This window comes from Streptomyces violens (assembly GCF_000717745.1).
Lineage (GTDB): Bacteria > Actinomycetota > Actinomycetes > Streptomycetales > Streptomycetaceae > Streptomyces > Streptomyces violens.
In genome coordinates this window covers 397,104-454,774 of the sequence record NZ_JOBH01000002.1, presented here as the reverse complement: position 1 = coordinate 454,774, position 57,671 = coordinate 397,104, and the positions used below count along the sequence as shown (strand labels likewise).

Here is a 57,671-nt window from a genome sequence, read left to right as displayed (position 1 = left end):
TCTTCGTGAACATGGTGCGTAACGCCGCGTGAGGGGATCCCGGTAGGATCTAGGGCGTTCGTTTTCAGAAATTGGTTACGCGAAGGAGACAGGCGGATGTCCGGCCACTCTAAATGGGCTACGACGAAGCACAAGAAGGCCGTGATCGATGCCAAGCGCGGCAAGCTCTTCGCGAAGCTGATCAAGAACATCGAGGTCGCGGCCCGCATGGGCGGCGTGGACGTCGAGGGCAACCCGACGCTGTACGACGCCATCCAGAAGGCCAAGAAGCAGTCGGTCCCGAACAAGAACATCGACTCCGCGGTCAAGCGCGGCGGCGGCCTCGAGGCCGGCGGCGCCGACTACGAGACGATCATGTACGAGGGTTACGGCCCGAACGGTGTCGCGGTGCTCATCGAGTGCCTCACCGACAACCGCAACCGTGCCGCCTCGGACGTGCGCGTCGCCATGACCCGCAACGGCGGCTCGATGGCCGACCCGGGCTCGGTGTCCTACCTGTTCAACCGCAAGGGCGTCGTCATCGTCCCCAAGGGCGAGCTGACCGAGGACGACGTGCTGGCCGCGGTCCTGGACGCGGGCGCCGAGGAGGTCAACGACCTCGGTGAGTCCTTCGAGGTGCTGAGCGAGGCCACCGACGTGGTCGCGGTCCGCACCGCGCTCCAGGAGGCCGGCATCGACTACGACTCGGCCGACACCAACTTCGTCCCGACCATGCAGGTCGAGCTGGACGAAGAGGGCGCGAAGAAGATCTTCAAGCTGATCGACGCGCTGGAGGACAGCGACGACGTCCAGAACGTCTTCGCCAACTTCGATGTGTCGGACGAGGTCATGGCCAAGGTTGACGCCTGAGCCTCCTCTTTGCGGCTCTTGCGGCTGTTGACGGGCCGGCAGGGAACATCCCCTGTCGGCCCGTCTCGCGTTCGTGTGTCGCCGGTACCACCCGTTGTCAGTGCCACCCGATACTGTGCTGAGCAGGGGATCTCCGGCCCCCATGGTGGGGGAGGAGAGCCGAAACGGTACGGCGCCGGGTGGTGACAGCGCGGCATGAGGGGAGGGGGACACCCGTGAAGGTGCTCGGCGTTGACCCGGGGTTGACGCGTTGCGGTGTCGGCGTGGTCGAAGGGGTGGCCGGGCGGCCGTTGACGATGGTGGGGGTCGGCGTGGTGCGCACCCCCGCCGACGCCGACATCGCGGACCGCCTCGTCCTCATCGAGCAGGGCATCGAGCACTGGCTCGACACGCACCGGCCCGAGTACGTCGCCGTGGAGCGGGTGTTCAGCCAGCACAACGTCCGTACGGTCATGGGTACGGCCCAGGCCAGCGCGGTGGCGATGCTGTGCGCGGCCCGTCGCGGGCTGCCCGTCGCGCTGCACACCCCGAGCGAGGTCAAGGCCGCCGTCACCGGCTCGGGCCGTGCCGACAAGGCGCAGGTCGGGGCCATGGTGACGCGGCTGCTGCGGCTGGACGCACCGCCCAAGCCCGCCGACGCCGCGGACGCGCTCGCGCTCGCCATCTGTCACATCTGGCGCGCGCCCGCCGTCAATCGCCTTCAGCAGGCGCACGCGGCCAACCGCCTTCAACAGGCGCAAGCCGCCGCCCGGCGCACCCCGCCCGCCGCGCGCTCCGCCGGCGCGCTCCGCACCCCCGCTCCCGTACGTACGAATCAGCGCACCCCGAAGGGCACGTCATGATCGCCTTCGTCTCCGGCCCGGTCGCGGCCCTGGCTCCCGATGCCGCCGTCGTGGAGGTGGGCGGTATCGGCATGGCCGTCCAGTGCACCCCCAATACGTTGTCCGGGCTGCGCATGGGCGAGCAGACGAAGCTCGCCACCTCCCTCGTCGTACGGGAGGACAGCCTCACGCTGTACGGCTTCGCGGACGACGACGAGCGGCAGACGTTCGAGCTGCTGCAGACGGCGAGCGGGGTCGGGCCGCGGCTCGCGCAGGCGATGCTCGCGGTGCACAGCCCGGACGCGCTGCGGCGCGCGGTCGCGTCCGGCGACGAGAAGGCGCTGACCGCCGTGCCCGGCATCGGCAAGAAGGGCGCGCAGAAGCTGCTGCTGGAGCTGAAGGACCGGCTCGGCGAGCCGGTCGGCAGTGCCGGGCCCGCGGTCGGCAGCCCGGTCACGGCCGCCTGGCGCGACCAGCTGCACGCCGCGCTGATCGGCCTCGGCTACGCCACCCGGGAGGCCGACGAGGCGGTGGGCGCGGTCGCCCCGCAGGCCGAGGCGGCTGTCGCGGACGGCGGTACGCCGCAGGTGTCGCAGCTCCTGAAGGCGGCGCTGCAGTCCCTGAACCGGGCCCGCTGACCGGGCGCCGGCCCGGGTACCCCTACGATCCGGCACTCCACCCACCGACGACGCGAGGCAGTACGCAGTGAACTGGGACGACAGCACCGACACCGCGGACGGACAGGACCCCGGCCTGCCGCCGGGCGGCGCCGACCGGCTGGTGGGCGCGGACGCCGACGGCGAGGACACGGCCGTCGAGGCCGCGCTGCGCCCGAAGGACCTGGAGGAGTTCGTCGGCCAGGAGCGGGTGCGCGAGCAGCTGGATCTCGTGCTGCGGGCCGCGCGGGCGCGCGGTGCCACCGCCGACCATGTGCTGCTCTCCGGCGCCCCGGGCCTCGGCAAGACCACGCTCTCGATGATCATCGCGGCGGAGATGGGTGCCCCGATCCGCATCACCTCCGGTCCGGCGATCCAGCACGCCGGCGATCTCGCCGCGATCCTCTCCTCGCTCCAGGAGGGCGAGGTGCTTTTCCTGGACGAGATTCACCGGATGTCGCGGCCCGCCGAGGAAATGCTCTATATGGCGATGGAGGATTTCCGGGTCGACGTGATTGTGGGAAAGGGGCCGGGCGCCACCGCCATTCCGCTGGAACTTCCGCCGTTCACGCTGGTCGGCGCGACGACGCGGGCCGGGCTGCTGCCGCCGCCGTTGCGCGACCGGTTCGGATTCACCGGGCACATGGAGTTCTACGCCCCCAATGAACTGGAGCGGGTCATCCACCGCTCGGCGGGACTGCTCGATGTCGACATAGAGACCGAGGGCGCCGCCGAAATCGCCGGGCGGTCGCGCGGTACGCCCCGTATCGCCAACCGTCTGCTGCGCCGCGTGAGGGACTACGCCCAGGTCAAGGCGGACGGCCTGATCACCCGCGAGATCGCGGCGCAGGCGCTGGACGTGTACGAGGTGGACGGGCGCGGCCTGGACCGGCTGGACCGTGCGGTGCTCACGGCGCTGCTCAAGCTGTTCAGCGGCGGGCCCGTGGGCCTGTCGACCCTGGCGGTGGCCGTGGGGGAGGAGCGTGAGACGGTCGAGGAGGTCGCCGAGCCGTTCCTCGTGCGCGAGGGGCTGCTCGCGCGCACGCCCCGTGGCCGCATTGCCACGCCCGCCGCATGGACGCACATGGGGCTGGTGCCGCCGCAGCAGATGACGGGCGGAAACGGACAGCAGGGGCTGTTCGGGACGTGACGGCGCGGGGACTCGCCGGGTCAGGAACTGCGGTGCGATGCTGGGCGTTGTTCCACTGGTGCGGACTCGCTTAGACTCCGCCGATGCCGTCCGTACGGTCCGGCATATCAACCCCCGTATACAAGGCCGCGCCTCCGCGGTCGTGCGAAGGAATGTCCGTCCCGTGAATATCATGACTCTCCTCCCGTTCATCGTGCTCATCGGGGCCATGTTCCTGATGACGCGCTCCGCCAAGAAGAAGCAGCAGGCGGCTGCGCAGATGCGGAATGAAATGCAGCCCGGCACCGGCGTCCGCACGATCGGAGGCATGTACGCCACCGTCAAGGAAATCCACGACGACGCGGTCCTCCTCGAGGTGGCCCCGGGCGTCCACGCGCTCTACGCGAAGAACGCGATCGGCGCCGTGCTGCCCGACGACGAGTACAACCGCATCATCGACGGTGCCGAGCAGGGCTCCGTCGTCCCGGACGACCTGTCTTCCCTGACCGGCGCCTCGGCCGTCAACGACGGCGACGACGACACCACCGGTAAGGGTGACGTCGTCGAGAAGATCGACCTGGGCAAGGACGCCTCCGCGGAGAAGGCCGACGAGCCGAAGGCCGAGGAGCCGAAGGCCGACGAGACCCCGGCCGCGGACGCCGACGCCGAGGCCGCCGAGGCGAAGGGCGACAAGAAGGACGCCAAGAAGGACGGCGGCGCCGAGGCGAAGTAGGCGCGCACTTTCACGGAACCGCGGTGCACCGGGAGCGGTGCCCGCGGTTCCGGGACCGTCTAGGCTCCGGCGGGGGCACGTCCCCACAAGACTTCGTGGCCGTCCGGCACTGACCTGACTCGGGCGGTTGGACAGGGAGATACGAGAAGGTGGCAGCACCGAACAAGGGCCGAAGGTCGCCGGCGGCCCAGAGCAGGCCGGGGCGCGCCCTGGTCCTGATCTTGGTCGTCATCGCGGCGCTGGTCGGGGGGATGTTCTACTCCGGCACCATGACGCCGCGACTGGGCATCGACCTCGCGGGCGGTACGAGCTTCACGCTGGAGGCGCAGAACCAGCCGGGCAAGCCCAACGCGATCAACGAGACCAACATGAAGACCGCCGCGGGCATCATCGAGCGGCGCGTCAACGGTCTCGGCGTCTCCGAGGCCGAGGTCCAGACCCAGGGCACCAACCACATCATCGTGAACATCCCCAAGGGGACGGACGCGAAGCAGGCCCGCCAGCAGGTCGGTACCACCGCCCAGCTCGGTTTCCGTACGGTGCTGACCGCGGCGGCCGGTGCGAAGACGCCCACGCCGGGCGCCTCCGAGAGCCCGAAGGCCGGCAGCGGCGAGAAGGAGAAGCAGGGCGGCGACAGCGCGTCGGCCACCCCCTCCGCCGGCCCGACCACGCAGGGCCGCGCCGTCAGCGACGCGCTCAAGAAGGACGACGCGCCTTCGCCCTCCGGCAAGCCCACCGGTTCGCCCAGCGCGCCCCCGGTCCAGCAGCCGCCCGCGGGTGCCGACATCCCCGCCGCGCTGCAGAAGAAGCTCGCGGCACTGGACTGCTCCACCAAGGAGAGCCGTTCCGCCGCGGCCGAGCAGGCCGCCCGCGCCAAGCCCAGCGACTCGATCGTGTCCTGCGAGGACGACGGCAAGACGAAGTACGCGCTCGGCCCGGTCAAGGTCGAGGGCACGGACGTGGACGACGCCAAGGCCAGCTTCGACCAGCAGGGCGGCCAGGGCTGGCTCGTCCAGATGAACTTCACCTCCGCCGGCGGCAAGAAGTTCGCCGACGTGACCGGTGACATCGCCACCAAGACCCCGCCGCAGAACCAGTTCGCCATCACCCTGGACGGCGAGGTCGTTTCGGCGCCGCAGGTGAGCAGCGCGATCGCGGGCGGCAACGCCCAGATCACCGGCGGCTTCACCCAGCAGACCGCCGAGGACCTGGCGAACATGCTGTCCTACGGTGCGCTGCCGCTCTCCTTCAAGATCGCGGACGAGACCACGGTCACCGCGGCCCTGGGCGGCGAGCAGCTGAACGCGGGCCTGATCGCCGGTGCCATCGGCCTCGCGCTGGTCGTCATCTACCTGATCGCGTACTACCGCGGCCTGTCCCTGGTCGCGCTGGCGAGCCTCGTGGTCTCGGCGGTCCTGACGTACACGATCATGACCCTGCTCGGCCCGGCCATAGGGTTCGCGCTGAACCTCCCGGCCGTCTGCGGTGCGATCGTCGCGATCGGTATCACGGCCGACTCGTTCATCGTGTACTTCGAACGCATCCGGGACGAGATCCGTGAGGGCCGTACGCTGCGGCCCTCCGTCGAGCGGGCCTGGCCGCGCGCCCGGCGCACGATCCTGGTCTCCGACTTCGTGTCGTTCCTGGCCGCCGCCGTGCTCTTCATCGTCACCGTCGGCAAGGTCCAGGGCTTTGCGTTCACGCTCGGCCTCACGACCCTGCTGGACGTCGTGGTGGTCTTCTTCTTCACCAAGCCGCTGATGACGCTGCTGGCCAAGCGGAAGTTCTTCTACTCCGGGCACCCCTGGTCGGGTCTGGATCCCACGCGTCTCGGCGCGAAGCCGCCGCTGCGCCGCGGCCGGCGCACCTCCGCCCCCATCGAGACGAAGGAGGCGTGAGATGTCCAAGCTCGGCAACATCGGCGCCCGGCTGTACCGCGGCGAGGTCGGTTACGACTTCATCGGCAAGCGCAAGATCTGGTATGCCGTCTCGATCCTGATCACCATCACGGCGATCGTGGGCCTCGGGGTACGCGGCCTGAACATGGGCATCGAGTTCTCCGGCGGCGCGGTCTTCACCACCCCGAAGACCTCCGTCTCCTCGACGCAGGCCCAGCACCAGGCCGAGGCCGCTTCCGGCGGTCACGCGGCCACGGTCCAGAAGCTCGGCAACGGTGGTCTGCGGATCCAGATCAGTGAGCTGGACACCAAGGAGTCCGTGCCGGTCCAGGAGAAGCTGGCCAAGGACCTGAACGTCCCGGTCGAGGACGTCAACACCCAGCTGGTCGGCCCCAGTTGGGGCGAGGAGATCGCGAACAAGGCGTGGCTGGGCCTGGGGATCTTCATGATCCTCGTGGTGATCTACCTCGCCATCGCCTTCGAGTGGCGAATGGCGCTGGCGGCCCTGATCGCGCTGATCCACGACCTCACGATCACGGTCGGCGTGTACGCGCTGGTCGGCTTCGAGGTCACACCCGGCACGGTCATCGGCCTGCTGACCATCCTCGGTTACTCGCTGTACGACACGGTCGTGGTCTTCGACAGCCTCAAGGAGGCGTCCCGGGGCATCACGAAGCAGTCGCGCTACACCTACGGGGAGATCGCCAACCGGTCGATCAACTCCACGCTGGTGCGGTCGATCAACACCACGGTCGTGGCGCTGCTCCCGGTGGCGGGCCTGCTCTTCGTGGGCGGCGGCTTCCTGGGCGCGGGCATGCTGAACGACATCTCGCTGGCCCTGTTCGTGGGTCTCGCGGCCGGTGCGTACAGCTCGATCTTCATCGCCACCCCGCTGGTCGCCGACTTCAAGGAGCGCGAGCCGCAGATGAAGGCGCTGGCCCGGCGGGTCCGTGCCAAGCGCGCCTCCGCCGCCGCCAAGAACGACTCCCAGGGGTCGGCCGAGGGCGCCGCGGAGTCCGGCGAGGAGCCGCAGGACGACGCCCCGGCGGCGGCCGGCAGCTCGGCCGCCGGCCCGCGCAGCCAGCCCGCGTCCCGCACCCGCGGCCGCGGCCGTCCGTCGGGCAAGCGCCGATGAGCGCCCCCGCGGAGCTGCGCGAGCTCCTGCTCAGCAAGATCGCGGACGTGCCGGACTACCCGCAGGCGGGGGTCGTCTTCAAGGACATCACCCCGCTGCTGGCCGACCCGGACGCGTTCGGCAGGCTGACCGACGCGCTGGCCGGGGTCTGCGGCGAGGTCGGCGCGACGAAGATCGTGGCGCTGGAGGCCCGCGGCTTCATCCTGGCGGCCCCGGTCGCGGTGAAGGCGGGCGTCGGCTTCGTGCCCGTGCGCAAGGCCGGCAAGCTGCCCGGGGCGACGCTCGGCCAGAGTTACGCGCTGGAGTACGGCCACGCCACGATCGAGATCCACGCCGACGCGCTGGCCCCGGGGGACCGGGTGCTGGTGATCGACGACGTGCTGGCCACGGGCGGTACGGCCGAGGCCTCGCTGACCCTGATCCGCCGTTCCGGCGCCGAGGTCGCGGGCGTGGCGGTCCTGCTGGAGCTGGGCTTCCTCGGCGGCAGGGAGAAGCTGTCGGCGGGGCTCGACGGGGCGCCGCTGGAGGCGCTGATCACGGTCTGAGGCCGCGGCGGACGGGCGCCGGACGTGTCATGTACGGCCCCGTCCACCGCTCGAAAACCAGGCAAAGTGCAAGCAAAAGGGCATCCGGCATAAATGCGGATGCCCTTTTGCTGTGACCACAGGAGTATCGGCCCGCGGACGAGCCGTGGCTGCCGGCATGGATACCATGGCAGCCCGGCCACTTCGTGGACCGGTGGTCCGGCACCGCTCTTTTCCGCCCGTTCACCGGTGGGAAAGGTCCCAGCGAGGAGTTGCTCTTGCCAGACGAGGCCCAGCCGCTCTCCCCCCGCACGCCCGGGGGAAGCCCCGCCGCGCGCCCGGAGGACCGTCCCACGGGCGGCGCCGCGGACGCGCCGAAGAACGGCGGGAAGGAAGCGCCGGCGGGGCCCGTCCCGGCGGTTTCCGGGCCTGCCGCCACGGCGCCCAAGCCCACCCCGCCGTCGGCCCCCAAGCCGCTGCCGCCCGGCCACACCGGCCAGCCCGGCGGCCGCTCCGGCTCCTCCAACCGCGTCCGCGCCCGCCTGGCCCGCCTCGGCGTGCAGCGCCAGAGCCCGTACAACCCGGTCCTGGAGCCGCTCCTGCGCATCGTGCGCAGCAACGACCCCAAGATCGAGACGGCCACGCTGCGCCAGGTCGAACGGGCCTACCAGGTCGCCGAGCGCTGGCACCGCGGCCAGAAGCGCAAGAGCGGCGACCCGTACATCACGCATCCGCTCGCGGTCACGACGATCCTGGCCGAGCTGGGCATGGACCCGGCAACGCTGATGGCGGGCCTGCTGCACGACACCGTCGAGGACACCGAGTACGGCCTGGACACCCTCCGCCGGGACTTCGGCGACCAGGTCGCGCTGCTGGTCGACGGCGTCACCAAGCTGGACAAGGTCAAGTTCGGCGAGGCCGCGCAGGCCGAGACCGTGCGCAAGATGGTCGTGGCGATGGCCAAGGACCCGCGCGTCCTGGTGATCAAGCTCGCCGACCGGCTGCACAACATGCGCACGATGCGCTACCTCAAGCGGGAGAAGCAGGAGAAGAAGGCCCGCGAGACGCTGGAGATCTACGCCCCGCTGGCGCACCGGCTGGGCATGAACACCATCAAGTGGGAGCTGGAGGACCTCGCCTTCGCGATCCTCTACCCCAAGATGTACGACGAGATCGTCCGGCTGGTCGCCGAGCGGGCGCCCAAGCGCGACGAGTACCTCGCCATAGTCACCGACGAGGTCCAGGCCGACCTGCGCTCCGCGCGCATCAAGGCCACCGTCACCGGGCGGCCCAAGCACTACTACAGCGTCTACCAGAAGATGATCGTCCGCGGGCGCGACTTCGCGGAGATCTACGACCTGGTGGGTATTCGTGTACTTGTCGACACGGTGCGTGACTGTTACGCGGCGCTCGGCACGGTGCACGCGCGGTGGAATCCGGTCCCCGGCCGGTTCAAGGACTACATCGCGATGCCCAAGTTCAACATGTACCAGTCACTGCACACGACGGTCATCGGGCCCAACGGCAAGCCGGTCGAGCTGCAGATCCGCACGTTCGACATGCACCGCCGCGCCGAGTACGGCATCGCGGCGCACTGGAAGTACAAGCAGGAGGCCGTGGCCGGCGCCTCCAAGATCCGCACCGACGTGCCCAAGGGCAAGGCCGGCAAGGACGACGCGGTCAACGACATGGCGTGGCTGCGGCAGCTCCTGGACTGGCAGAAGGAGACGGAGGACCCGGGCGAGTTCCTGGAGTCGCTGCGCTTCGACCTCTCGCGCAACGAGGTCTTCGTCTTCACGCCCAAGGGCGACGTCATAGCGCTGCCGGCCGGTGCGACACCCGTGGACTTCGCGTACGCGGTGCACACCGAGGTCGGCCACCGCACGATAGGCGCGCGCGTCAACGGCCGCCTCGTACCGCTGGAATCGACGCTGGACAACGGCGATCTGGTGGAGGTCTTCACCTCCAAGGCGCCGGGGGCCGGGCCGTCCCGGGACTGGCTGGGCTTCGTCAAGTCCCCGCGGGCCCGCAACAAGATCCGCGCGTGGTTCTCCAAGGAGCGCCGCGACGAGGCGATCGAGCAGGGCAAGGACGCCATCGCGCGGGCCATGCGCAAGCAGAACCTGCCGATCCAGCGCATCCTGACCGGCGACTCGCTGGTGACGCTCGCGCACGAGATGCGGTACCCGGACATCTCCTCGCTGTACGCGGCGATCGGCGAGGGCCACGTCACCGCCCAGTCCGTCGTACAGAAGCTGGTACAGGCGCTCGGCGGCCAGGACGAGGCCACCGAGGACATCGCCGAGTCCACGCCGATCCGTCGCTCCAAGCGGCGCTCCAGCGCGGACCCGGGCGTGGTCGTCAAGGGCGTCGAGGACGTCTGGGTGAAGCTGGCCCGCTGCTGTACGCCGGTGCCGGGCGACCCGATCATCGGCTTCGTGACCCGCGGGTCCGGCGTATCGGTTCACCGCGCGGACTGCGTCAACGTCGACTCGCTGTCCAAGCAGCCGGAGCGCATCCTCGAGGTCGAGTGGGCGCCGACCCAGTCCTCGGTCTTCCTGGTCGCCATCCAGGTCGAGGCGCTGGACCGCTCGCGGCTGCTGTCGGACGTCACACGGGTCCTGTCCGACCAGCACGTCAACATCCTGTCCGCGGCCGTCCAGACCTCCCGCGACCGGGTGGCCACCTCCCGCTTCACCTTCGAGATGGGCGACCCCAAGCACCTCGGGCACGTCCTGAAGGCGGTACGGGGCGTGGAGGGCGTGTACGACGTGTACCGCGTGACATCGGCCCGGCGGCCCAACTAGCCGCCGTACTACGCGAGGAGGGCCCCGGTACGGTCTCGTACCGGGGCCCTCTTGGTGCTGGGCGCCTCAGCCATCAATTGAGGCACCCCGACGGCGAGGTACCACCTCCGCGAGAGCGGCGGCGGTTTAGCCGCAAAAGTCAGCCGCCGAACTCCTGCAGGCCCTTCTGGGCCTGGTCGAGCAGGGCCTGGCGGCCCTCCAGCTCGCGGGCGAGCTTGTCGGCCTTGGCGTCGTTACCGGCGGCCCGGGCCGTGTCGATCTGCTTCTGGAGCTTGTCGACGGCGTCCTGGAGCTGGCCGGTCAGCCCCGCGGCACGCGCCCGCGCCTCGGGGTTGGTCCGCCGCCACTCGGCCTCCTCGGCCTCCTGGATGGCGCGCTCGACGGCGTGCATCCGGCCCTCGATCTTCGGACGGGCGTCCCGCGGCACATGGCCGATGGCCTCCCACCGCTCGTTGATCGAACGGAACGCGGCCCGCGCGGCCTTGAGGTCCGAGACCGGGAGCAGCTTCTCGGCCTCGACGACCAGCTCCTCCTTGCGGGTGAGGTTCTCCCGCTGCTCGGCGTCCCGCTCCGCGAAGACCTCGCTGCGGGCCTGGAAGAAGACGTCCTGGGCGCCGCGGAAGCGGTTCCACAGGTCGTCCTCGTGCTCGCGCTGGGCGCGGCCCGCGGCCTTCCACTCCTGCATCAGCTCGCGGTACCGGGCCGCGGTCGGGCCCCAGTCCGTCGAGCCCGAGAGCGCCTCGGCGTCCGCGACCAGCTTCTCCTTGATCTGCCTGGCCTGCTCGCGCTGCGCGTCCAGCGACGCGAAGTGGGCCTTGCGCCGCTTGGAGAACGCGGAGCGGGCGTGCGAGAAGCGGTGCCACAGCTCGTCGTCGGACTTGCGGTCCAGCCGGGGCAGCCCCTTCCACGTGTCGACCAGGGCACGCAGCCGCTCGCCGGCCGCCCGCCACTGCTCGCTCGCCGCCAGCTCCTCGGCCTCGGCGACCAGCTTCTCCTTGGCCGTCCTGGCCTCGTCGGCCTGCCGGGCCTTGGCCGCCTTGCGCTCCTCGCGGCGCGCCTCGACCGTCTGGACGAGCGCGTCCAGGCGCTTGCGCAGGGCGTCGAGGTCGCCCACCGCGTGGTGCTCGTCGACCTGCTGCCGCAGATGGTCGATCGCGGTCATGGCGTCCTTGGCCGACAGGTCGGTCGTCCTGACCCGCCGCTCGAGGAGGCCGATCTCGACGACCAGGCCCTCATACTTGCGCTCGAAGTAGGCGAGGGCCTCGTCGGGCGATCCCGCCTGCCACGATCCGACGACCTTCTCGCCGTCGGCGGTACGCACGTACACGGTCCCCGTCTCGTCGACGCGGCCCCATGGGTCGCTGCTCACAGCGCCTCCTCCACATGATGCCGGCGGGACACCGGGGTCCCGGGCATCGTCCACAGTTTCTGTCCGGCGGGACCGCGCCCCGGCCGGTCCGACGGACTGTTCTTGCGGGTGAGGGTGGCAGCCGTCGGAGCAGGCACCCTACCCAACGCCAATCTAGGCGACCGGCGGCCCGGCTGTCCGCATCCCGCACGACCGAAATTCCGTGGTCCCGGCGCGGACGGCCGGGATACGTCAGGACTTGGTGACGCGAGCGCGGTCGATGACGACGGTGGCGTTGGGCGCGGTGTTCTGCGTCTGCGGGTCGGGCGTGGAGCCCGCCTCGGCGATCTTCTTCAGGACGTCCATGCCCTGCGTGATCGTGCCGAACGGCGTGTAGTTGGGCGGCAACTGACTGTCCTGGAAGACCAGGAAGAACTGGCTGCCGCCGGTGTCCCGGGTCTTCTCGCTCTGCCCGTCGTAGCGGTTGGCCATCGCGACCGTGCCCGCCGGATAGACGCCGCCCTCGATCCGCGGGTCCTTGAGGTTCTCGTCCGGAATCGTGTAGCCCGGGGTGCCCTGGCCGGTACCGGTCGGGTCGCCGCACTGCAGGACGTGGAGGCCGTCGTCGACCAGGCGATGGCACTTGCTGTGGTCGAAATAGCCCTGTCCCGCCAGGAAATTGAACGAGTTGACCGTGTGCGGGGCCTTCTTCGCGTCCAGTTTCATCGCGATGTCGCCACAGGTGGTGGCGAGCTTCGCGGTGTACGAAGCGGCGGTGTCCACCGTCAGCTTCGGCTCCTTCTTCCACTGCTTCTTCGACGGCCGGCCCTCGGCGGGCGTACCGCACGGGTCCTTGGGCCGCTGCTCCGCCGCCGCGTTCTTGCTGTCGCCGCCGACCAGCCCCGCCGTCGCGTACACGGCCCCGCCCGCGGCGAGCGCCACCGCGAGCACCGACGCGATGATCACGTTCCGGCGCCTGGCCTTCCGCTGGGCGGCCGTCCGCCGCTGGAGCTGACGCTCGTACTTCTGGCGCGCGAGCTGCTTGCGCCGCTGATCCCCCTTGACCACCAGGCCGTCTCCTTGGTCCGCATGATCTGCCGTGGCCCGTACCGTATACGGGTTCGCTCCGGCGGGAGTCCCGCCGGTAGGCTCTGAACAGCAGAGATCTTGCAGCATGTTTCTGTGAGATCCGCCAGGGCCGCAGCCAGGGCCTGCCAGGATCTGTCCGCCGGACGATTGATGAGGACGAACGTGCTGATTGCCGGGTTCCCCGCCGGGGCCTGGGGCACCAATTGCTACTTGGTCGCCCCCGCCGCGGGTGAGGAGTGCGTGATCATCGACCCCGGCCACCAGGCCGCCGACGGTGTCGCGGAAGCGGTGCAGAAGCATCGCCTCAAGCCCGTCGCCGTCGTCCTCACCCACGGCCACATCGACCACGTCGCCTCGGTGGTGCCGGTCTGCGGCGCGCACGACGTTCCCGCCTGGATCCACCCCGAGGACCGCTACATGATGAGCGACCCGGAGAAGGCGCTGGGCCGGTCGATCGGACAGCAGCTGATGGGCGAGCTGACGGTGGGAGAGCCGGATGACGTCAAGGAGCTGGCGGACGGCGGGAAGCTTGCGCTTGCCGGGATGGAGTTCGCCGTCTCCCATGCGCCGGGCCATACCAAGGGGTCGGTGACCTTCAGGATGCCCGAGCAGGCCGACATTCCGCCGGTCTTCTTCTCGGGCGACCTGCTCTTCGCCGGCTCCATCGGACGTACCGACCTGCCCGGCGGCGACCACGCCGAGATCCTCCGGTCGCTGGAGCGCGTATGCCTCCCGCTGGACGACTCGACCGTGGTGCTGTCCGGCCACGGCCCCCAGACCACCATCGGCCAGGAGCGCGCCACCAACCCCTTCCTTCGGGAGGTGGCCGCCGGCCTCGGAACGGGCCCCCAGAGCCCGGCTCCGCGACGAGGAATGTGACGAAAGCTTCCGTGAGCACCTTCAAGGCCCCCAAGGGCACCTACGACCTGATCCCGCCGCAGTCCGCGACCTACCTGGCGGTCCGCGACGCGATCTCCGGACCCCTCAAGCGCTCCGGCTACGGCTACATCGAGACGCCCGGCTTCGAGAACGTCGAGCTGTTCGCGCGCGGCGTCGGCGAGTCCACCGACATCGTCACCAAGGAGATGTACGCCTTCGAGACCAAGGGCGGCGACAAGCTCGCGCTGCGCCCCGAGGGCACCGCCTCCGTGCTGCGCGCCGCGCTGGAGGCCAACCTCCACAAGGCCGGCAACCTCCCGGTCAAGCTCTGGTACTCCGGCTCGTACTACCGCTACGAGCGCCCGCAGAAGGGCCGCTACCGGCACTTCTCGCAGGTCGGCGCGGAGGCCATCGGCGCCGAGGACCCGGCGCTGGACGCCGAGCTGATCATCCTGGCGAACGACGCGTACCGCTCGCTGGGCCTGCGGAACTTCCGCATCCTGCTCAACAGCCTCGGCGACAAGGAGTGCCGCCCCGCCTACCGGGCCGCGCTGCAGGACTTCCTGCGCGCCCTGGACCTGGACGAGGACACCCGCCGCCGCATCGAGATCAACCCGCTGCGGGTCCTCGACGACAAGCGCGACGCCGTACAGAAGCAGCTCGTCGGCGCGCCGCTGCTGCGCGACCACCTCTGCGAGAACTGCAAGGCGTACCACGAGCAGGTACGCGAGCTGCTGACCGCGGCGGGTGTCGCGTACGAGGACGACCCGAAGCTGGTGCGCGGGCTGGACTACTACACCCGTACCACCTTCGAGTTCGTCCACGACGGGCTGGGCTCGCAGTCCGCGGTGGGCGGCGGCGGCCGGTACGACGGCCTGTCCGAGATGATCGGCGGCCCCGCGCTGCCGTCCGTCGGCTGGGCGCTCGGCGTGGACCGTACGGTCCTGGCGCTGGAGGCCGAGGGCGTCGAGCTGGAGATCCCCGCCAGCACGGCCGTCTTCGCGGTGCCGCTGGGCGAGGAGGCCCGCCGGGTGCTCTTCGGCACGGTCACCGAGCTGCGCCGGGCCGGTCTGGCGACCGACTTCGCGTACGGCGGCAAGGGCCTGAAGAACGCGATGAAGTCCGCGAACCGCTCGGGTGCGCGCCTGGCGATCGTCGCCGGCGAGCGCGACCTCGCCGAGGGCGTCGTCCAGCTCAAGGACCTGGAGAGCGGCGAGCAGTCGCCGGTCGCGCTGGACGCGATCGTCGAGACCGTCCAGCAGAAGCTGAGCTGAAACCCGTAGGACTTACGTGCGAAGGGGCCCGGTGGCCTGATGGCCGCCGGGCCCTTCGTCATGGGCCACAAGCGCCTTCCGGACCGGTCGGATTTATCTCGCGCGAACGGTGAGCAGCAGGCCCGTTGCGGCACAATGTGAGGCTCCAACGGGCGCACAACGACGGGACGACGGAACGGCGATATGACGACGACTACGCTTGATGACGTGTCCACCACCGACCATGGCCGTACGGATGGCGACGGCACCATCGGAGCGGGTCGCCCCTTCGCGCTGCTCCTGGTGATCACCGGCGCGCTCGGCCTTCTTGCGGCCTGGGTCATCACCCTCGACAAGTTCAAGCTGCTGGAGGACCCCGCCTTCAAGCCGGCCTGCAGCATCAACCCGATCATTTCCTGCGGCAACATCATGAAGAGCGCGCAGGCCGGGGTCTTCGGCTTCCCGAACCCGATGGCCGGGCTCGTCGGCTTCGGCGTCGTCATCGCCGTCGGCATGGCCGTGCTCGCCGGCGCCCGCTTCAAGGCCTGGTTCTGGATCGGCCTGAACGTCGGCACGCTGCTCGGCACGGTCTTCTGCATGTGGCTGATGGGCCAGTCCCTGTACGTCATCAACTCGCTGTGCCTGTGGTGCACGCTCACCTGGCTCGTGACGATCCTGATGTTCTGGTACACCACCGTGCACAACATCAAGCACCGGATCATCAAGGTGCCCGAGGGCCTGCGCGGCGCCGTCCTGGAGTTCCACTGGGTCGTGCCGGTGCTCTGGTACGGCGTGATCACGCTGCTGATCCTCACGAAGTGGTGGACGCAGTACTGGAGCACGCTGCTCTGAGGCGTCTTCGAGGCGTCTGTGATCAGGCGCCGGGCCGGGTTGTCAGTGGGGTGAATTAAGGTCGAAGCGTGGAGCCCGACCTGTTCACCGCCGCTGCCGAAGACCGCCAGGAGAAGGACCCCGCGGGGTCCCCGCTCGCTGTACGGATGCGTCCGCGCACCCTGGACGAGGTGGTCGGCCAGCAGCATCTGCTCAAGCCCGGGTCGCCGCTGCGGCGACTGGTGGGCGAGGGGGAGGGCGGCCCGGCCGGCCCTTCGTCGGTGTTCCTGTGGGGCCCGCCCGGCATCGGCAAGACCACCCTCGCGTACGTCGTCAGCCAGGCGACCAACAAGCGCTTCGTGGAGCTCTCCGCGATCACCGCGGGCGTGAAGGAAGTGCGGTCCGTCATCGACGGCGCCCGCCGCGCCTCCGGGGGATACGGCAAAGAGACCGTCCTCTTCCTGGACGAGATCCACCGCTTCAGCAAGGCCCAGCAGGACTCCCTGCTCCCGGCGGTGGAGAACCGCTGGGTGACCCTCATCGCGGCGACCACGGAGAACCCGTACTTCTCGGTGATCTCCCCGCTGCTCTCCCGCTCGCTGCTGCTGACGCTGGAGCCGCTCACCGACGACGATCTGCGCGGGCTGCTGAAGCGCGCGCTGACCGACGCGCGCGGGCTGGCGGGCGCGGTGACGCTGCCCGAGGACACCGAGGCGCATCTGCTGCGCATCGCGGGCGGCGACGCGCGCCGGGCGCTGACGGCCCTGGAGGCCGGTGCCGGGTCCGCGATCTCCAAGGGTGAGAAGGAGATCAGCCTCCAGACCCTGGAGGAGTCCGTCGACCGGGCGGCGGTGAAGTACGACCGGGCGGGTGACCAGCACTACGACGTGGCGAGCGCGCTGATCAAGTCCATCCGCGGCTCGGACGTGGACGCCGCGCTGCACTATCTGGCGCGCATGATCGAGGCGGGCGAGGATCCGAGGTTCATCGCCCGGCGGCTGATGATCTCCGCGAGCGAGGACATCGGGCTGGCCGACCCGACCGCGCTGCAGACCGCGGTGGCCGCCGCGCAGGCTGTCGCGATGATCGGCTTCCCCGAGGCCCGGATCACGCTCAGCCAGGCGACGATCGCGCTGGCCCTCGCGCCCAAGTCGAACGCGGCGTACATGGCGATCGACGCGGCGCTCGCGGATGTCCGCGCCGGTCTCGCCGGGCCGGTGCCCCCGCATCTGCGCGACAGCCACTACCAGGGCGCGAAGAAGCTCGGCCACGGCAAGGGCTATCAGTACCCGCACGACCTCCCCGGCGGCATCGCGGCGCAGCAGTACGCGCCGGACGAGGTGCACGGCAAGCGGTACTACACCCCGACGCGGTACGGCTCGGAGGCGCGGTACTACGACGTGGTGGAGCGGGTGCGCAGCAGGCTGGCGGGGGAGGCAGGGCCGTCGGGGAGTGAGGCGGGCGCGGAAGCGGCCGTTCCGGCGCCGCACGGCAGGGCCCTGTCGAACGGGGGCCGCTCACGAGATATCTTGATGTCGAGCAATGTTGCAGACGTGGAGCGGAGCACCGGTGACTGACTCGACCATCATCTATACGCACACCGACGAGGCCCCGGCCCTGGCGACGTATTCGTTCCTGCCGGTGATCGAGGCCTACGCCTCGACGGCCGGTGTCGCCGTGGAGAGCCGTGACATCTCGCTGGCGGGCCGGATCATCGCCAGCTTCCCCGAGCGTCTTCGGGAGGACCAGCGCATCGACGACGCGCTCGCCGAGCTCGGTGAGCTGGCGAAGACGCCCGAGGCGAACATCATCAAGCTGCCGAACATCTCGGCCTCGATCCCGCAGCTCAAGGCCGCGATCGCCGAGCTGCAGGAGCAGGGCTACGCCCTCCCGGACTACCCGGACGACCCGAAGACCGACGAGGAGCGGGACATCCGCGCCCGGTACGACAAGGTCAAGGGCAGCGCCGTCAACCCGGTCCTGCGCGAGGGCAACTCCGACCGCCGCGCCCCCGCGTCGGTCAAGAACTACGCCAAGGCCAACCCGCACCGCATGGGCGCCTGGTCCGCCGACTCCAAGACGAACGTCGCGCACATGACCGGCGACGACTTCCGCTCCACCGAGAAGTCCGTCGTCATCGCCGAGGACGGCGCGCTGCGCATCGAGCTGGTCGGTGACGACGGTTCCACCACCGTGCTGCGCGAGTCGGTGCCGGTGCTGGCGGGCGAGGTCGTGGACGCCTCCGTCATGCGCGTCGGCGCGCTGCGCGAGTTCCTCAAGGAGCAGGTCGCCCGCGCCAAGGCCGAGGGCGTGCTGTTCTCGGTGCACCTCAAGGCCACGATGATGAAGGTCTCCGACCCGATCATCTTCGGTCACGTCGTGCGCGCCTTCTTCCCGAAGACCTTCGCGAAGTACGCGGACGTGCTCGCCGGCGCCGGCCTGACCCCGAACGACGGCCTCGGCGGCATCTGGAAGGGTCTGGAGACGCTGCCCCAGGGCGAGGAGATCAAGGCGTCCTTCGACGCCGAGCTCGCCGAGGGCCCGGACCTGGCGATGGTCGACTCGCACCGTGGCATCACCAACCTGCACGTCCCGAGCGACGTCATCGTCGACGCCTCCATGCCGGCCATGATCCGCACCTCGGGCCACATGTGGAACAAGGACGACCAGGAGCAGGACACCCTCGCGGTCATCCCGGACAGCAGCTACGCCGGCATTTACCAGGCCGTCATCGACGACTGCAAGGCCAATGGCGCGTACGACCCGTCGACCATGGGCTCGGTGCCGAACGTCGGCCTGATGGCGCAGAAGGCCGAGGAGTACGGCAGCCACGACAAGACCTTCGAGGTGCCCGCCACGGGCACCGTGCGGGTCGTCGACGGCAACGGCACCGCGCTGCTGGAGCAGGAGGTCAGCGCCGGCGACATCTTCCGCGCCTGCCAGACCAAGGACATCCCGATCCGCGACTGGGTCAAGCTGGCCGTCACACGTGCCCGCGCGACCGGCGACCCGGCCGTGTTCTGGCTGGACGAGGGCCGCGCGCACGACGCGAACCTCATCGCCAAGGTCAAGCAGTACCTCCCGGAGCACGACACGGAGGGCCTGCAGATCGAGATCATGTCGCCGTTCGAGGCGACCAAGTTCTCCGTGGAGCGCATCCGCCGCGGCGAGAACACGATCTCGGTGACCGGCAACGTGCTGCGTGACTACCTCACCGACCTGTTCCCGATCCTGGAGCTCGGCACGAGCGCCAAGATGCTCTCGGTCGTGCCGCTGATCAACGGCGGTGGCCTCTTCGAGACCGGCGCCGGCGGCTCCGCGCCCAAGCACGTCCAGCAGCTGGTCAAGGAGAACTACCTGCGCTGGGACAGCCTGGGTGAGTTCCTCGCGCTCGCGGTGAGCTTCGAGCACCTCGCGCAGAAGACGGGCAACGCGCGCGCCCAGGTGCTCGCCGACACCCTCGACCGCGCGACCGGCACCTTCCTCGCGGAGAACAAGTCGCCCAGCCGCAAGCTCGGCGGCATCGACAACCGCGGCAGCCACTTCTACCTGGCGCTGTACTGGGCGCAGGAGCTGGCCAAGCAGACCGAGGACGCCAAGCTGGCCGAGGCGTTCGCGGAGCTGGCCAAGACGCTGGCCGAGCAGGAGCAGACGATCGTGGACGAGCTGGTCGCCGTCCAGGGCAAGCCGGCCGACATCGGCGGCTACTACCAGCCCGAGGTGGCCAAGGCCGCGGCCGTCATGCGGCCGTCCGCCACGCTGAACAAGGCGCTCGCCTCGCTCAGCGCCTGACGCTGCCCACGGGCGGCTGCCCGTACGCGTACCGCCCCGGCAGGTCCTACGACCAGCCGGGGCGGTCCCGTATCCGTCCTCACGCCGCCGCGTCGAAGAGGTGGTGCATCGCCCGCCGCAGCTCCATCAGGTCGCGCACGGGCTCGGGGAAGTCGAAGCGGGCGTCGAAGACCTGGTGGCCGGGGTCGGCGAAGCGGACCCGCAGCCCGAAGCGGTCCAGCGCCACCGGTACGACCGTGCCGCGCGCCGCGCAGACCTGCTCGGCCCGGTCGCCGAGCAGCCCGCACAGGTCGCGTACCTGCTCCTCGTGCGAGGAGTGCAAGTGCTGCAGCAGCTCGGCCTCGTGGCCCGCCACGGGGTCCGGAGCGGCCTGCGTGAATTCCTCGGGCTCGACGGAGTCCGCGCCCCACAGATCGTCCACGGTGGCCTCGCCGACCTCCAGGCGCAGCATCATCCAGGCGCCCCGCCCGACGGTGCCCGGCAGCGGGTCGGGGCGCAGTGCCTCGCCGATGCCCAGCAGCTCGCCGACGGGGTGCCGCTCGGCGAGCAGCCGGGCGGCGTGGGCCCGGTCCTCGCCGCGTACGGGGGTCAGCCAGCCGGCGATCCAGGCCCGTCCGCGGATGCGATGGGGGACCGAAACGGGGGCGACGTCCGTGAGTTCCATCACGGCGGTGACGTCGTCGTCCTGGGCGTGTGCGGCCGCCCGGGCGGCCGCGGAATCCCCAGGAACCAAGAGCAGCACGTCTCCTGAGGCGTCGACCGTTCTGCAGGCGGGCGCGGCGAAGCCGGGTTCGTCGAGATCGTGGACTCCGGGAATGGTCAGAGACGCCATAGCATGGGAATCCACGAGGGTTCGCACACGCTCGGCGGCGGTCGGCTGCTGGGCGTCTTCCGTGGGACGCGGCTGACCCGCCTCGGTGCTCTGGCCAGCACTGGGCAGGGGGTTCCCAGGTCGATACATGCGGTCTCCTCGCGCTGCTAAGGTAAGCCTCACCTAACTTACATGGAGGTCCGTTCCACGTGAACCAGTCGCGTCCCAAGGTCAAGAAGTCCCGCGCGCTCGGCATCGCGCTGACTCCGAAGGCCGTCAAGTACTTCGAGGCCCGTCCGTACCCGCCCGGCGAGCACGGCCGTGGTCGCAAGCAGAGCAGTGACTACAAGGTCCGGCTGCTGGAGAAGCAGCGGCTGCGCGCCCAGTACGACATCAGCGAGCGCCAGATGGTGCGGGCCTACGACCGCGCCCGCAAGGTCGACATGAAGACCGGCGAAGCGCTGATCATCGAGCTGGAGCGCCGCCTGGACGCGCTCGTCCTGCGCTCCGGCCTGGCCCGCACGATCTACCAGGCCCGCCAGATGGTCGTGCACGGTCACATTTCGGTGAACGACCGCAAGGTCGACAAGCCGTCCTTCCGCGTCCGCCCCGGCGACGTCGTGATGGTCCGCGAGCGCAGCCGCGAGAAGCACCCCTTCCAGGTCGCGCGCGAAGGTGGCTACGCCCCCGACGGCGAGACCCCGCGCTACCTGGAGGTCAACCTCCAGGCGCTGGCGTTCCGCCTGGACCGGGACCCCAACCGCAAGGAAATCCCGGTCATCTGCGACGAGCAGCTCGTCGTCGAGTACTACGCGCGCTGAGCGAGCAGCCCGGCAGCGCACGGCCCGCGCGCCGCTTTCGTGGCGCGCGCTGCCTCAGCCCGCCGTCTCCCCGCCGTTCGCGGCAGGGGACACGGCGGGCTCGCCGGTTTCCGGGGCCCTGCCGCCCGCCCCGCCGCGCGGGCGGGGGAGACCGCCCAGAATCCGCGCGACGGCCGCGTCCATGTCCAGCGCCCGGCCCCGCCGCCCGGCCGCCTCGTACTCCGCGTTGCCCAGCTCCTCGCGGGCCCGCCGCTCGCACAGCTCGTGCGGCTGGTGAAAGTACTGGGAGCCGAACAGCGGCGGCCCGACCGACGGCCAGATCCGCGCCGCGGCCCCCTGCAGCACCGCCGCCTCCGCCGCGTCGCCCTCGTCCAGCGTGACCAGCGCCAGCAGCTCCACCGCCAGCACCGCGCCCAGCAGGTCGTGGAAGGCGTGGTCGATCAGCAGGCACTCGGTCAGCAGCCGGCGCGCGCCCGGCAGGTCCCCGCGCGTCCAGGCCGCATACGCCAGGACGTACAGCGCGTACGCCTGTGCCCACCGCTCGCCGTGATCCGCGCACACCTCCCGGACCTCGGCACACAGCTCCTCGGCCGCCGCCAGATCGCCGCCGAAGGCCACCGCCATGGCCAGCTCGATCTGCGCCATCAGGACGTTGCTGTTCAGCTCGCCGATCTCGCGGTAGGCCGCCAGCGCCGCCCGCAGCAGCGTTTCGGCACGCGGCATGTCGTCACCGGTCAGCGCCAGACAGCCCAGCCGGTGCTGCGCATAGGCGGCGGCCCGCGCGTTCCCCGCCCGCTCCGCCTCCGCGCGGCACTGCTCCAGCGCGAACAGCGCACCGGCCGGATCGCCCTGCAGCACCGCGACATAGCCGGTCACCCACAGCGCCTTCAGCCGCGCGTCCTGATGGTCGGCCGGCAGCTCCAGGGACCGCTCCAGCCAGTGCCGCCCCTCCGACAGCCGGCCGCAGCCGACCCAGAAGAACCACAGCGTCCCGGCCAGGAACTGCCCCAGATACGCCTCCTCCGGCACCTCCAGGCTGTGTTCCAGCGCCAGCCGCACATTGGGCAGCTCCACGTCGAGCCGGGCGGCCACCTCGTCCTGCCGCGGCCCGAACCAGTCCAGCTCGCACCAGGTGGCCAGGCCCACGTACCAGTCGCGGTGCCGACGCCGCAGCCGCGCGGTGTCGCCCAGCGCCGCCAGCCAGTCCGCGCCGTAGGCCCGTACCGTGTCCAGCATCCGGTAGCGCACCCCGACCCGGGTCTCCTCGCGGACCACCACCGACTGCGCGACCAGCTCGGTCAGCACGTCCAGCAGCTCGTCGGCGGGCAGATCGGGGCCCGAGCACACGTACTCGGCCGCCTCCAGGTCGAACTGCCCGGCGAACACCGAGAGCCGCGCCCACAACAGCCGCTCCTGCGGCGTGCACAGCTCATGGCTCCAGCCGATGGCCGTGCGCAGCCTCTGATGGCGCGGCAGCGCGTCCCGGTCGGTACCGGTCAGCAGCCGGAAGCGGTCGTCGAGGCGCTGCAGCACCTGGTCCACGGAGAGGGCGCGCAGCCGGCCGGCGGCCAGCTCCAGCGCGAGCGGGATCCCGTCGAGCCGGTGGCACAGCTCGGCGACCGCCGCGCTGTTGGCCTCGTCGACGGTGAAGCCCGGGAGCACACAGCCGGCCCGGTCGGCGAACAGCTCGCCCGCCTCCGCGTCCGGCAGCGGCAGCAGCGGATAGGTCCGCTCCCCGGGCAGGCCCAGCGGGCGCCGGCCCGCGGCCAGCACACGCACGCCGGGCGCCCGCCGCAGCAGCTGCGCGACCAGCGGCGCGCACTCGGCCACCAGGTGCTCGTAGCCGTCCAGGACGAGGAGCAGGTCGCTGTCGGCGAGGTCGTCGCAGAGCGTCTCGCGGGCCGGGCGGCCGCTGTGGTCGGCCAGCGCCAGCGATTCGGCGACCGCATGGTCCAGCAGGTGCGGCTCCTGCACGGCGGACAGCTCGATCAGCCACACCCCGTCGCGGAAGCGTTCCGCCAGGGCCCGGCCGGCCTGCGTGGCGAGCCGGGTCTTGCCCACCCCGCCCATGCCCGTGAGCGTGACCAGCCGTGCGGCCGCCACCATTCCGGTCAGGGCGGCCAGTTCGTCCGCGCGCCCGACGAACCGGTTCAGCTCCGCGGGCAGGTTGCCCGGGGCCGGCGAGCGGTGGCAGCGGTCTCGGAAAGCGGGGTCCGGTCCCCGGGAGCGTCGCATGGCACACGGAGCGTACTCGGAGCTGTGCGGACCGTACAATCGCGCCGCTCTGTGCCGGGTACGCGCTCAGGCGTACCGCCGCCGCCCCGGAAACCGGCCGTGGCACACGGGAACACGGTGCGGAGCGGGAGCCCCGGCGCGATAGGGTCGAAGTCTGCCGATCGAGCAGGACGAGACAAGCAGAGAACCAGTCGGAAAGTGGTGTGCGCGTGTCCGGTGGAGAGGTGGCCGGGATCCTCGTGGCCGTCTTCTGGGCGATCCTCGTGTCGTTCCTCGCCCTCGTGCTGGTGAGGCTCGCGCAGACGCTCAAGGCGACCACCAAGATGGTCTCCGAGGTGTCCGAGAAGGCCGTGCCGCTGCTCGCCGACGCCTCCGCGACCGTCCGCTCCGCGCACACCCAGCTCGCCCGCGTCGACGCGATCACCTCCGACGTCCAGGAGGTCACCGCCAACGCCTCCGCGCTCTCCTCGACCGTCTCCTCCGCCTTCGGCGGCCCGCTGGTCAAGGTCGCGGCGTTCGGCTACGGCGTCCGCCGCGCGCTCGGCAAGAAGGGCGCGCCCGAGCCGGAGCACACCGTCGTCGTCGGCCGCACCCTGCCCGCCGCCCGCCGGAGCGGGCGCCGCACCCGTCGCTCCAAGGACTGATCACGCGATGTTCCGCCGCGCATTCTGGTTCACCACCGGCGCAGCCGCCGGGGTGTGGGCCACCAACAAGGTCCACCGCAAACTGCGCAAGCTCCAGCCCGACAGTCTCGCGGCCCAGGCCGCGGACAAGGCGGTGGAGACCGGACACCGGCTGCGTCAATTTGCATTGGACGTACGCGACGGAATGGCGGACCGTGAAGAGCAGTTGCACGAAGCGCTCGGTCTGACGGAGACCGGAGCGGCGCGCGAGCTGCCGCCCGCCCGACCGGCCGCCGCGCTCGAACCGCACCACCCCACGACACGCATCACCCGGAAAACCGGACCGAACCGAAACGAGGACCACTGATGGAGTCGGCTGAAATCCGCCGCCGCTGGCTGAGCTTCTTCGAGGAGCGCGGGCACACCGTCGTGCCTTCGGCGTCGCTCATCGCGGACGACCCGACGCTGCTGCTGGTCCCCGCGGGCATGGTCCCCTTCAAGCCGTACTTCCTCGGCGAGGTCAAGCCGCCCGCCCCGCGCGCCACCAGCGTCCAGAAGTGCGTGCGCACGCCGGACATCGAAGAGGTCGGCAAGACCACCCGGCACGGCACGTTCTTCCAGATGTGCGGCAACTTCTCCTTCGGCGACTACTTCAAGGAAGGCGCCATCAAGTACGCCTGGGAGCTGCTGACCAGCTCCCAGGACGACGGCGGCTACGGCCTGGACCCGGAGAAGCTCTGGATCACGGTCTACCTGGACGACGACGAGGCCGAGCGCATCTGGCACGAGGTCGTCGGCGTGCCCAAGGAGCGCATCCAGCGCCTGGGCAAGAAGGAGAACTACTGGTCCATGGGCGTGCCGGGCCCGTGCGGCCCGTGCTCCGAGATCAACTACGACCGCGGCCCCGAGTTCGGGATCGAGGGCGGCCCGGCCGTCAACGACGAGCGGTACGTGGAGATCTGGAACCTGGTCTTCATGCAGTACGAGCGCGGCGCGGGCACCTCGAAGGAGGACTTCGAGATCCTCGGCGAGCTGCCCAGCAAGAACATCGACACCGGCCTCGGTCTCGAACGCCTCGCCATGATCCTGCAGGGCGTACAGAACATGTACGAGACCGACACCATGCGCGTGGTCATCGACAAGGCCACCGACCTGACCGGTGTCGCCTACGGCGCCGGCCAGGACACCGACGTCTCGCTGCGCGTCGTCGCCGACCACATCCGTACGTCCGTCATGCTCATCGGCGACGGCGTGACGCCCGGCAACGAGGGCCGCGGTTACGTGCTGCGCCGCATCATGCGCCGCGCCATCCGCAACATGCGCCTGCTGGGCGCCACCGACCCGGTCGTCGCCGACCTCATCGACGTGGTCATCAAGACGATGGGCCAGCAGTACCCGGAGCTGATCCAGGACCGCAAGCGCATCGAGACCGTCGCCCTCGCCGAGGAGGCCGCCTTCCTCAAGACGCTGAAGGCCGGCACGAACATCCTCGACACCGCCGTGACCGAGACCAAGGCCGCCGGTGGCAAGGTCCTCTCCGGCGACAAGGCGTTCCTGCTCCACGACACCTGGGGCTTCCCCATCGACCTCACCCTCGAAATGGCCGCCGAGCAGGGCCTGTCGGTGGACGAGACCGGGTTCCGCCGCCTGATGAAGGAGCAGCGGGAGCGCGCCAAGGCCGACGCCCAGGCCAAGAAGCACGGCCACGCCGACCTGTCCGCCTACCGCGAGGTCGCCGACAGCTCCGGCTCGACCGTCTTCACCGGCTACACCAACACCCAGGGCGAGTCCTCGGTGGTCGGTCTGCTGGTCGACGGCGTCTCCGCCCCGGCCGCCCACGAGGGCGACGAGGTCGAGGTCGTCCTGGACCGCACGCCGTTCTACGCCGAGGGCGGCGGCCAGCTCGCCGACACCGGCCGCATCAAGACCGACTCGGGCGCCATCATCGAGGTCCGCGACGTCCAGCAGCCGGTCCCCGGCGTCACCGTGCACAAGGGCTCCGTCCAGGTCGGCGAGGTCGTCGTGGGCTCGCCCGCGTTCGCCACCATCGACGTCACGCGCCGCCGGGCCATCGCCCGCGCCCACAGCGCCACGCACCTCACGCACCAGGCGCTGCGCGACGCCCTCGGCCCGACGGCCGCCCAGGCCGGTTCGGAGAACTCCCCGGGCCGCTTCCGGTTCGACTTCGGCTCGCCGACCGCCGTGCCCGGCACGGTCCTCACGGACGTCGAGCAGAAGATCAACGAGGTCCTCTCGCGCGAACTGGACGTCACCGCCGAGGTGATGAGCATGGACGACGCCAAGAAGCAGGGCGCCATCGCCGAGTTCGGCGAGAAGTACGGCGACCGCGTGCGCGTGGTCACCATCGGCGACTTCTCCAAGGAGCTGTGCGGCGGTACGCACGTCCACAACACCGCCCAGCTGGGCCTGGTGAAGCTGCTCGGCGAGTCCTCCATCGGCTCCGGCGTGCGCCGCGTGGAGGCCCTGGTCGGCGTCGACGCGTACAACTTCCTGGCCCGCGAGCACACGGTCGTCTCGCAGCTGACCGAGCTGGTCAAGGGCCGGCCCGAGGAGCTGCCCGAGAAGATCTCCGGCGTGCTGGCCAAGCTCAAGGACGCCGAGAAGCAGATCGAGCAGTTCCGCGCGGAGAAGGTCCTGCAGGCCGCCGCCGGGCTCGCCGAGGGCGCCAAGAACGTGGGCGGCATCGCGCTGGCCTCCGGCCAGGTGCCCGACGGCACCTCCGCCGACGACCTGCGCAAGCTGGTCCTGGACGTGCGCGGCCGTATTCCGTCGGACCGCCCGGCCGTGGTCGCCCTGTTCACGGTCACCAACGGCCGCCCGCTGACCGTCATCGCCACCAACGAGGCCGCCCGCGAGCGCGGCATCAAGGCCGGTGACCTGGTCCGTACGGCCGCCAAGACCCTCGGCGGCGGTGGCGGCGGCAAGCCGGACGTCGCCCAGGGCGGCGGCCAGAACGCCGCGGCCGTGCCCGAGGCCATCGAGGCCGTCGAGCGGCTCGTGGCGCAGGCGGGCTGACGGTTGCGACGAGGCAGGCGGATCGCCGTCGACGTCGGGGACGCCCGGATCGGGGTCGCCTCGTGCGACCCCGACGGGGTCCTCGCGACCCCGGTGGAGACCGTGCCGGGACGTGACGTCCCGGCCGCCCACCGGCGCCTTGCGGCGATCATCGAGGAGTACGAACCGCTGGAGGTCGTCGTCGGCCTGCCCCGCTCCCTGAACGGGGGAGAGGGGCCGGCCGCGGCCAAGGTGCGGGCCTTCGCGCAGCAGATGGCGGCGAACATCGCGCCGGTGCCGGTACGGCTGGTGGACGAGCGGATGTCGACCGTCACCGCAGCTCAGGGCATGCGTGCTTCCGGCGTGAAGGCCAAGAAGGGACGTTCCGCCATCGATCAGGCGGCGGCCGTCGTCATCCTCCAGAGCGCGCTGGAGACCGAACGTACCTCCGGTCAGGCGCCCGGAGAGAGCGTCGAGGCGGCCGGCTGATCGCGGTACGGTAACGTTCCGCGCGACCGGCCGCGTTCGAACAGTGGCGCGCGCAAGAAGAGGCGGTCAGTAGTACGTCAGGCGCGCTGCCGAGCACGGAGCGCACCGCCTCGCGGCTCTAGGGGATCGATGACTGAGTATGGCCGGGGCCACGGCTCCGAACCGTGGCACCCCGAGGACCCTCTCTACGGAGAGTCCTACGGAGACCAGGGTGCCTACGGCGGCCAGGCTTCCTACGGGAACCAGGACCCTTACGCGGGGCAGCAGCAGCCCGGCTGGGGCGCCCCCGGGCCGGAGCAGCAGCACCACCACTACGAGTACGACGCGTACGCCCAGGCCGCCCAGCCCGGCGGCGTGCCGTACGACCCGTACGGTCAGCAGCCCGACCCCTACGGCGGCGCCGCGCCGGACTACTACGGCACGCACGACGGCTACCCGGCCCCGCCCCAGCACCAGCAGCTGAGACACGACCAGACGGCGCCGATGCCCGTCGTGCCCCCGGGGCCGCAGGCCGACGACTGGCAGGCCGCGGGGCACGACGAGCCCTGGCAGGACGAGCCGGCCCGGCCCGAGCCGGAGCCGGAGCACGCCTTCTTCTCGGGCGGCGACCCGGACCAGGACGCCGAGAACGCCGAGGACACGGCCCCCGCACCGCGCGGGAACCGCCGGTCGGCGCGCGAGCGCCGCGACAAGGACCAGCGCCCGAAGCGGCGCGGCCGCGCGCTCGCGGCGGTCGTCGTCCTCGCGGTGCTCGCCGGCGGCGGCTACCTCGCCTACGACCGCTTCGGCCCCGCGCCGGACTACGAGGGCGCGGGCACCGGCAGCGTGCAGGTGGAGATCCCGGACGGCTCGCCGGTGCTCCAGATGGGGCTGCTCCTCAAGGAGGAGGGCGTCGTCAAGAGCGCCGACGCGTTCACCGAAGCGGTCACCGAGAACGCCAAGGCCAAGGCGGGGCTCCAGCCGGGCGTCTACACGCTGCGCAAGGAGATGTCGGCGGCCTCGGCCGTGGCGCTGATGCTCAGCCCGGAGAGCCGCAACAACCTGACGATCCCCGAGGGTTCGCGCGCCGTCGCGGTCTACGAGCGCATCGACAAGAAGCTCGACCTGAAGTCCGGTACGACCGCGAAGGTCGCCGCGAGCCAGGCGAAGAATCTCGGCCTGCCGTCCTGGGCGGCTGCCGACTCCGACATAAAGGACCCGCTGGAAGGCTTCCTGTACCCCTCGACGTACGAGGTGAACAAGAAGATGAAACCGGCGGATGTGCTCAAACAGATGGTCGAGCGGGCCAAGCAGAACTACGCCCGCTACGACCTGGCCGGGCAGGCGAAGAAGCTGGGTCTGGATTCGCCGCTGGACCTCGTCACGGTCGCCAGCCTCACCCAGGCCGAGGGCACCTCGCACGACGATTTCCGCAAGATGGCCGAGGTCGTCTACAACCGCCTGGACCCGGGCAATTCGCAGACCTACGGCAAGCTCGAATTCGACTCGACGTACAACTACATCAAGAACCAGAGCGAACTCGACATTCCGATCAGCGCCATCAAGAACTACGACAACCCCTACAACACGTACTTCTACAAGGGGCTGCCGCCGGGGCCGATCGGCAATCCGGGCGAGGACGCGCTGAAGGCGTCGGTCAACCCGACCGATGACGGCTGGTACTACTTCGTCGCCATCAACGGGAAGACGTCGTTCGCCAAGACCTACGCCGAGCACGAAAAGCTCGTCGAGGAATTCAACAAGACCCGCTAGAACCATGACCCGCTGGAACCATGACCCGCTGGAAGGCTGAGGACGGACCGGTGTCGGCAACCCACCACAAGGCGGCGGTCCTCGGATCGCCCATCGCCCACTCGCTCTCGCCGGTGCTGCACCGCGCCGCGTACGACGAACTGGGCCTGGCCGGCCGGGAGTACGGCCGCTTCGAGATCGACGAGGCGGCTCTGCCCGGCTTCCTGGCGGGGCTGGACGACGCCGATTGGGCGGGCCTGTCGCTCACCATGCCGCTCAAGCGCGCGGTCATTCCGCTGCTCGACGAGGTCAGCGAGACCGCCGCCTCCGTCGAGGCGGTGAACACCGTGCTCTTCACCGAGGACGGCCGCCGCGTCGGCGACAACACCGACATCCCCGGTATCCAGGAGGCGCTGCGCGAGCGGGGCGTGACGAGCGTCGAGAGCGCGGCCATCCTCGGAGCGGGCGCCACCGCCTCCTCCGCCCTCGCCGCGCTCGCCCGCATCTGCACCGGCGAGGTGACCGTGTACGTCCGCAGCCAGGCGCGCGCGGACGAGATGCGCGGCTGGGGCGAGCGGCTGGGCGTCCCCGTGCGCACCGCCCTCTGGGACGCCGCCGCGAGCGCCTTCGCCGCGCCCCTGGTGATCGCCACCACCCCGGCCGGGACCACGGACGCGCTGGCCGGCGCGGTGCCCGAGCGCCCCGGCACCCTCTTCGACGTGCTGTACGAGCCGTGGCCCACCGCGCTCGCCGCCGCCTGGTCGGCGCGCGGCGGCGCCGTCGTCGGCGGCCTGGACCTCCTCGTCCACCAGGCCGTCCTCCAGGTCGAGCGGATGACCGGCTGCGAGCGGGCCCCGCTGGCCGCGATGCGCAAGGCGGGCGAGGCGGCGCTGGCGGCCCGCTGACCCTCCCCGGCGTTCACCGGCCGTTCCGTCTGCTGGACTGGCCGCCGGCCGTGCCGCCGGACGTGGGAGGATCAGGGGAAGACCGTACGCGCAGTACATGAGGAGCACCGTTGAGCAGGTTGCGCTGGCTGACGGCGGGGGAGTCGCACGGCCCCGCACTGGTGGCGACGCTGGAGGGCCTTCCGGCCGGCGTCCCCGTTACCACGGAGATGGTGGCGGACGCCCTGGCCCGTCGCCGGCTCGGCTATGGCCGCGGTGCCCGTATGAAGTTCGAGCGCGACGAGGTGACCTTCCTCGGCGGCGTCCGGCACGGCCGCTCGCTCGGCTCGCCCATCGCGATCATGGTGGGCAACACCGAGTGGCCCAAGTGGGAAAAGGTCATGGCGGCCGACCCGGTGGACGAGGCGGAGCTGGCCGAGCTGGCCCGTAACGCGCCGCTGACCCGCCCGCGCCCCGGCCACGCGGACCTGGCCGGCATGCAGAAGTACGGCTTCGACGAGGCCCGCCCGGTGCTGGAGCGTGCCTCGGCGCGCGAGACCGCGGCCCGGGTGGCGCTGGGCGCGGTGGCCCGCTCCTACCTCAAGGAGACGGCCGGCATCGAGATCGTCAGCCACGTCGTCGAGCTCGCTGCCGCCAAGGCGCCGTACGGCGTGTACCCCAAGCCCTCCGACGTGGAGAAGCTGGACGCGGACCCGGTGCGCTGCCTGGACGAGGCGGCGTCGGAGGCGATGGTCGCGGAGATCGACCAGGCCCACAAGGACGGCGACACCCTCGGCGGCGTCGTCGAGGTCCTCGCGTACGGCGTACCGGTCGGCCTCGGCAGCCACGTCCACTGGGACCGCCGGCTGGACGCCCGCCTCGCCGGTGCCCTGATGGGCATCCAGGCGATCAAGGGCGTCGAGGTCGGCGACGGTTTCGACCTGGCCCGCGTGCCCGGCTCGAAGGCGCACGACGAGATCCTCGCGACCGACGAGGGGATCAAGCGCGCCTCCGGCCGTGCCGGCGGCACCGAGGGCGGCCTGACCACCGGCGAGCTGCTGCGCGTCCGCGCCGCGATGAAGCCGATCGCGACCGTCCCGCGCGCCCTGGCCACCGTGGACGTGTCCACCGGTGAGGTCGCGCAGGCCCACCACCAGCGCTCCGACGTCTGCGCCGTGCCGGCCGCCGGCATCGTGGCCGAGGCCATGGTCGCGCTGGTCCTCGCGGACGCCGTCGCGGAGAAGTTCGGCGGCGACAGCGTGCCCGAGACCCGCCGGAACGTCGAGTCGTTCCTCGAGAACCTGGCGATCCGGTGACCGGTCCGGCCGTCGTCCTCGTCGGCCCCATGGGGGTGGGGAAGACCACGACCGGAATGGCGCTCGCCGAGCGCCTGGGCACCACCTTCCGGGACACCGACGCGGACATCGTCGCGGGCGCCGGCAAGCCGATCTCCGAGATCTTCATCGACGAGGGCGAGCCGCACTTCCGCGAGCTGGAGCGGCAGGCGGTACGCGCCGCGGTGACCGAGCACGCCGGGGTACTGGCGCTCGGCGGCGGCGCGATCCTCGACGCCACCACCCGCGAGCTGCTGTCCGGGCTGCCCGTCGTCTTCCTGGAGATGGGCGTGGCCGAGGCGGTCAAGCGGGTCGGCCTGGACGCGCCGCGGCCGCTGCTGGCGGTCAACCCCCGGCAGCGCTGGCGCGAGCTGATGGCCGAGCGCCGCCCGCTGTACATGGAGGTGTCCCGCGCCGTGGTGTCCACGGAGGGCCGTACCCCCGAGGACGTCGCCGAGGCCGTCCTCGACGCATTGGAGCTGAGGAAAGCATGACCGACGCACCCATCCGCATCCAGGTCGGCGGCTCGGCCGGTTCGGACCCGTACGAGGTCCTCATCGGCCGGCAGCTGCTCGGCGAGCTCCCGGGCCTGATCGGCAAGCAGACCAAGCGCGTCGCCGTACTGCACCCCGAGGCGCTGGCCGCCACCGGTGAGGCGCTGCGCGAGGACCTCGCGGGCCAGGGCTACGAGGCGATCGCCATCCAGCTGCCGAACGCCGAGGAGGCCAAGACGGCCGAGGTCGCGGCGTACTGCTGGAAGGCGCTGGGCCAGACCGGCTTCACGCGGACGGACTTCATCGTGGGCGTCGGCGGAGGCGCCACCACCGACCTGGCGGGCTTCGTGGCGGCCACCTGGCTGCGCGGGGTGCGCTGGATCGCCGTACCGACGACCGTGCTGGGCATGGTCGACGCGGCCGTGGGCGGCAAGACGGGCATCAACACCGCCGAGGGCAAGAACCTCGTCGGCGCCTTCCACCCGCCCGCCGGCGTGCTCTGCGATCTCGCCTCGCTCGACTCGCTGCCGGTCCACGACTACGTCTCGGGGCTGGCCGAGGTCATCAAGGCGGGCTTCATCGCCGACCCGGCCATCCTGGAGCTCATCGAGGGCGACCCGGAGGGCGCGAAGCGCCCCGACGGCCCGCACACCGCCGAGCTGATCGAGCGCGCCATCCGCGTCAAGGCCGAGGTCGTCTCCGGCGACCTCAAGGAGGCGGGCCGCCGGGAGATCCTCAATTACGGGCACACCCTGGCGCACGCCATCGAGAAGAACGAGCGGTACAACTGGCGCCACGGCGCGGCCGTTTCGGTCGGCATGGTCTTCGCCGCCGAGCTCGGCCGGATCGCCGGCCGGCTGGACGACGCGACCGCCGACCGGCACCGTGCCGTCCTCGGCGCGGTCGGCCTGCCGCTGACCTACCGGGGCGACCAGTGGCCCAAGCTGCTGGAGACCATGAAGGTCGACAAGAAGTCCCGCGGCGACCTGCTGCGCTTCATCGTCCTGGACGGGCTGGCCAAGCCGACCGTGATGGAGGGCCCCGACCCGGCCATGCTCCTCGCGGCCCACGCCGAAATCGCCGCCTGACACCGCATCGGGCACTTCCCGCCGCCCCCGGCCGTTGCCTCAACTACGGCCGGGGGCGGTACTGTTCGATACCGTTCCAGCACCTCACCCCACGAGACGGAGACCCACCGGATGCAGCACCCAGGGGGGGTTCCGCTGCCACCGCCGCATCTGCCGGGCAGCGCCGCGACCTGGACCGACCCCCAGGCCCGCTCCATACCCTCCGGGCCGCAGCGGCCCCCGGCACCGGCCGCGCCGCCGCACGGGGCACCCACGGGCCCGCCGCCTCCGCCGCACGGCGCGCCGACCGGCCCGCCCCCGCCGCCGCAAGGTGCCCCGACCGGTCCGCCCCCGCCACCGCAGGGCGCGCCCGCGGGCTGGGCCGGAACGCAGCAGACGCCGCGCCCGGAGTCCACGGGCCACATCCGGCTGCCCGACGGCAATCCCGTCGCGCTGCCCACCCCGCCGCCCGGCACGGTCCCCGACGCCGCGCACACCGCCGTCGCGGTGCTGCTCATCGGCCCCGCGGGCGCGGGCAAGACCAGCGTCGCCCGGCACTGGGCCGACCTCCGCCGGGTGCCCACGGCGCACATCAGCCTGGACGACGTACGCGAATGGGTACGGGCCGGGTTCGCCGACCCCCAGCAGGGCTGGAACGACCACTCCGAGGCGCAGTACCGCCTGGCCCGCCGCACCTGCGGCTTCGCCGCGCGCAACTTCCTCGCCAACGGCATCTCCTGCATCCTCGACGACGCCGTCTTCCCCGACCGCCCGGTCGTCGGCCTCGGCGGCTGGAAGCGGCACGTGGGCCCGGGACTGCTGCCCGTGGTGCTGCTCCCCGGCCTGGAGATCGTCCTGGAACGGAACGCCCAGCGCAGCGGCAACCGACGGCTGACCGACGAGGAGGTCGCCCGCATCCACGGCCGGATGGCCGGCTGGTACAGCTCGGGCCTGCCGATCATCGACAACTCCAGCCACGACGTGGCGACCACGGCCCGGATGCTCGACGAGGTCGTGGCCCGCAGCCTGGCCAGCCCGCCGGCCTGGTGACGGGCTGACCGGTGGCGGCCGCCCCACGAAGGCGCGGCCGCCCGCTTCCCAGCCGCCTCGAAACCCCCACAGACGCGCTCAAAGGGCGCGAGGCCCATCGCACCCGTACGCTCGGTACATGCCAGACATGTACGCAACCCGACGCGCCCGGTTGCGTGACCGCTACGCCGCGGTCGGCACCGGCGCGGGCGCGACCGACACCGCCGCGGCGCTCGTTTCGAGCCCCGCCAACATCCGCTACCTCACCGGCTGCGCCCCCCGCGGCGCGGCCCTGCTGCTGCACGACGGCGGTGACACGCTGCTGTGCCCCAGCGCGCCCACCGGCGACCCCTCGGAGGGCAGGCCCGCCGAGGACCTCCGGATCAGCCTGCTGCCCGCGCACACCGGCGACCCCGCCGTCGCCGCCGCCGACCTCGCCGCCAAGTCCGGCGCCCTGGCGCTCGCCGTGGAGGAGCACCACCTCACCGTGGCCCGCCACCGCGCGCTGCGCTCCGTCGCGCCCGAGCTGCGCCTGGCGGACCTGGGCTGCGCGGTGGAGGCGCAGCGGCTGGTCAAGGACCAGGACGAGATCGCCTGTCTGCGGATCGCGGCCGAGATCACCGACCAGGCCCTCGGCGAGCTGCTCGAATCGATCCTCGTGGGCCGTACCGAACGCCATCTCGCGCTGGAGCTGGAGCGCCGGCTCGTCGACCACGGCGCGGACGGCCCGGCCTTCCCGACCTCCGTCGCCACCGGCCCGCACTCCGGCCGCCCGGGCCATCTGCCCACCGACCGCCGGGTCGAGGAGGGCGATTTTCTCACCGTGAGCCTGGGCGCCGACTACCGCGGATACCGTTGCGAGATCGGCCGTACGTTCGTCATCGGCACCACGCCCGCCGACTGGCAGATCGAGCTGTACGACCTTGTCTTCGCAGCCCAGCGGGCCGGCCGGGAGGCACTGGCACCGGGCGTCGAATGCCGCGAAGTGGACCGCGCGGCCCGCCAGGTGCTGGCCTCCGGAGGCCACGAAGAAGGCCTCGGACCGTGGACCGGACACGGCGTCGGGCTCGAAATCGCCGAGGACCCTCAGCTGTCACCTGCGGCCATGGGTAAACTGGACGCTTGCGTGCCGGTCACCGTCGATCCTGGGGTACACCTCCCGGGCCGCGGCGGCGTCCGGATCGACGACACACTCGTCGTCCGCCCCGAGGCGGACGGCGGGCCAGAGCTACTCACGATCACGACCAAGGAGCTGCTCGCCCTCTGAGCCTTGACGGGCTCGGAGCGTGCGTCTTCCGGGTCCCCACCACCTGCAGTCCAGGAGATACCGCAACCGTGGCATCCACGAACGACCTCAAGAACGGCATGGTGCTCAAGCTCGAAGGGGGCCAGCTGTGGTCCGTTGTCGAGTTCCAGCACGTCAAGCCCGGCAAGGGCCCGGCCTTCGTCCGTACCAAGCTGAAGAACGTGCTCTCCGGCAAGGTGGTGGACAAGACCTTCAACGCCGGCGTCAAGGTCGACACGGCTACCGTCGACAAGCGCGGGATGCAGTTCTCGTACATGGACGGCGACTACTTCGTCTTCATGGACATGGACACGTACGACCAGCTGCACGTCGACCGCAAGGCCGTCGGTGACGCCGCGAACTACCTCATCGAGGGCTTCGAGGCCGTCGTGGCGCAGCACGAGGGCGAGGTCCTCTACGTCGAGCTGCCCGCCGCCGTCGAGCTCGTCATCGAGCACACCGACCCGGGCGTCCAGGGCGACCGCTCCACCGGCGGCACCAAGCCCGCCAAGCTGGAGACCGGTTACGAGATCCAGGTCCCGCTCTTCATCACCACCGGTGAGAAGATCAAGGTCGACACCCGCTCCGGCGAGTACCTCGGTCGGGTGAACAGCTAACCGTGGCTGCCCGTAACAAGGCCCGTAAGCGCGCCTTCCAGATCCTCTTCGAGGCCGACCAGCGCGGCGCCGACGTGCAGACCGTGCTCGCGGACTGGATGCGGCACGCCCGGACCGACACCCGGCAGCCCCCGGTCAACGAGTACACCCTCGAACTGGTCGAGGGGTACGCGGACCACGTCGAGCGCATCGACGAGCTGATCGCCACGTACGCGGTCGGCTGGACGCTCGACCGGATGCCGGTCGTCGACCGCAACATCCTGCGGCTCGGCGCCTATGAGCTCATCTGGGTGGACGCGACCCCCGACGCGGTCGTGATCGACGAGGCCGTACAGCTGGCCAAGGAGTTCTCCACCGACGATTCGCCGTCCTTCGTGAACGGCATGCTCGGCCGCCTGAAGGAAATGAAGCCGAGCCTGCGCCGGTCCTGACGGTCGCCCCGCCAGGTCCCGCACGCATCCACCGGGCCCGGAGACGGAAGACGGTTCTGCCGCTTCCGCCTCCGGGCCCGCGGTGCCGTTTTCTGGGCCGGCTCCGTTTTTCGGGGCTCCGGCCCGAGCCCGCTCCCTGCGGGCCCCTCACCGCCCGTGAGCGTGCGCCCTGAACGCGCGGGCGTGCTGCGCCCGTAGTGCTCCGCCCCGCGACGGCGCACGCCCTCTGAGGGGCCGCCTCGGGCCTCTGTGGACTGCGGGGGGTGACCGGCCGGCCCGCCGGCCGGTACGACAACGCCTCGGGGCGGGAGCCGTGCTGGCTCCCGCCCCGAGGCGTTTCGTTTCTGCTGTGGGCCCGCCGGGCTCAGAGGTCCTCGTGCTGGACCGCGCGGCGCGCGTCGGCGTCCAGGACGCCCCAGCTGATCAGCTGCTCGGTGAGGACCGAGGGGGACTGGTCGTAGATGACCGCGAGCGTGCGGAGGTCGTCCTGGCGGATCGAGAGGACCTTGCCGTTGTAGTCACCGCGCTGGCTCTGGATGGTCGCGGCATACCGCTGCAGCGGGCCGGCCTTCTCCTGCGGGACGTGGGCGAGCCGCTCCAGGTCCAGCACCAGCTTCGGCGGCGGCTCGGCGGCGCCGCCCGGGGTCGTGCCCGGGAGGAGCTCCTGCACGGGCACGCCGTAGAAGTCGGCCAGCTCGGCGAGGCGCTGCACGGTCACGGCACGGTCGCCGCGCTCGTACGAGCCCACCACCACGGCCTTCCAGCGGCCCTGGGACTTCTCCTCGACACCGTGGAGGGAGAGGCCCTGCTGGGTGCGGATGGCGCGGAGCTTGGCCCCGAGCTGTTTAGCGTATTCGCTGGACATAAAGCTCCCCAGACAACTGTGTCGATATGCGGCTCCGCCGCGGACTGGTAACTCACTGTGAGGTTACGCAGCGTAATTTGGCTTCGTCAAGCCGAATGAGGCATACCGCTGACCGCCAGGGGTGCTTACGGTCGATGGCTGGGCCCCTGGTACCGTGAATGCGGTAAATCCGACGTCCTTTAAGGTCCGTCCCGTGAGGCGGAGAAGGAGGTCCGTTTCGTATGGACGCAACACCTGCGACTCCGGCGCGCCCCGTTCTGGAAGGCCCGGACATCGCGCGCATGCTGACCCGCATCGCCCACGAGATCGTGGAGCGCGCCAAGGGCGCCGAGGATGTGGTCCTGCTCGGCATTCCCACCCGCGGCGTCTTCCTCGCCCGCCGGCTCGCCGCCAAGCTCGAAGAGATCACCGGCCGCTCGGTCCTCGTCGGCTCGCTGGACATCACGATGTACCGCGACGACCTGCGCCTGGGCCCTGCCCGCACGCTCGCGCGCACCGACATCCCCGGTGACGGCATCGAGGGCCGCGTGGTCCTCCTCGTCGACGACGTGCTCTTCTCGGGCCGCACGATCCGCGCCGCGCTGGACGCCCTGAACGACATCGGCCGGCCGCGCGCCGTGCAGCTCGCCGTCCTGGTCGACCGGGGCCACCGCGAGCTGCCGATCCGCGCCGACTACGTCGGCAAGAACCTCCCCACGTCGCTGCGGGAGACGGTCAAGGTCCAGCTCGCCGAGGAGGACGGCCGGGACGCCGTGCTGCTCGGCGTCAAGCAGACCACCCCGGCCGGCGAGCGCTAGCGCATTCCGATACGGACCCGGTGTGCCCGGGTGCGTACCCATGCCCGCTCGACGGACATTCCCGTACACCTGCCTCACTCACGGAGATACCCGGATGAAGCGCCACCTCATCTCGGCCGCCGATCTCTCGCGCGATGACGCCGTCCTGATCCTCGACACCGCCGAGGAGATGGCCCGGGTCGCCGACCGGCCGATCAAGAAGCTCCCCACCCTGCGGGGGCGCACCGTCGTCAACCTCTTCTTCGAGGACTCCACCCGCACCCGCATCTCCTTCGAGGCCGCCGCCAAGCGCCTCTCCGCGGACGTCATCAACTTCTCCGCGAAGGGCTCGTCCGTCTCCAAGGGCGAGTCGCTGAAGGACACCGCGCTGACCCTGGAGGCGATGGGCGCCGACGCCGTCGTCATACGGCACCACGACTCCGGCGCGCCGCACCGCCTGGCCACCTCCGGCTGGATCGGCGGCTCGGTGATCAACGCCGGCGACGGCACCCACGAGCACCCCACCCAGGCCCTCCTGGACGCCTTCACGATGCGCCGCCGGCTGGCGGGCGGCGAGGGCGACCTGAACGGGTGTCGCATCACGATCGTCGGCGACATCCTGCACAGCCGCGTCGCCCGCTCCAACGTCCACCTGCTGACGACGCTGGGCGCCGAGGTCACCCTCGTCGCGCCGCCCACGCTCGTCCCGGTCGGCGTCGGGAACTGGCCCTGCGAGGTCTCGTACGACCTGGACGCCGTGCTCGCCAAGTCCGACGCGGTCATGATGCTCCGCGTCCAGCGCGAGCGGATGAACGCCGCGTTCTTCCCGACCGAGCGCGAGTACGCCCGCCGGTACGGCCTGGACGGCGACCGGATGGCCCGGATGCCCGAGCACGCCGTCGTCATGCACCCGGGCCCGATGAACCGCGGCATGGAGATCACCGCCGAGGTCGCCGACTCGCCGCGCTGCACCGCCGTGGAGCAGGTCACCAACGGTGTCAGCATCCGCATGGCGGTCATGTACCTGCTTCTGGGCGGCAACGAGCCCGCCCTCACCACCAGCTCCACCGAGGAGAACAAGTAATCATGGGCAAGACTCTTATTCGCGGTGCGAAGGTCCTCGGTGGCGAGGCGCAGGACGTGCTGATCGACGGCGAGACCATCGCCGAGGTCGGCCAGAACCTCCAGGCCGAAGGGGCCGAGGTCATCGAGGCGGACGGCAGGATCCTGCTGCCGGGCCTGGTCGACCTCCACACCCACCTGCGCGAGCCGGGCCGCGAGGACTCCGAGACGGTGCTGACCGGTACGAAGGCCGCCGCGGTCGGCGGGTACACCTCCGTACACGCCATGGCCAACACCTTCCCGGTCGCCGACACCGCCGGCGTCGTCGAGCAGGTCTGGCGGCTCGGCAAGGAGTCCGGCTACTGCGACGTGCAGCCCGTCGGCGCCGTCACCGTCGGCCTGGAGGGCAAGAAGCTCGCCGAGCTGGGCGCCATGCACGACTCCGCCGCCAACGTCCGGGTCTTCTCCGACGACGGCAAGTGCGTCGACGACGCGGTGATCATGCGCCGCGCCCTGGAGTACGTGAAGGCGTTCGACGGCGTCGTCGCCCAGCACGCCCAGGAGCCGCGCCTCACCGAGGGCGCGCAGATGAACGAGGGCATCGTCTCCGCCGAGCTGGGCCTGGGCGGCTGGCCGGCCGTCGCCGAGGAGTCGATCATCGCCCGCGATGTGCTGCTCGCCGACCACGTCGGCTCCCGCGTGCACATCTGCCACCTCTCCACCGCCGGCTCCGTCGAGATCATCCGCTGGGCCAAGTCCCGCGGCATCGACGTGACCGCCGAGGTCACCCCGCACCACCTCCTCCTCACCGACGAGCTGGTGCGCACGTACAACCCCGTCTACAAGGTCAACCCGCCGCTGCGCACCGAGCGCGACGTCATGGCCCTGCGCGAGGCGCTGGCCGACGGCACGATCGACGTCGTGGCCACCGACCACGCCCCGCACCCGCACGAGGACAAGGACTGCGAGTGGGGCGCGGCGGCCATGGGCATGGTCGGCCTGGAGACCGCCCTCTCCGTGATCCAGCACACGATGGTCGACACCGGCCTGCTGGACTGGGCGCAGGTCGCCGACCGGATGTCCTTCCGGCCCGCGGTCATCGGCCGCCTGGAGGGCCACGGCCGCCCCGTCTCGGTCGGCGAGCCCGCCAACCTCACCCTGGTCGATTCCGCTTACCGTGGAGCTGTGGACCCCGCAGGGTTCGCCTCCCGCAGCCGGAACACCCCGTACGAGGGCCGTGAGCTGCCGGGCCGCGTGACCCACACCTTCCTGCGGGGCCGGGCAACGGTCGTGGACGGGAAGCTGGCGTGACACCTCATCTGACCTTGATCTCCCTGGCTGCCGAGCAGCAGTCCGCGGAGGTCACCAACTGGCCCGCGCGGATCGGCTGGGTCGTCGGCCTGCTGCTCTTCGTCGCGCTGCTGTACTGGCTGATGCGCGAGGGCTGGAAGTGGCGCGGCACGCTCCAGGGCGACCTGCCCGAGCTTCCGCAGACCCCCGAGGAGCCCGGCGAGCCGCGGCTGACGATGAGCGGCCGGTACCACGGCTCCACCACCGCGGGGCAGTGGCTCGACCGGATCGTGGCCCGCGGGCTCGGTACCCGCAGCCGCGCCGAGGTCACCCTCACGGACCAGGGCGTGGACGTCGTACGGCCCGGCGCGCAGGACTTCTTCGTCCCCGCCGCCGACCTCCGCGGCGCCCGCCTGGACAAGGGCATCGCCGGCAAGGTCCTGCCCGAGGGCGGCCTGCTGGTGATCACCTGGCGGCTGGGCGAGAAGGAGATCGACTCCGGTTTCCGCTCCGACCGGGCCGCCGAGCACCCCGCGTGGGTGACCGCACTCAATGAGACCATCCAGCGCAACGAGGCGCTGACCAGCACGACCACCGAAACGGAAGGCGCACGATGACGACCTCCACCAGGGGAACCGGGAAGGTTCCCGCCGTACTCGTCCTGGAGGACGGCCGCAGCTTCCGCGGCCGTGCTTACGGGGCCGTGGGGGAGACGTTCGGCGAGGCGGTGTTCTCCACCGGCATGACCGGCTACCAGGAGACCCTGACCGACCCCTCCTACCACCGCCAGGTGGTCGTCATGACCGCCCCGCACATCGGTAACACCGGCGTCAACGACGAGGACCCCGAGTCCAAGAAGATCTGGGTCTCCGGCTACGTCGTCCGCGACCCCGCCCGGGTGCCCTCCAACTGGCGCTCCGTCCGCACCCTGGACGACGAGCTGAGCGCCCAGGGCGTCGTCGGCATCAGCGGCGTCGACACCCGTGCGCTCACTCGCCACCTGCGCGAGCGCGGCGCGATGCGCGTCGGCATCTTCTCCGGCGACGCGCTGCCCGACGAGGGCACGCTGCTGGCCAAGGTCCGCCAGGCCCCCGAGATGAAGGGCGCGAACCTCTCCGCCGAGGTCGCCACCGAAGAGGCGTACGTCGTCCCGGCGATCGGTACGAAGAAGTTCACCGTCGCCGCGATCGACCTGGGCATCAAGGGCATGACGCCGCACCGCATGGCCGAGCGCGGCATCGAGGTGCACGTCCTGCCCGCCACCGCCACGGTCGAGGACATCTACGCGGTCGAGCCGGACGGCGTGTTCTTCTCCAACGGCCCGGGCGACCCGGCCACCGCCGAGCACCCGGTCGCGCTGATGCAGGCCGTGCTGGAGCGGCAGACCCCGCTGTTCGGCATCTGCTTCGGCAACCAGATCCTGGGCCGCGCGCTCGGCTTCGGCACCTTCAAGCTGAAGTACGGCCACCGCGGCATCAACCAGCCGGTGCAGGACCGCGTCACCGGCAAGGTCGAGGTCACCGCGCACAACCACGGCTTCGCCGTCGACGCGCCGCTCGACAAGGTCTCCGACACCCCCTACGGCCGCGCCGAGGTCTCCCACGTCTGCCTGAACGACAACGTGGTGGAGGGGCTGCAGCTCCTCGACCGGCCGGCCTTCAGCGTCCAGTACCACCCCGAAGCGGCGGCCGGCCCGCACGACGCCGCCTACCTGTTCGACCGCTTCGTATCCCTGATGGAGGGCCAGCGTGCCTAAGCGCACCGATATCCAGTCCGTCCTGGTCATCGGCTCCGGCCCGATCGTCATCGGCCAGGCCGCCGAGTTCGACTACTCCGGTACCCAGGCGTGCCGCGTCCTCAAGTCCGAGGGCCTCCGCGTCATCCTGGTGAACTCCAACCCGGCGACGATCATGACCGACCCGGAGATCGCCGACGCCACGTACGTCGAGCCGATCACCCCCGAGTTCGTCGAGAAGATCATCGCGAAGGAGCGCCCCGACGCGCTGCTGCCGACGCTCGGCGGCCAGACCGCGCTGAACACCGCGATCTCCATGCACGAGCAGGGCGTCCTGGAGAAGTACGGCGTCGAGCTCATCGGCGCCAACGTCGAGGCGATCAACAAGGGCGAGGACCGCGACCTGTTCAAGGAGGTCGTGGAGGAGGTCCGCAAGAAGATCGGCCACGGCGAGTCCGCGCGCTCGTACATCTGCCACTCCATGGACGACGTCATGAAGGGCGTCGAGGAGCTCGGCGGCTACCCCGTCGTCGTCCGCCCCTCCTTCACCATGGGCGGCGCCGGCTCCGGCTTCGCGCACAACGAGGAGGAGCTGCGCCGCATCGCCGGCCAGGGCCTCACGCTCTCCCCGACCACCGAGGTGCTCCTGGAGGAGTCCATCCTCGGCTGGAAGGAGTACGAGCTGGAGCTGATGCGCGACAAGAACGACAACGTCGTGGTCGTCTGCTCCATCGAGAACTTCGACCCGATGGGCGTGCACACCGGCGACTCGATCACCGTCGCGCCCGCGATGACGCTGACCGACCGCGAGTACCAGATCCTGCGCGACGTCGGCATCGCGATCATCCGCGAGGTCGGCGTGGACACCGGCGGCTGCAACATCCAGTTCGCGGTCAACCCCGTGGACGGCCGGGTCATCGTCATCGAGATGAACCCGCGCGTCTCCCGCTCCTCCGCGCTCGCCTCGAAGGCCACCGGCTTCCCGATCGCCAAGATCGCCGCCCGGCTCGCCGTCGGCTACACGCTGGACGAGATCCCCAACGACATCACCGAGAAGACCCCGGCGTCCTTCGAGCCCACGCTCGACTACGTCGTGGTCAAGGTGCCGCGCTTCGCGTTCGAGAAGTTCCCGGCCGCCGACGCCACGCTGACCACGACCATGAAGTCGGTCGGCGAGGCCATGGCGATCGGCCGCAACTTCACCGAGGCGCTGAACAAGGCGCTGCGCTCGACCGAGAAGAAGGGCAGCCAGTTCACCTTCGCCGGCGAGCCCGGCGACAAGGCCGAGCTGCTGGCCACGGCGCAGGTCCCGACCGACGGCCGGATCAACACCGTCATGCAGGCCATCCGCGCCGGGGCCACCCCGCAGGAGGTCTTCGACGCCACGAAGATCGACCCGTGGTTCGTCGACCAGCTCTTCCTGATCAAGGAGATCGCCGACGAGATCGCGGCCGCCGACAAGCTCGGCCCCGAGATCCTCGCCGAGGCCAAGCGGCACGGCTTCTCCGACCACCAGATCGCCGAGATCCGCGAGCTGCGCGAGGACGTCGTCCGCGAGGTCCGGCACGCGCTCGGCGTCCGCCCGGTCTACAAGACGGTCGACACCTGCGCCGCCGAGTTCGCCGCGAAGACGCCGTACTTCTACTCCTCGTACGACGAGGAGACCGAGGTCGCGCCGCGCGAGAAGCCCGCGGTGATCATCCTGGGCTCCGGTCCGAACCGCATCGGCCAGGGCATCGAGTTCGACTACTCCTGCGTCCACGCCTCCTTCGCGCTCAGCGACGCGGGCTACGAGACCGTGATGGTCAACTGCAACCCGGAGACCGTCTCGACGGACTACGACACCTCCGACCGTCTGTACTTCGAGCCGCTGACGCTCGAGGACGTGCTGGAGATCGTGCACGCCGAGCAGGCCGCGGGCCCGGTCGCGGGCGTCATCGTGCAGCTCGGCGGCCAGACCCCGCTGGGCCTCGCGCAGGCGCTCAAGGACAACGGCGTGCCGATCGTCGGCACCTCGCCCGAGGCCATCGACCTCGCTGAGGAGCGCGGCGCCTTCGGCCGCGTGCTCACCGAGGCCGGCCTGCCCGCGCCCAAGTACGGCACCGCCTTCTCGTACGACGACGCCAAGAAGATCGCCGCCGAGATCGGCTACCCGGTCATGGTGCGCCCGTCGTACGTGCTCGGCGGCCGCGGCATGGAGATCGTCTACGACGAGCCCTCGCTCGGCGAGTACCTCCTGCGCCACGCCGGTCTCATCGACCAGCACCCGGTCCTGATCGACCGCTTCCTCGACGACGCCATCGAGATCGACGTCGACGCGCTCTACGACGGCACCGAGCTCTACCTCGGCGGCGTCATGGAGCACATCGAGGAGGCCGGCATCCACTCCGGCGACTCCGCCTGCGCGCTGCCTCCGATCACCCTCGGCGGCTTCGACATCAAGCGGCTGCGCGCCTCCACGGAGGCCATCGCCAAGGGCGTCGGCGTCCGCGGCCTGATCAACATCCAGTTCGCGATGGCCGGCGACATCCTGTACGTCCTGGAGGCCAACCCGCGCGCCTCCCGTACCGTGCCCTTCACCTCGAAGGCCACCGCGGTACCGCTCGCCAAGGCCGCGGCCCGCATCTCGCTGGGCGCGACCATCGCCGAGCTGCGCGCCGAGGGCATGCTCCCGAAGACCGGCGACGGCGGCACGCTCCCCATGGACGCGCCGATCTCCGTCAAGGAGGCCGTGATGCCCTGGTCGCGCTTCCGCGACATGCAGGGCCGCGGCGTGGACACCGTCCTCGGCCCGGAGATGCGCTCCACCGGCGAGGTCATGGGCATCGACTCGGTCTTCGGCACGGCGTACGCCAAGTCGCAGGCCGGCGCGTACGGCGCGCTGCCCACGAAGGGCCGCGCGTTCGTCTCCGTCGCCAACCGCGACAAGCGCGCGATGATCTTCCCGGCCCGCGAGCTGGTCCAGCACGGCTTCGAGCTGCTGGCCACCTCCGGCACGGCCGAGGTGCTCAAGCGCAACGGCATCAACGCCACGGTCGTGCGCAAGCAGTCCGAGGGCGAGGGCCCGAACGGCGAGAAGACCATCGTCCAGCTCATCCACGACGGCCAGGTCGACCTGATCGTCAACACCCCGTACGGCACGGGTGGCCGCCTCGACGGCTACGACATCCGTACGGCGGCGGTGGCCCGCTCCGTGCCCTGCCTGACCACGGTCCAGGCCCTCGCGGCCGCCGTCCAGGGCATCGAGGCGGTCTCCCGCGGCGAGGTGGGCGTGCGCTCCCTCCAGGAGCACGCGGAGCACCTGACCGCGGCGCGCGACTAAGCAGCCGGCCGATCGAGGGGGACACCGGACCACGGTGTCCCCCTCTGCATGAGGACATTCCTGTGTACAAGCTGTTCTTCAACCTGTTCTTCAAGCGGATGGACCCCGAGCAGGCCCACCACCTGGCCTTCGGCTGGATCCGGCTGGCCGCCCGCGTCCCCGTCCTGCGGACCTTCGTCGCCGCCGTGCTCGCGCCGCGCTACAAGGAGCTGCGCGTCGAGGCCCTGGGGCGCCGGATGCACGGCCCCTTCGGGCTCGCCGCCGGCTTCGACAAGAACGCCGTCGCCATCGACGGCATGACCATGCTCGGCTTCGACCACGTCGAGATCGGCACGGTCACCGCGCAGCCGCAGCCCGGCAACCCCAAGAAGCGCCTCTTCCGCCTCGTGAAGGACCGCGCGCTCATCAACCGCATGGGGTTCAACAACGAGGGCTCCGCGGCCGTGGCGGCCCGCCTGGCGGCCCGCAAGGCCGCCTTCCGGACGACGCTGGGCGTCAACATCGGCAAGACCAAGGTCGTACCGGAGTCCGAGGCCATCGGCGACTACGTGACCTCGACCGAGCGCCTCGCCGGTCACGCCGACTACCTCGTCGTCAACGTCTCCTCGCCGAACACCCCCGGCCTGCGCAACCTCCAGGCCGTCGACCACCTGCGCCCGCTGCTCTCGGCCGTACGCGAGGCCGCGGACCGCACAGTCACGGACCGCCGCGTGCCCCTCCTCGTCAAGATCGCCCCCGATCTGGCCGACGAGGACGTCGACGCGGTCGCCGACCTCGCCGTGGAGCTGGGCCTGGACGGCATCATCGCCACCAACACCACCATCGCCCGCGAGGGCCTGGGCCTGAAGTCCGACCCCGCGCTCGTCCAGGAGACCGGCGGGCTCTCCGGCCGCCCGGTCAAGGAGCGCTCCCTCGAAGTGCTGCGCCGCCTGTACGCCCGCGTCGGGGACCGCATCACCCTCATCGGGGTGGGCGGCATCGAGAACGCCGAGGACGCCTGGCAGCGCATCCTGGCCGGCGCCACCCTCGTCCAGGGCTACAGCGCCTTCATCTACGAGGGCCCCTTCTGGTGCCGCGCCATCCACAAGGGCCTCGCCGCGCGCCTGGCCACGAGCCCGTACGCCACCCTCGCCGAGGCCGTCGGCGCCGAGCACAAGAAGGTGACCTCATGACCTCCGGCAGCACTCCCGAGCCCTTCGGTGCCCGCCTGCGCCGCGCCATGGACACCCGTGGCCCGCTCTGCGTCGGCATCGACCCGCACGCCTCGCTGCTGGCCGACTGGGGCCTGAACGACGACGTCGCGGGCCTGGCCCGGTTCACCCGTACCGTCGTCGAGGCGCTCGGCGAGCACGTCGCCGTCTTCAAGCCGCAGGCCGCGTTCTTCGAGCGCTTCGGGTCCAAGGGCATCGCCGTACTGGAGACCGCCGTCGCCGAGGCCCGGGAGCGGGGCGCGCTGGTCCTCATGGACGCCAAGCGCGGCGACATCGGCTCCACGATGGCCGCGTACGCCGACACCTTCCTCGGCAAGGACAGCCCGCTCTTCTCCGATGCGCTCACGGTCAGCCCGTACCTGGGCTACGGCTCCCTGAAGCCTGCCGTGGACCTGGCCAAGGAGAACGGCTGCGGCCTCTTCGTGCTGGCACTCACCTCCAACCCCGAGGGCCAGGAGGTACAGCACGCCGTACGGGCCGACGGCGCCACCATCGGGGCCACCATGCTCGCCCACCTCAAGGAGGAGAACGCGGGCGCCGAGCCCCTGGGCTCCTTCGGGGCCGTCGTGGGCGCGACGCTGGGCGATCTGTCCTCGTACGACCTCGCCGTGAACGGGCCGCTGCTGGCACCCGGTATCGGTGCGCAGGGAGCGACCCCCGCGGACCTCCCGGAGGTCTTCGGGGCCGCTGTGCGCAATGTGGTCCCGAGTGTCAGCCGGGGTGTTCTGCGTCACGGTCCGGACGCCGCAGGTCTGCGCGATGCGGCGGCTCGATTCGCCGAGGATGTGGCCGCAGCGGTCGGTTAGTGACAGCCACCGGCATTTTCCCCGGTGGTTTGGTACCGAAATGTCCTGGTCGGCAGAGGCTGACCAGGACTTTTCGTCTGTTCTCGCTGACTCTGGCGCCCTCGCCCGCTAGTCTCCGACGAGAGCACCGCACGTAAGCGCGTTGTTCGTTGCTCCGCAGGTGCGGGGCGACTAGGTTCCACACCGGTCCGTATCCGACAGTTCGACATCCGAGGTGACGTAGGCGTGGCTCTTCCGCCCCTTACCCCTGAACAGCGCGCAGCCGCGCTCGAGAAGGCCGCCGCGGCTCGCCGGGAGCGCGCCGAGGTCAAGAATCGGCTCAAGCACTCCGGTGCCTCCCTCCACGAGGTCATCAAGCAGGGTCAGGAGAACGACGTCATCGGCAAGATGAAGGTCTCCGCCCTCCTTGAGTCCCTGCCCGGCGTCGGCAAGGTCCGCGCCAAGCAGATCATGGAGCGGCTCGGCATCTCCGAGAGCCGCCGCGTGCGCGGTCTCGGCTCCAACCAGATCGCGTCTCTTGAGCGTGAGTTCGGCAACGCCGCTTCCTGAGGTGCTCAGGCATCCCCAGGGAGCTGGAATAATCGCTGCATGAGTTCTGCAGTCTCCCGGGGGGCGACCCCGGCAACCCCGGACAGACAACCGCGGCTGACCGTGCTCTCCGGCCCCTCCGGGGTCGGCAAGAGCACGGTCGTCGCCCATATGCGCAAGGTCCACCCCGAGGTATGGCTCTCGGTGTCGGCCACCACCCGCAAGCCGCGTCCCGGCGAGCGGCACGGCGTCCAGTACTTCTTCGTCGACGACGAGGAATTCGACAAGCTGATCGCCAATGGTGAGCTGCTGGAGTGGGCGGAATTCGCGGGAAACCGCTACGGCACCCCGCGCCAGGCGGTCCTGGACCACCTGGCGGCGGGCGAGCCGGTCCTCCTGGAGATCGACCTCCAGGGCGCCCGGCTGGTCCGTGAGTCCATGCCCGAGGCGCGGCTGGTCTTCCTGGCCCCGCCGAGCTGGGAGGAGCTGGTCCGCCGGCTCACCGGCCGGGGCACGGAGTCGGCCGAGGTGATCGAGCGCCGGCTGGCGGCCGCGCGCGTCGAGCTGGCCGCCGAGAAGGAGTTCGACGAGACGTGCGTCAACACCTCCGTCGAGGACGTCTCCCGTGAGCTGCTAGCCTTGATGCTGAATAACTCCGGAGAATGACTTTCGCAATCCTTTAGTTGCGGTTTCTCCGGAAATTCCCTGATCAACCCCTTCGGAAGGCAGAGAGTGTCCTCTTCCATCTCAACGCCCGAGGGCATCATCAACCCGCCGATTGATGAGCTTCTCGAGGCCACCGACTCGAAGTACAGCCTCGTGATCTACGCCGCGAAGCGTGCGCGCCAGATCAACGCGTACTACTCGCAGCTCGGCGAGGGCCTGCTCGAGTACGTCGGCCCCCTGGTGGACACCCACGTCCACGAGAAGCCCCTCTCGATCGCGCTGCGCGAGATCAACGCGGGTCTGCTGACCTCCGAGGCCGTGGAGGGCCCGGCCCAGTAAGGCCGCGAGCGTTTTCTTCACCAAGGGCCCGGCAACGCGATTGCCGGGCCCTTGGTGTGTCATGGGTACGTACACGTACAGGTGCACAAAGGTGTTCGGCGCAGGGGCGCCCTGGCTCGGGGAGCAGCGAAGACGATGGACAAGCCCAAGGTCGTCCTGGGGGTCAGCGGCGGGATCGCCGCTTACAAGGCGTGCGAGCTGCTGCGGCGGCTGAGCGAGTCCGGGCACGACGTCCGCGTGGTGCCGACCGCCTCCGCGCTGCACTTCGTGGGCGAGGCGACCTGGGCCGCGCTCTCCGGGAAGCCGGCCTCGACCGAGGTCTGGGAGTCCGTGCACGAGGTCCCGCATGTCCGCATCGGCCAGGGCGCCGACCTGGTCGTGGTGGCTCCCTGTACCGCCGACATGCTGGCCAAGGCGGCGCACGGCCTGGCCGACGACCTACTGACGAACACGCTGCTCACCGCCCGCTGCCCGGTGATCTTCGCCCCGGCGATGCACACCGAGATGTGGGAGCACCCGGCCACCCAGGAGAACGTCGCGATTCTGCGGCGCCGCGGCGCGATCGTGATCGAGCCCGCCGTCGGGCGGCTGACCGGCGTCGACACCGGCAAGGGCCGCTTCCCCGACCCGGCCGAGATCTTCGAGGTCTGCCGCCGGGTGCTGGCGCGCGGCCCCGAGGCGGTCACCGCGGACCTCGCGGGCCGGCACGTCGTGGTCAGCGCCGGCGGCACCCGCGAGCCGCTGGACCCCGTCCGGTACCTGGGCAACCGTTCCTCCGGGAAGCAGGGGTACGCGCTGGCCCGTACGGCCGTGGCGCGCGGCGCCCGCGTGACGCTGGTCACGGGGGAGACCGGGCTGCCCGACCCGGCGGGCGTGGACGTGGTCCACATCGGCACGGCCGTCCAGCTGCGCGAGGCGGTACTGAAGGCGGCGGCCGACGCCGACGCCGTGGTCATGGCGGCCGCCGTGGCCGACTTCCGCCCGGCCCAGTACGCCCCCGGCAAGATCAAGAAGCGGGACGACGTGGAGCAGCCGCCGATCGAGCTGGTGCGCAATCCCGACATCCTCGCGGAAATCTCCGCCGACCGGGCGCGTCCCGGGCAAATCGTCGTCGGGTTCGCCGCCGAGACGGATGACGTTCTGGCGAACGGCCGGCAAAAACTCGCCCGCAAGGGCTGTGACCTGCTGGTCGTCAATGAGGTCGGGGAGCACAAGACCTTCGGCTCGGCCGAGAACGAGGCGGTCGTGCTGGCCGCCGACGGTACCGAGACCCCCGTGCCCCACGGGCCCAAGGAGGCCCTGGCCGACACGGTCTGGGACCTGGTCGCCGAGCGAATTTCCTGATCACTCGATGAGCCCATTCCGGCCCGTCGGCCACGGTAAACACCCTTGTTGCGGCCTACCGTTGAGCGGTGCCCCAGGGTCGGATGGCAGGGTGTCCCTGGTCACGGCGCATCCACAGAACGAGACTGCGTGCCCGAACGGGACGCCCGACCGATAAACTGGCCGTGGATCGCGCCGAGCGCAGCTCTCGGCCGGTCCGTCAATGATCAGACAGCAGCCGCTGCAACCCCAGGGAGCGATGTGTCCCGCCGCCTGTTCACCTCGGAGTCCGTCACCGAGGGCCACCCCGACAAGATCGCTGACCAGATCAGCGACACCATCCTCGATGCGCTCCTGAAGGAGGACCCGGCCTCCCGGGTCGCCGTCGAGACGCTGATCACCACCGGCCTGGTGCACGTGGCCGGCGAGGTGACCACGAAGGCTTACGCCGACATCCCCACCCTCGTGCGGAACAAGATCCTGGAGATCGGTTACGACTCCTCCAAGAAGGGCTTCGACGGCGCTTCCTGTGGTGTCTCCGTATCGATCGGCGCGCAGTCCCCGGACATCGCCCAGGGTGTCGACACCGCCTACGAGAAGCGGGTCGAGGGCGACGAGGACGAGCTGGACAAGCAGGGCGCCGGCGACCAGGGCCTGATGTTCGGGTACGCCTGCGACGAGACCCCGGAGCTGATGCCGCTCCCGATCAACCTCGCGCACCGGCTGTCCAAGCGCCTGTCCGAGGTCCGGAAGAACGGCACCATCCCGTACCTCCGCCCCGACGGCAAGACCCAGGTCACCATCGAGTACGACGGTCACAAGGCGGTCCGCCTGGACACCGTGGTCGTCTCCTCGCAGCACGCCTCGGACATCGACCTGGACTCGCTGCTCGCTCCCGACATCCGCGAGTTCGTCGTCGAGCACGTCCTCAACCAGCTCATCGAGGACGGCATCAAGCTCGACACCGAGGGCTACCGCCTCCTGGTGAACCCGACCGGCCGCTTCGAGATCGGCGGCCCGATGGGTGACGCGGGCCTCACCGGCCGCAAGATCATCATCGACACCTACGGCGGCATGTCCCGGCACGGCGGCGGCGCCTTCTCCGGCAAGGACCCGTCCAAGGTCGACCGCTCCGCCGCGTACGCCATGCGCTACGTCGCGAAGAACGTCGTGGCGGCGGGCCTGGCCCAGCGCTGCGAGGTCCAGGTCGCCTACGCGATCGGCAAGGCCGAGCCGGTCGGTCTCTTCGTGGAGACCTTCGGCACCGCCACCGTCGACGTCGAGAAGATCGAGCAGGCCATCAGCGAGGTCTTCGACCTCCGCCCGGCCGCGATCATCCGCGACCTCGACCTGCTCCGCCCGATCTACGCCGAGACCGCCGCGTACGGCCACTTCGGCCGCGAGCTGGACGCCTTCACCTGGGAGCGCACGGACCGCGTCGATGCCCTCCGCAAGGCCGCGGGCCTGTAAGCCACCCGCTCTTCCTGCCTCCGGGCCCGTGCCGCTGCTGCGGTACGGGCCCGGAGGCGTTTCCGGCCGACCATGCCCCGCTTCGTGCCCCGCGGGCTGCGGGCACTGTCAGTGCGGTCTGCTAAGACTGAGGGTGTGAGCAGCGAGAACGGGGCGGGGGCCGGGGAGCAGGGGGAGCAGCTGGCCTTGATCCGGGAGACCGTGCGGGAGGCCAAGAAGAAGGCGCCGAAGGCCAGGCCGCGGACCTGGCGCGGCGCCGAGCTGGCCAAGGAGCGGCCGGTGGCCCGGGTCCTGGTGGACAAGGGCCCGGTGCATCTGGACAAGCTCTGGGACTATGCGGTGCCCGCCGCGATGGACGAGGAGGCGCAGCCCGGCGTCCGGGTCCGGGTCCGGTTCGGCGCGGGGACGAGCCGGGTGCGCGAGGGCCGGCGCGAGGGCGGCGGCCTGCTCGACGGGTACATCGTCGAGCGCATCGCCGAGTCCGACTACCGCGGCCCGCTGGCGGCCCTCGCCCAGGTCGTCTCCCCGGAGCCGGTCCTCAACCCGCCCCTGCTGGCCCTGTGCCGCGCGGTGGCCGACCGGTACGCCGGCTCGCTCGCCGACGTACTCCAGCTGGCCATTCCGCCAAGGCACGCCAAGGCCGAGGCGGAGCGCTTCCCCGCGCCGCCGCCCCCGCCCGCGGTGCCCGCGCTCGCGAGCTGGGAGCGGTATCCGGACGGGCCCGGCTTCATCGAGGCGCTGGCGGGCGGTGGCTCGCCCCGTGCCGTGTGGACCGCGCTGCCGGGGCCGCACTGGCCGTGGGAGCTGGCCGCCGCGATGGCGGCGACGCTGGCGTCGGGGCGGGGTGCGCTGGTCGTGCTGCCCGACGGGCGTTCGGTGGCCCGGGTGGACGCCGCGCTGACCGAGCTGGTCGGGCGAGGCATGCATGCCGTGCTGGTGGCGGATTCCGGCCCGGAGGAGCGGTACCGCCGCTGGCTCTCGATACGCCGGGGCGCGGTGCGGGCCGTCGTGGGGACGCGCGCGGCGATGTATGCGCCGGTGGCCGATCTGGGGCTCGTCGCCATTTGGGACGACGGGCACACCGCCCACAGTGACGACCACGCGCCGTACCCCCACGCGCGGGACGTGCTGCTGCTGCGGGCGGTGCACGAGAAGGCGGCGTGTCTGATCGGCGATCTGGGGCGCACGGTCGAGGCCGCGCAGCTCGTGGAGAACGGGTGGGCGCGGTCGCTGGAGGCCGGGCGCGACCAGGTGCGGGCGGCGGCGCCGCTGGTCCGCACGATCGGCGACGCGGAGACGGCGCGCGACGAGGCGGCGCGCGCCGCCCGGCTGCCCTCGCTCGCCTGGCAGACGGCGCGTGCCGGGCTGGCCCGGGGGCCGGTGTTGGTCCAGGTTCCGCGACGGGGTTATGTACCGCGGCTGGCCTGCGCGCGGTGCCGCGAGCCCGCGCGCTGCCGGCACTGCGCGGGGCCGCTGGAGGCGGCGGACCAGGACAGCGTGCTGTGCTGTGGCTGGTGCGGTACGGCTGCGCCGGACTGGCACTGTACGGAGTGCGGGCACGCGCGGCTGCGGGCGCAGGTCGTGGGGGCGCGCCGGACGGCGGAGGAGCTGGGGCGGGCGTTTCCGGGAGTGCCGGTGCGGACGTCCGGGCGGGACCATGTGCTGGATACGGTGCCGGACCGGCCGGCGATTGTTGTCTCCACGCCTGGGGCCGAGCCGGTCGCGGTGGGCGGTTATGCGGCGGCGCTGCTGCTGGATGGGTGGGCGTTGCTGAACCGACCCGATCTGCGGGCGGGGGAGGAGGCGCTGCGGCGCTGGCTGGGCGCCGGCGCGCTGGTGCGCGGGGCGGAGGACGGGGGCGTCGTCGTGGTGACGGGGGAGCCGACGCTGCGGCCGGTGCAGGCGCTGGTGCGGTGGGATCCGGTGGGGCATGCGGTGCGGGAGCTCGCTGAGCGGGCGGAGCTCGGGTTTCCGCCGGTGTCTCGGATGGCGTCCGTGGCCGGGCGTCCGGAGGACGTGGCTGAGCTGGTGAGGGGGGCTTCGTTGCCGGCTTCGGCGGAGGTGTTGGGGCCGGTGCCGGTGCCGGCCGCCGTCTCGGGGCGTCCGAGACGGGCGGAGGATCCGCCGGTGGGGGTCGCCTGGGAGCGGGTGCTTGTGCGGGTGCCGCCGGGGGAGGGGGCGGCGATGGCCGCGGCTTTGAAGGCGGCTTGGGCGGCTCGGATGGTTCGGCGGGAGGGGGAGGCGGTTCGGGTGCGGGTCGATCCGCTGGATCTGGGCTAGCCGGCTCCGGTGCGCTGGTGCCCCAGCGGTGCGGTTTCGTCGGGCTGCGCCCAGTGACGGTTGTCCTCAAGCGCCGGACGGGCTGGGTTGTATCGGGTGCGGTGACGGGCCTCCGCGGGTGGGTGTTCGGACTGCTTCGCTTTACGTCCGAACACCCACCCGCTGCGGCCCGCCCCCTCCCGTAGTGGGGGAGGAAGCGGTGCGTCGTGGTGCGCCTCGTAGTGCGTCGGCGTGCGTGCGAGGCTCAGGCAGGCGTGCTGGTCAGCCGTTGCGGGGGCTGGGGAAAGCGCCGGCGCGAGGGTCCTGTTGGGGGACCGGGGACTGGGGCGGCATGGTGCGGGCGGCGGGCACGGAGGGGGCCGGGGACACGGAGACCGGGTGGGCGGGTTCGGCCGGGCGGGGGGTGTCCTGAGCTTCGGCCGGGGGCTGGGGGGTGGTGCGGCGGGCGCCGTAGCGCCGGTGGACCGCCTGCTTGGTGACGCCCAGTGCCGAACCGACCGCGTCCCACGAGAAGCCGAGCGAACGGTCGAAGTCGACCGCGGCCGTGACGAGCGTCTCGACGCTGTCGCGCAGCTCCTGGGCGAGGCGCACCGTGGGTGCCGGGGCGCGTCCGTACACGACGAAGCCCGTGGAGGGGCCGGTGCGCCGCGGACGGTAGACGTTGCCGAGCTGTGCGGTGAGCGTGCGCAGTGCGTCCACCTGCCGGCGGACCCGCTCGATGTCCCGCACCAGTAGATGAAGACTGGCGCGCGCCTGGGCGTCGTGGGTTGCGTGGTCGGCCATGAACAAGCCTCTCGAACCGGCGTTGAAGCGGAAGAAGACGGATTTCGTGGACCGGGTCGGCGGTCCGCAGTGGTCAATGTCGTTTGACCAACGCGACAGCGCCGGGTGGGGTCACGGTATGGGGGCGTACGAGCTTTCAGCTGGGGCGTGCGGTAACCCGTACGCCCCTGCTTCTGACGCCCCATAGACTGGTGTGTCTTTCCGCAGCGCTGAGAGGTAGTACGCCACCCATGAGGCTCGTCTTCGCCGGTACCCCCGAGGTCGCCCTGCCCGCCCTGGACGCCCTGATCGCGTCGGACCGGCACGAGGTGGTGGCCGTCGTGACCAGGCCGGACGCCCCGGCCGGGCGTGGCCGCCGGCTCGTCGCCAGCCCGGTCGCGCAGCGTGCCGAGGAGGCCGGCATCGAGGTGCTCAAGCCCGCCCGGCCGCGGGACGAGGACTTCCAGGCCCGGCTGCGCGAGATCGCGCCCGACTGCTGCCCGGTCGTGGCGTACGGGGCGCTGCTTCCGAAGTCCGCGCTGGACATTCCCGCGCACGGGTGGGTGAACCTGCACTTCTCCCTGCTGCCCGCGTGGCGCGGCGCGGCGCCGGTCCAGCACGCGGTGCTGGCGGGTGACGAGGTGACCGGTGCTTCGACGTTCCGGATCGAGGAGGGGCTGGACTCAGGGCCCGTTTTCGGCGTACTGACCGAGGACGTCCGGCCGACGGACACCAGTGGCGATCTGCTGACCCGGCTCGCGTTCGCCGGGGCCGGGCTGCTGGCCGCGACCATGGACGGCATCGAGGACGGCACGCTGCAGGCGGTGCCGCAGCCGGCCGAGGGCATCACGCTCGCGCCGAAGATCGAGGTCGAGGACGCGAAGATCGACTGGTCGGCGCCCGCGCTGCGGGTGGACCGGGTGGTGCGCGGCTGCGCCCCCGCGCCCGGTGCCTGGACGCTCTTCCGGGGCGAGCGGCTGAAGGTGATGTCGGTGGCGCTGGTGCCCGACCGTACGGATCCGGAGCTGGCGCCCGGCGAGATCGCGGCCACGAAGAAGGCCGTGTTCGTGGGGACCGGCAGCCATGCCGTACAGCTGCAGTGGGTGCAGCCGCAGGGCAAGAAGCCGATGGCCGCGGCGGACTGGGCGCGTGGGGTGCGGATCGAGGCCGGGGAGCGGCTGGACGGCTGAGGAACGCCCACGGAGGGCGATTAATCAAGTTTGATGAGTGGAGGGCCCGGTATTACCCTGTCGGCAAGTAGTCAAGTTTGATTAGAGGGGGAGGCGGTATGGCGGAGTTCGTGGTGCCGGAGGCGGGGCCGTATGCGGCGACGGAGGAGGATCTGCGCGGGCTGGAGGAGTGGTTCGCGCGGTACGACACCTTGAGCGCCGAGGTGGATGTCGAGGGGATGGCGGACATGGCCGTCTTCCCGCTCAATCTCGTGAGTGATGACTCGAAGGGGGACGGCTGGACCGGGCAGTGGAGCCGGGCCGAGTTCGTGCGGACGATGGGGGAGGTGATGGGCGGTGGTGAGGAGGTGTCGTTCGAGTCGACGCGGACGCCGCATTTCCTCAGTGCGTCGCTCGCCGTGGTGTTCACGGACGCCGTGTTCACCGTCGGCGGGCAGTCGCAGGCCGTGCGGTATGCCGATGTGCTGGTGAAACGGGACGGGGCGTGGGCGTTCCAGACCATGATCCAGGGCGGCTGGGGTGACCTGCTGCGACGGTAGGCTGGGTGGGATTCGTCCTCGTCAGCAGCGGAGCACCTTTCTCGTGAGCGACCAGCCTCGTCGTCGTCCCGGCAGCAAGCCCCATCGGAGGCCCAAGAAGGACCCCGTACGCATTCTCGCGTTCGAGGCCCTGCGCGCGGTCGACGAGCGGGACGCGTACGCGAACCTCGTCCTGCCACCGCTGCTGCGCAAGGCGCGCGAGGCGGGGAACTTCGACGGACGGGACGCCGCGCTGGCGACCGAGCTGGTCTACGGGACGCTGCGCCGGCAGGGCACGTACGACGAGATCATCGCGGCGTGCGTGGACCGGCCGCTGCGCGAGGTCGACCCGCCGGTCCTGGACGTGCTGAGCCTGGGCGCGCATCAGCTGCTCGGTACGCGGATTCCCACGCACGCCGCGGTCAGCGCGAGCGTCGAGCTGGCGCGGGTGGTGCTCGGTGACGGGCGGGCGAAGTTCGTCAACGCCGTGCTGCGGAAGATCGCGGCGGATGATCTGGACGGCTGGCTGGAGCGGGTCGCGCCGCCGTACGACGAGGATCCGGAGGATCACCTCGGGGTCGTGCACTCGCATCCGCGGTGGGTCGTCTCGGCGCTGTGGGACGCGCTGGGCGGTGGCCGGGCCGGGATCGAGGACCTGCTGGAGGCGGACAACGAGCGGCCCGAGGTGACGCTGGTCGCCCGGCCCGGCCGGTCCACCCCCGACGAGCTGCTCGACGCGGTCGGCGAGGAGAACGGGCTGCCGGGGCGCTGGTCGCCGTACGCGGTCCGGCTCACCGAGGGCGGCGAGCCGGGCGCGCTGGACGCCGTACGGGAGGGCCGTGCGGGGGTGCAGGACGAGGGCAGCCAGCTGGTGGCCGTCGCGCTGGCCAACGCGCCGGTGGACGGGTCCGACGCGCG

52 protein-coding genes (2 of these 52 cut by a window edge) are annotated in these 57,671 nt (G+C 71.1%); 46 read left to right on the top strand and 6 right to left on the bottom strand.

All coding sequences use genetic code 11. From position 1 onward, the window contains the following. The 10 genes from pdxT to IF04_RS0105310 form a co-directional block, all read left to right on the top strand. Window positions 1-32, top strand: partial view of a pyridoxal 5'-phosphate synthase glutaminase subunit PdxT gene (gene pdxT / locus IF04_RS0105355; protein ID WP_030251683.1) — the 3' portion only. It extends 565 nt beyond the left edge of the window; the window shows 32 of its 597 coding nt (coding positions 566-597); its start codon lies off the left edge, out of view; the stop codon is at window positions 30-32. A 64-nt stretch (window positions 33-96) separates the two neighbouring features. Further along, the gene (locus IF04_RS0105350) at window positions 97-849 is read left to right on the top strand and encodes a YebC/PmpR family DNA-binding transcriptional regulator (RefSeq protein WP_030251681.1); all 753 of its coding nucleotides are present in this window, start codon (window positions 97-99) and stop codon (window positions 847-849) included. A gap of 215 nt (window positions 850-1,064) precedes the next feature. Then, window positions 1,065-1,691 (top strand): crossover junction endodeoxyribonuclease RuvC, encoded by a 627-nt coding sequence (gene ruvC, locus IF04_RS0105345; protein ID WP_030251678.1) that lies wholly within the window; start codon window positions 1,065-1,067, stop codon window positions 1,689-1,691. Continuing rightward, complete coding sequence (gene ruvA / locus IF04_RS0105340; RefSeq protein WP_030251675.1) at window positions 1,688-2,308, top strand: Holliday junction branch migration protein RuvA; 621 nt, start codon at window positions 1,688-1,690, stop codon at window positions 2,306-2,308. The genes ruvC and ruvA overlap by 4 nt, the downstream gene beginning before the upstream one ends. Before the next feature lie 67 nt (window positions 2,309-2,375). Beyond that, on the top strand, window positions 2,376-3,476 hold the full coding sequence (gene ruvB / locus IF04_RS0105335) for a Holliday junction branch migration DNA helicase RuvB (RefSeq protein WP_030251673.1): 1,101 nt from the start codon (window positions 2,376-2,378) through the stop codon (window positions 3,474-3,476). Window positions 3,477-3,639: 163 nt separating this feature from the next. Further along, window positions 3,640-4,188, top strand: a complete 549-nt coding sequence (gene yajC, locus IF04_RS0105330; RefSeq protein ID WP_030251671.1) for a preprotein translocase subunit YajC — start codon at window positions 3,640-3,642, stop codon at window positions 4,186-4,188. 149 nt (window positions 4,189-4,337) lie between these two features. Beyond that, window positions 4,338-6,086 (top strand): protein translocase subunit SecD, encoded by a 1,749-nt coding sequence (gene secD, locus IF04_RS0105325; RefSeq protein WP_030251669.1) that lies wholly within the window; start codon window positions 4,338-4,340, stop codon window positions 6,084-6,086. A gap of 1 nt (window position 6,087) precedes the next feature. Continuing rightward, the gene (gene secF / locus IF04_RS0105320) at window positions 6,088-7,221 is read left to right on the top strand and encodes a protein translocase subunit SecF (RefSeq protein WP_030251666.1); all 1,134 of its coding nucleotides are present in this window, start codon (window positions 6,088-6,090) and stop codon (window positions 7,219-7,221) included. Then, complete coding sequence (locus IF04_RS0105315) at window positions 7,218-7,766, top strand: adenine phosphoribosyltransferase (protein WP_030251662.1); 549 nt, start codon at window positions 7,218-7,220, stop codon at window positions 7,764-7,766. Before secF ends, IF04_RS0105315 begins: the two co-directional genes overlap by 4 nt. A 257-nt stretch (window positions 7,767-8,023) precedes the next feature. Continuing rightward, entirely contained in the window at window positions 8,024-10,552 is a 2,529-nt protein-coding gene (locus tag IF04_RS0105310; RefSeq protein ID WP_030251659.1) for a RelA/SpoT family protein, read from the top strand. Between the two features lie 139 nt (window positions 10,553-10,691). Here the strand turns inward: IF04_RS0105310 and IF04_RS0105305 are convergent, their stop codons facing one another. Beyond that, the gene (locus IF04_RS0105305; RefSeq protein WP_030251657.1) at window positions 10,692-11,921 is read right to left on the bottom strand and encodes a DUF349 domain-containing protein; all 1,230 of its coding nucleotides are present in this window, start codon (window positions 11,919-11,921) and stop codon (window positions 10,692-10,694) included. A 231-nt stretch (window positions 11,922-12,152) separates the two neighbouring features. Further along, complete coding sequence (locus IF04_RS0105300) at window positions 12,153-12,968, bottom strand: peptidylprolyl isomerase (RefSeq protein ID WP_030251655.1); 816 nt, start codon at window positions 12,966-12,968, stop codon at window positions 12,153-12,155. Between the two features lie 183 nt (window positions 12,969-13,151). Here IF04_RS0105300 and IF04_RS0105295 point away from each other — a divergent pair, with 183 nt between their 5' ends. The 5 genes from IF04_RS0105295 to IF04_RS0105275 all read left to right on the top strand — a co-directional run bounded on the left by IF04_RS0105295 (window position 13,152) and on the right by IF04_RS0105275 (window position 19,744). Further along, window positions 13,152-13,868 carry an MBL fold metallo-hydrolase gene (locus IF04_RS0105295; RefSeq protein ID WP_030251653.1) on the top strand — a complete coding sequence of 239 codons (717 nt, stop codon included), beginning with the start codon at window positions 13,152-13,154 and terminating at the stop codon, window positions 13,866-13,868. 11 nt (window positions 13,869-13,879) lie between these two features. Beyond that, window positions 13,880-15,142, top strand: coding sequence for a histidine--tRNA ligase (hisS, locus tag IF04_RS0105290; protein ID WP_030251651.1), 1,263 nt, complete (start codon window positions 13,880-13,882; stop codon window positions 15,140-15,142). Window positions 15,143-15,325: 183 nt separating this feature from the next. After that, window positions 15,326-15,973 (top strand): vitamin K epoxide reductase family protein, encoded by a 648-nt coding sequence (locus tag IF04_RS0105285; RefSeq protein WP_030251649.1) that lies wholly within the window; start codon window positions 15,326-15,328, stop codon window positions 15,971-15,973. Between the two features lie 68 nt (window positions 15,974-16,041). After that, entirely contained in the window at window positions 16,042-17,529 is a 1,488-nt protein-coding gene (locus IF04_RS0105280; RefSeq protein ID WP_245654281.1) for a replication-associated recombination protein A, read from the top strand. Next, window positions 17,522-19,744: an NADP-dependent isocitrate dehydrogenase gene (locus tag IF04_RS0105275; protein WP_030251644.1), complete on the top strand. Its 2,223-nt coding sequence runs from the start codon at window positions 17,522-17,524 to the stop codon at window positions 19,742-19,744. Before IF04_RS0105280 ends, IF04_RS0105275 begins: the two co-directional genes overlap by 8 nt. Window positions 19,745-19,823: 79 nt before the next feature. Here the strand turns inward: IF04_RS0105275 and IF04_RS0105270 are convergent, their stop codons facing one another. Next, window positions 19,824-20,576 carry a DUF2470 domain-containing protein gene (locus IF04_RS0105270; RefSeq protein ID WP_030251641.1) on the bottom strand — a complete coding sequence of 251 codons (753 nt, stop codon included), beginning with the start codon at window positions 20,574-20,576 and terminating at the stop codon, window positions 19,824-19,826. 188 nt (window positions 20,577-20,764) lie between these two features. Here IF04_RS0105270 and rpsD point away from each other — a divergent pair, with 188 nt between their 5' ends. Continuing rightward, window positions 20,765-21,376 carry a 30S ribosomal protein S4 gene (gene rpsD, locus IF04_RS0105265; protein ID WP_030251638.1) on the top strand — a complete coding sequence of 204 codons (612 nt, stop codon included), beginning with the start codon at window positions 20,765-20,767 and terminating at the stop codon, window positions 21,374-21,376. Between the two features lie 54 nt (window positions 21,377-21,430). On the opposite strand, the gene IF04_RS0105260 is transcribed toward rpsD, so the two are convergent. Continuing rightward, window positions 21,431-23,611 carry an ATP-binding protein gene (locus tag IF04_RS0105260; RefSeq protein ID WP_030251635.1) on the bottom strand — a complete coding sequence of 727 codons (2,181 nt, stop codon included), beginning with the start codon at window positions 23,609-23,611 and terminating at the stop codon, window positions 21,431-21,433. Window positions 23,612-23,820: 209 nt separating this feature from the next. On the opposite strand from IF04_RS0105260, the gene IF04_RS0105255 reads away from it, so the two are divergent. From IF04_RS0105255 to nusB, 13 genes are all read left to right on the top strand, one after another. Continuing rightward, complete coding sequence (locus IF04_RS0105255) at window positions 23,821-24,255, top strand: DUF948 domain-containing protein (RefSeq protein WP_245654280.1); 435 nt, start codon at window positions 23,821-23,823, stop codon at window positions 24,253-24,255. A 7-nt stretch (window positions 24,256-24,262) separates the two neighbouring features. Further along, window positions 24,263-24,601: a DUF6167 family protein gene (locus IF04_RS0105250; protein ID WP_030251629.1), complete on the top strand. Its 339-nt coding sequence runs from the start codon at window positions 24,263-24,265 to the stop codon at window positions 24,599-24,601. Beyond that, the gene (gene alaS / locus IF04_RS0105245) at window positions 24,601-27,270 is read left to right on the top strand and encodes an alanine--tRNA ligase (protein ID WP_030251627.1); all 2,670 of its coding nucleotides are present in this window, start codon (window positions 24,601-24,603) and stop codon (window positions 27,268-27,270) included. The genes IF04_RS0105250 and alaS overlap by 1 nt, the downstream gene beginning before the upstream one ends. 3 nt (window positions 27,271-27,273) lie before the next feature. Continuing rightward, window positions 27,274-27,738 (top strand): Holliday junction resolvase RuvX, encoded by a 465-nt coding sequence (ruvX, locus tag IF04_RS0105240; protein WP_030251624.1) that lies wholly within the window; start codon window positions 27,274-27,276, stop codon window positions 27,736-27,738. A gap of 129 nt (window positions 27,739-27,867) precedes the next feature. After that, window positions 27,868-29,490 (top strand): endolytic transglycosylase MltG, encoded by a 1,623-nt coding sequence (gene mltG / locus IF04_RS0105235; RefSeq protein ID WP_030251621.1) that lies wholly within the window; start codon window positions 27,868-27,870, stop codon window positions 29,488-29,490. A gap of 50 nt (window positions 29,491-29,540) precedes the next feature. Further along, window positions 29,541-30,374: a shikimate dehydrogenase gene (locus tag IF04_RS0105230; RefSeq protein WP_425428367.1), complete on the top strand. Its 834-nt coding sequence runs from the start codon at window positions 29,541-29,543 to the stop codon at window positions 30,372-30,374. 110 nt (window positions 30,375-30,484) lie between these two features. Then, window positions 30,485-31,669, top strand: coding sequence for a chorismate synthase (aroC, locus tag IF04_RS0105225; RefSeq protein ID WP_030251616.1), 1,185 nt, complete (start codon window positions 30,485-30,487; stop codon window positions 31,667-31,669). Continuing rightward, window positions 31,666-32,181, top strand: a complete 516-nt coding sequence (locus IF04_RS0105220) for a shikimate kinase (protein ID WP_030251613.1) — start codon at window positions 31,666-31,668, stop codon at window positions 32,179-32,181. Before aroC ends, IF04_RS0105220 begins: the two co-directional genes overlap by 4 nt. Beyond that, window positions 32,178-33,269: a 3-dehydroquinate synthase gene (gene aroB, locus IF04_RS0105215; RefSeq protein WP_030251610.1), complete on the top strand. Its 1,092-nt coding sequence runs from the start codon at window positions 32,178-32,180 to the stop codon at window positions 33,267-33,269. The genes IF04_RS0105220 and aroB overlap by 4 nt, the downstream gene beginning before the upstream one ends. Before the next feature lie 111 nt (window positions 33,270-33,380). Beyond that, window positions 33,381-34,298, top strand: a complete 918-nt coding sequence (locus IF04_RS0105210; RefSeq protein ID WP_030251608.1) for an AAA family ATPase — start codon at window positions 33,381-33,383, stop codon at window positions 34,296-34,298. A gap of 118 nt (window positions 34,299-34,416) precedes the next feature. Next, window positions 34,417-35,544, top strand: a complete 1,128-nt coding sequence (locus IF04_RS0105205) for an aminopeptidase P family protein (protein ID WP_030251606.1) — start codon at window positions 34,417-34,419, stop codon at window positions 35,542-35,544. A 68-nt stretch (window positions 35,545-35,612) separates the two neighbouring features. Then, window positions 35,613-36,179: an elongation factor P gene (gene efp, locus IF04_RS0105200; RefSeq protein ID WP_030251602.1), complete on the top strand. Its 567-nt coding sequence runs from the start codon at window positions 35,613-35,615 to the stop codon at window positions 36,177-36,179. A 2-nt stretch (window positions 36,180-36,181) separates the two neighbouring features. Next, complete coding sequence (gene nusB, locus IF04_RS0105195; RefSeq protein WP_030251599.1) at window positions 36,182-36,610, top strand: transcription antitermination factor NusB; 429 nt, start codon at window positions 36,182-36,184, stop codon at window positions 36,608-36,610. A 364-nt stretch (window positions 36,611-36,974) separates the two neighbouring features. Here nusB and bldD read toward each other — a convergent pair whose 3' ends face one another. Continuing rightward, complete coding sequence (bldD, locus tag IF04_RS0105190) at window positions 36,975-37,475, bottom strand: transcriptional regulator BldD (protein ID WP_030251597.1); 501 nt, start codon at window positions 37,473-37,475, stop codon at window positions 36,975-36,977. A 221-nt stretch (window positions 37,476-37,696) separates the two neighbouring features. Here bldD and pyrR point away from each other — a divergent pair, with 221 nt between their 5' ends. From pyrR to IF04_RS0105120, 14 genes are all read left to right on the top strand, one after another. Further along, window positions 37,697-38,272, top strand: coding sequence for a bifunctional pyr operon transcriptional regulator/uracil phosphoribosyltransferase PyrR (pyrR, locus tag IF04_RS0105185; protein ID WP_030251594.1), 576 nt, complete (start codon window positions 37,697-37,699; stop codon window positions 38,270-38,272). A 94-nt stretch (window positions 38,273-38,366) separates the two neighbouring features. Beyond that, window positions 38,367-39,335 carry an aspartate carbamoyltransferase catalytic subunit gene (locus tag IF04_RS0105180; RefSeq protein ID WP_030251591.1) on the top strand — a complete coding sequence of 323 codons (969 nt, stop codon included), beginning with the start codon at window positions 38,367-38,369 and terminating at the stop codon, window positions 39,333-39,335. Between the two features lie 2 nt (window positions 39,336-39,337). Continuing rightward, window positions 39,338-40,624: a dihydroorotase gene (locus tag IF04_RS0105175; RefSeq protein ID WP_030251587.1), complete on the top strand. Its 1,287-nt coding sequence runs from the start codon at window positions 39,338-39,340 to the stop codon at window positions 40,622-40,624. Continuing rightward, window positions 40,621-41,220: a PH-like domain-containing protein gene (locus IF04_RS0105170; RefSeq protein WP_030251583.1), complete on the top strand. Its 600-nt coding sequence runs from the start codon at window positions 40,621-40,623 to the stop codon at window positions 41,218-41,220. Before IF04_RS0105175 ends, IF04_RS0105170 begins: the two co-directional genes overlap by 4 nt. Then, window positions 41,217-42,359: a glutamine-hydrolyzing carbamoyl-phosphate synthase small subunit gene (gene carA / locus IF04_RS0105165; RefSeq protein ID WP_030251580.1), complete on the top strand. Its 1,143-nt coding sequence runs from the start codon at window positions 41,217-41,219 to the stop codon at window positions 42,357-42,359. The genes IF04_RS0105170 and carA overlap by 4 nt, the downstream gene beginning before the upstream one ends. After that, on the top strand, window positions 42,352-45,660 hold the full coding sequence (carB, locus tag IF04_RS0105160; protein ID WP_030251578.1) for a carbamoyl-phosphate synthase large subunit: 3,309 nt from the start codon (window positions 42,352-42,354) through the stop codon (window positions 45,658-45,660). The genes carA and carB overlap by 8 nt, the downstream gene beginning before the upstream one ends. 62 nt (window positions 45,661-45,722) lie before the next feature. Then, window positions 45,723-46,832 carry a quinone-dependent dihydroorotate dehydrogenase gene (locus IF04_RS0105155; RefSeq protein WP_030251576.1) on the top strand — a complete coding sequence of 370 codons (1,110 nt, stop codon included), beginning with the start codon at window positions 45,723-45,725 and terminating at the stop codon, window positions 46,830-46,832. Beyond that, on the top strand, window positions 46,829-47,677 hold the full coding sequence (gene pyrF / locus IF04_RS0105150; protein ID WP_030251575.1) for an orotidine-5'-phosphate decarboxylase: 849 nt from the start codon (window positions 46,829-46,831) through the stop codon (window positions 47,675-47,677). Before IF04_RS0105155 ends, pyrF begins: the two co-directional genes overlap by 4 nt. Before the next feature lie 225 nt (window positions 47,678-47,902). Beyond that, a complete protein-coding gene (locus tag IF04_RS0105145) occupies window positions 47,903-48,226 on the top strand; it encodes an integration host factor (RefSeq protein WP_030251572.1) in 324 nt (107 codons plus the stop codon). A gap of 39 nt (window positions 48,227-48,265) precedes the next feature. Further along, entirely contained in the window at window positions 48,266-48,871 is a 606-nt protein-coding gene (gene gmk, locus IF04_RS0105140) for a guanylate kinase (RefSeq protein ID WP_078599869.1), read from the top strand. A 66-nt stretch (window positions 48,872-48,937) separates the two neighbouring features. Then, window positions 48,938-49,210 carry a DNA-directed RNA polymerase subunit omega gene (rpoZ, locus tag IF04_RS0105135; RefSeq protein WP_006382157.1) on the top strand — a complete coding sequence of 91 codons (273 nt, stop codon included), beginning with the start codon at window positions 48,938-48,940 and terminating at the stop codon, window positions 49,208-49,210. A 135-nt stretch (window positions 49,211-49,345) separates the two neighbouring features. Beyond that, window positions 49,346-50,554, top strand: a complete 1,209-nt coding sequence (gene coaBC / locus IF04_RS0105130) for a bifunctional phosphopantothenoylcysteine decarboxylase/phosphopantothenate--cysteine ligase CoaBC (RefSeq protein WP_030251565.1) — start codon at window positions 49,346-49,348, stop codon at window positions 50,552-50,554. Between the two features lie 240 nt (window positions 50,555-50,794). After that, on the top strand, window positions 50,795-52,003 hold the full coding sequence (gene metK / locus IF04_RS0105125; protein ID WP_030251563.1) for a methionine adenosyltransferase: 1,209 nt from the start codon (window positions 50,795-50,797) through the stop codon (window positions 52,001-52,003). A 135-nt stretch (window positions 52,004-52,138) separates the two neighbouring features. After that, the gene (locus IF04_RS0105120; RefSeq protein ID WP_030251560.1) at window positions 52,139-54,283 is read left to right on the top strand and encodes a primosomal protein N'; all 2,145 of its coding nucleotides are present in this window, start codon (window positions 52,139-52,141) and stop codon (window positions 54,281-54,283) included. Window positions 54,284-54,544: 261 nt separating this feature from the next. On the opposite strand, the gene IF04_RS0105115 is transcribed toward IF04_RS0105120, so the two are convergent. After that, complete coding sequence (locus IF04_RS0105115) at window positions 54,545-55,066, bottom strand: hypothetical protein (protein ID WP_030251558.1); 522 nt, start codon at window positions 55,064-55,066, stop codon at window positions 54,545-54,547. A gap of 230 nt (window positions 55,067-55,296) precedes the next feature. Between IF04_RS0105115 and fmt the strand changes: the two genes are divergently transcribed. The 3 genes from fmt to IF04_RS0105100 form a co-directional block, all read left to right on the top strand. Continuing rightward, the gene (gene fmt / locus IF04_RS0105110) at window positions 55,297-56,235 is read left to right on the top strand and encodes a methionyl-tRNA formyltransferase (protein ID WP_030251556.1); all 939 of its coding nucleotides are present in this window, start codon (window positions 55,297-55,299) and stop codon (window positions 56,233-56,235) included. 98 nt (window positions 56,236-56,333) lie between these two features. After that, the gene (locus tag IF04_RS0105105; protein WP_030251553.1) at window positions 56,334-56,774 is read left to right on the top strand and encodes a hypothetical protein; all 441 of its coding nucleotides are present in this window, start codon (window positions 56,334-56,336) and stop codon (window positions 56,772-56,774) included. A 43-nt stretch (window positions 56,775-56,817) separates the two neighbouring features. Further along, window positions 56,818-57,671 carry the 5' portion of an RsmB/NOP family class I SAM-dependent RNA methyltransferase gene (locus tag IF04_RS0105100; protein WP_030251550.1) on the top strand. It continues 574 nt past the right edge of the window, so the window shows 854 of its 1,428 coding nt (coding positions 1-854); the start codon lies at window positions 56,818-56,820; its stop codon lies beyond the right edge, outside the window.

What these genes read in the sequence shown, in the direction of transcription:
- IF04_RS0105180 (WP_030251591.1), top strand. Translation starts at nt 38,367, where the DNA reads ATGAAGCGCCACCTCATCTCGGCCGCCGATCTCTCGCGCGATGACGCC.
- pyrF (WP_030251575.1), top strand. Translation starts at nt 46,829, where the DNA reads ATGACCTCCGGCAGCACTCCCGAGCCCTTCGGTGCCCGCCTGCGCCGC.
- IF04_RS0105270 (WP_030251641.1), bottom strand. Translation starts at nt 20,576, where the DNA reads ATGGCGTCTCTGACCATTCCCGGAGTCCACGATCTCGACGAACCCGGC.
- coaBC (WP_030251565.1), top strand. Translation starts at nt 49,346, where the DNA reads ATGGACAAGCCCAAGGTCGTCCTGGGGGTCAGCGGCGGGATCGCCGCT.
- IF04_RS0105105 (WP_030251553.1), top strand. Translation starts at nt 56,334, where the DNA reads ATGGCGGAGTTCGTGGTGCCGGAGGCGGGGCCGTATGCGGCGACGGAG.
- mltG (WP_030251621.1), top strand. Translation starts at nt 27,868, where the DNA reads ATGACTGAGTATGGCCGGGGCCACGGCTCCGAACCGTGGCACCCCGAG.
- secF (WP_030251666.1), top strand. Translation starts at nt 6,088, where the DNA reads ATGTCCAAGCTCGGCAACATCGGCGCCCGGCTGTACCGCGGCGAGGTC.
- IF04_RS0105260 (WP_030251635.1), bottom strand. Translation starts at nt 23,611, where the DNA reads ATGCGACGCTCCCGGGGACCGGACCCCGCTTTCCGAGACCGCTGCCAC.
- IF04_RS0105250 (WP_030251629.1), top strand. Translation starts at nt 24,263, where the DNA reads ATGTTCCGCCGCGCATTCTGGTTCACCACCGGCGCAGCCGCCGGGGTG.
- fmt (WP_030251556.1), top strand. Translation starts at nt 55,297, where the DNA reads ATGAGGCTCGTCTTCGCCGGTACCCCCGAGGTCGCCCTGCCCGCCCTG.
- IF04_RS0105315 (WP_030251662.1), top strand. Translation starts at nt 7,218, where the DNA reads ATGAGCGCCCCCGCGGAGCTGCGCGAGCTCCTGCTCAGCAAGATCGCG.
- pyrR (WP_030251594.1), top strand. Translation starts at nt 37,697, where the DNA reads ATGGACGCAACACCTGCGACTCCGGCGCGCCCCGTTCTGGAAGGCCCG.
- IF04_RS0105210 (WP_030251608.1), top strand. Translation starts at nt 33,381, where the DNA reads ATGCAGCACCCAGGGGGGGTTCCGCTGCCACCGCCGCATCTGCCGGGC.
- alaS (WP_030251627.1), top strand. Translation starts at nt 24,601, where the DNA reads ATGGAGTCGGCTGAAATCCGCCGCCGCTGGCTGAGCTTCTTCGAGGAG.
- ruvA (WP_030251675.1), top strand. Translation starts at nt 1,688, where the DNA reads ATGATCGCCTTCGTCTCCGGCCCGGTCGCGGCCCTGGCTCCCGATGCC.
- aroB (WP_030251610.1), top strand. Translation starts at nt 32,178, where the DNA reads ATGACCGACGCACCCATCCGCATCCAGGTCGGCGGCTCGGCCGGTTCG.
- IF04_RS0105350 (WP_030251681.1), top strand. Translation starts at nt 97, where the DNA reads ATGTCCGGCCACTCTAAATGGGCTACGACGAAGCACAAGAAGGCCGTG.
- gmk (WP_078599869.1), top strand. Translation starts at nt 48,266, where the DNA reads ATGAGTTCTGCAGTCTCCCGGGGGGCGACCCCGGCAACCCCGGACAGA.
- carA (WP_030251580.1), top strand. Translation starts at nt 41,217, where the DNA reads ATGACGACCTCCACCAGGGGAACCGGGAAGGTTCCCGCCGTACTCGTC.
- IF04_RS0105175 (WP_030251587.1), top strand. Translation starts at nt 39,338, where the DNA reads ATGGGCAAGACTCTTATTCGCGGTGCGAAGGTCCTCGGTGGCGAGGCG.
- IF04_RS0105115 (WP_030251558.1), bottom strand. Translation starts at nt 55,066, where the DNA reads ATGGCCGACCACGCAACCCACGACGCCCAGGCGCGCGCCAGTCTTCAT.
- bldD (WP_030251597.1), bottom strand. Translation starts at nt 37,475, where the DNA reads ATGTCCAGCGAATACGCTAAACAGCTCGGGGCCAAGCTCCGCGCCATC.
- IF04_RS0105205 (WP_030251606.1), top strand. Translation starts at nt 34,417, where the DNA reads ATGCCAGACATGTACGCAACCCGACGCGCCCGGTTGCGTGACCGCTAC.
- IF04_RS0105285 (WP_030251649.1), top strand. Translation starts at nt 15,326, where the DNA reads ATGACGACGACTACGCTTGATGACGTGTCCACCACCGACCATGGCCGT.